Raw genomic sequence first — 55380 nt, forward strand, 5'->3', positions numbered from 1 at the left:
TTAGAGCGCTACACTGATAATGTAGAGGTCCGTGGTTCGAGTCCACGCAGGCCCACAAGTAACAAGCATATGGGGGATTAGCTCAGCTGGCTAGAGCACCTGCTTTGCAAGCAGGGGGTCAACGGTTCGACTCCGTTATTCTCCACTTGGATCATTCGGATCCAAATGTTCTTTGACCTACAGGGAGAGACTGAATCATCGTGATGATGGTTCATGACAATAGAAAACCAATTGGTTTACTAAGTAGAATAGGTATTGAGTAAAGCGTGATAAACACGCAGCAAAAGGGCGTCTGGGGGATGCCTAAGGCTTCTGATGGCGATGAAGGACGTGGCAAGCGACGAAACATTGCGGGGACCCGCTGGCAGGGGCTGATCCGCAGGTGTCCGAATGGGGCAACCCGGTGGTTTGAAGAACCATCACTCTGTAAAGAGGGCAAACGCGGAGAACTGAAACATCTAAGTACCCGCAGGAAGAGAAAACAATTGTGATTCCCTGAGTAGTGGCGAGCGAACGGGGAAGAGCCCAAACCATCTACGTTACGGCGTAGGCGGGGTAGTAGGACCTAGCTAGCTAGTGAGAAGACGACCGATAAGCTTTATGGCTTAGCCCGCTTGGCCAAATGGCATGAAAAAGTACGCCAAGCGGGATTCAAAACTTTCAACACCGTGGCCCGTTCTATCCAAAATCATTATGAAACGATTCTCAACTACTTTGACAACCGCAGTACCAACGCTTCAGCCGAGTCGTTCAATGCGAAGATCAAAGCATTTCGAAGTCAATTCCGCGGGGTGCGAAACATCGAATTCTTTCTGTACCGCCTAACTCAGTTATATGCTTAATCCTTGATGCTCCACAACTTTTGGAATTGATCCTAAATGATCTAAATTCTTTGCTTAATTCTATTTTAATTGATTTTAATACAATCATTTCGTTATATTATATTTAAACCAGCTTAGACAAAGATCAATATACTATATGCACAAATTTGAAAAATTTTTGTCAGATGTTAATTTGATAAGAAATGCATCTGAAACAAGAAAGTTGGTAGTTTTCGTGGGTGCATTTCAAATTGTCGCTACGCGGCCATTGCGTAATTGAAGGGTTCGATATGTTTTCTAACCAACTCCCAGCGTTCGCTCATAAAGCAAGTGCGTAGATTTAGCACATGTTGAGCACCGGCCACACTCCAGCGTTGGCCCGATCGCTTCAGCCTTTTTTGGACCACCGTCCGGTGGGCTGATTCAATGGCTCCCGAACCGATTAACAGACCCCGCTTTTGATAACCCGCATAGTCCATCCGGTCGCGATTGGACTCCAGATAAGAACAAACTGAATCCCGTAAGCTCCTCTTAACTAGCTAGCTAGTGTGGAGGAAAACCTGGTGCCCACGAATGGGGAAATCTTGAACCGTGATAGTCGGAAAGAAACCTTTGGAGAGTAGGTTTTTACGTTCCGGATCCCGCTGATCGGCATTTTTCTCTTCGATATGAACGTGAAAGACGCCCTGGAGCCGGTCAATGGATGTCAATTCGAAATTTTCCAGAATAAACTCAGGCAACAGGAACTGGATGATGGGTAAGAAACTCTCCAAAGCAAGTAGGTTTGATTAAGAACACAAACCTAGAAAAATACAACGCTCTCCACAACTTTTGGAATTGATCCGTTAATGTACCGCTTTATCTACCAGCCAAAACCCTAATAAACGCAAAAAGCCTGTCCGGATGGACAGGCTTTCGTTGTTTCAATAGGTGGCATCTTCCTACTCTCCCGCTTATGACAGCAGTACCATCGGCAGTACGGGGCTTAACGACTCTGTTCGAAATGGAAGAGGTGAACACCCGCCTAAATTACACCAACCTAATTGACTCGTCAGTGATGCCGACACATTCCTGTCTACTTACACCACAATATCAGTTGTCTTTTTTCCTACAGAGAGAGACCTGGATATTCCACTTCGTATGACACACTTCATCAACTCATTCAAATACCGCGCAACTGTAAACACGCGTCCGGGGCCATTAGTACGGCTCGGCTACTAGCTAGCTAGTAGCCGAGCCGTACTAATGGCCCCGGACGCGTGTTTACAGTTGCGCGGTATTTGAATGAGTTGATGAAGTGTGTCATACGAAGTGGAATATCCAGGTCTCTCTCTGTAGGAAAAAAGACAACTGATATTGTGGTGTAAGTAGACAGGAATGTGTCGGCATCACTGACGAGTCAATTAGGTTGGTGTAATTTAGGCGGGTGTTCACCTCTTCCATTTCGAACAGAGTCGTTAAGCCCCGTACTGCCGATGGTACTGCTGTCATAAGCGGGAGAGTAGGAAGATGCCACCTATTGAAACAGCAAAAGCCTGTCCATCCGGACAGGCTTTTTGCGTTTTAAGCCTTTTATAAAGCTATATGAAAGTATAGGATCAATTCCAAAAGTTGTGGAGAGCGTTGTATTTTTCTAGGTTTGTGTTCTTAATCAAACCTACTTGCTTTGGAGAGTTTCTTACCCATCATCCAGTTCCTGTTGCCTGAGTTTATTCTGGAAAATTTCGAATTGACATCCATTGACCGGCTCCAGGGCGTCTTTCACGTTCATATCGAAGAGAAAAATGCCGATCAGCGGGATCCGGAACGTAAAAACCTACTCTCCAAAGGTTTCTTTCCGACTATCACGGTTCAAGATTTCCCCATTCGTGGGCACCAGGTTTTCCTCCACCTAGCTAGCTAGAAATGTTAGTACTCAATAACGTCCGGAACAAGATTGTCCTGCGTATTTTCGCCTGCGTTCGGGAAGACCGAAATTATGACGAAAAGTATGTGCATTCACTTGTTTAGATCATAGAAATCGGTCCGATTGTGTGTCGCCAACAATATGGTGGCTGGCCGTCGAGTAGCCATCGACTCAGCCCCTGTCAAAGCGAATGCCTCGATGGAAAGGCTAGTAGAAAAACAGCCGCAAAGGCCAGGGCCCAAGCTACTTCCGCAGGCTGAAGACCCTAATGGATCTGTAGATTTGGTACCCAAACCCAGCAAGCGTCAAGCTGCGCCGGTGATCACCGCTACTGATTATCAGCTAAGACAGTTGAAAAAGCGCCAGCAGAAGTTGAAAAGTTCACCAACTACCCTGGGCGCTGGCAACGAAAAAGCAAAATTATTGAGCAACAAAACTCATTACAGTCCTACTGATCCCGATGCCCGCATTTCCATTAAGCCAGGAAAAGCTCGCAAACTCAACTACCATTGTAGCCTGGCAGTGGATACCGCCCAAGGCGTTATCAGCCATGTGCAGGCCGATTTTGCCGATGGTCGGGATAGCCAGTCACTACCTAGCTAGCTAGCTTTTTGTATGTTTAGATATAATTTTACGTTCTCTTTCGCTTAACCCTGGCAATTTACGATCAATACTGTCCATCGTTTCTGCTTGAATTGCCATAGCTTTTTCACGTAAAGCTCTAATCACTGGAACAACACCCAACATACTAATCCACTCATTGTGTGCATGTATTTCTGCAGGAATTTGTTCCGAAATTGTTGCAGCCGCTAATTGTCGCTCACGTAAGTTTGCATCAACTAAACCTTTTAAGTCATCAACATCATAATTAAAGATGTTTGTGATGGCACTAATACCAGGTTCAATATCTCGAGGAACTGCAATATCAATCAATACTAGTGAATCTTGCTTTCTATTTTCTGCAATTCTTTCTATCATTTCATTTGTAATGATATAAGATTGTGCACTCGTTGAACTAATCACAATATCTGCACTTTCAAGTAAATTTGGTAATGATGATAGTTCATCATATTTCACTTGATGCTTTGCTGCTAATTTCATAGCATTTTCAATTGTTCTATTTACTACTGTAATATCAGTAATTCCAGAACCAAGAAGATTTAATAGTGATAATTCACTCATTTCCCCTGCACCAATAATGATAGCTTGCTTACTTTTCAATTTGCCAAATACTTTTTTCGCCAACTCGACCGCAGCATAAGACACACTTACAGCATTATCAGCTACTAGCTAGCTAGAGGCTCGAAAGAAGCAGCAGGAGGTTTTTATAGCCATTATAACCTATCCCCTCATTCTACAAACCGCTTTTTCGAACAACAAATGATGGCCTTGTATGCGGTCGTTAGAACGCAATCCATGCATCCAGCGGGTGAAGTAACGTCTATAGAAACGGATGAATCAATCAATGGCCAGGGCAATAAAAGCCTGCCACACGTCTATAGAAACGGATGAATCAATCAATGGCCAGGGCAATAAAAGCCTGCCACAAATGCATTTGGTAGTGGACTGAATCAGCAGTTAGGCGGTTTAACCGGCAGATGCTCCTGGGTAATCAGTTCCGTAAACTGCTGCCGTTGGTCCAGCGACAGGCTACCCCACTCCTCTTTGCAGTTCCGTAAACTGCTGCCGTTGGTCCAGCGACAGGCTACCCCACTCCTCTTTGATAAATGTATTGTACCAGTTACCGTGCCTAGGTTATAATGGCTATAAAAACCTCCTGCTGCTTCTTTCTGTAGAATGAGGGGATAGGTTATAATGGCTATAAAAACCTCCTGCTGCTTCTTTCGAGCCTCTGTTAACGGTTTAGGCTTGGCGAAACCATTGGCGAAAGGCCATATTGCTGAATAAACTGCTAGGCGCCAACGGTAGCGTGCCGTATGATCAAGGCCATATTGCTGAATAAACTGCTCTAGCTAGCTAGGTCTGTTTGTTAAATATAGGACCAATCACCAAATTTCCAACGCCTAAAATTACTGGACCAGCTAGAAAAAACAATATAATGTAACCCATCATGATACGCCTCCTATTTGTTCTTAAGATAGGGGTTCAATTCCCTTCAAGGAGGCTGTTTTAATAAAATACAATACTTTTCAATACAGAGAATCCCGCAAAGTCGGGATTCTTATTTATGCTGATTTTGTTTTTGTCTATGATCAGTGACTCAATTAATTATCACATTCATATTTTCTTATGACCAAATTGATACATATGATGCTACTTAATGAGAAAATTAGGTAACGCTTGGTTATTGAATTTCCTTCATTAAACTTTCCAGCTCAATTTAATAGTTAGTCGACTATTATTCATTAAACACTTTTTAATCATAAAAAAGGTATTTTTGATAATTCACTACCAAAAACACCTTCTTACTTATAATTCTATTTGTTCACCATTTCTAATCTTATCGGCTAAATCATTAAGTTTTCTTAATCGGTGATTTACACCTGATTTTGAAATTGGACCAGTTGATACCATTTCTCCAAGCTCTTTCAACGAAATTTCTTGATGTTCTACTCGAATTCTAGCAATCTCTCTCAACCTGTCTGGTAAATTTTCAATACCAATTTCTTTATCAATCAATTTAATGCTCTCAACTTGTTTCATCGCAGCACTAACTGTTTTATTTAGATTTGCTAGCTAGCTAGCAAGATCAGGGCTATAAGTTTCGGCGCTAGCCTCGTACAGTTGGGGTGGGATATGCCTAGAAAAACCTATCACTAAATACATCCCGACCGTAGGGAGGACCGCCTAAACCTTAATGACAAGACAAGAGAATCTTTTGATATACATATATATAGGGATAGTAATCAAATAGCAGTGTGTTGGTAATCAAATAGCAGTGTGTTGGTAATCAAATAGCAGTATGTTAGTAATGCGTTTTTGATTACTAACTACAATTTGGAATTACAAAAATTAGTAATTAGAATTGCATGACTGTTAGTAATAAAAATATGTGCTATGCCTAAGCGGATAACTTATGAGAGGGAGATGCTACATCCTGAAACAGGAGAGCTTCAAGTCACGCACAGAGATTCGGTTCTACCTAAAGAGCCTGATTATGTTAAGCTGTATCTGTCTGACATAGAGTTACTTAACAACTTGCCAAAGTGGACAGATCGTATTCTTCATGAACTGCTACGGATGATGAATTACAAAAACCAAATTGTACTTAACTCATCAATCAAGAAGGAAATAGCCGCAGAGTTCAAAATCCATATAAAGACAATAGATAATGCCCTAGTTATGCTTGTAAAGCAAGGTGTTCTTATTCGAAAAGATAAAGGGCTATATCTAGGAAATCCACTCTTATTTGGAAAAGGGGAATGGAAGGATATTAGAGAACTAAGACTGACAATTCACTATACTAAGGAAGGACGTACTATGACTGCTGAAATATTACAGGAGCAGGAAGAACCCGAATTAGTGGAAGTATAAAGCCATTAGCTAAAACGGAAGTCGGCTCTGGTGAGGACCAACCGAGTAGGGATAAGCTAATCCACGTACAACCGTACGGTGCCCTGATCTTGATAGCTTTAAGCCAGATCAGGGCTTTTTATTTCAAGATGTCGGCCTTCATCTTATCAAATTCATCTTTTGATATAACTCCGCTTTGGAGTAACCTTGACAGTTTCTCCAAATCATTTAACTTGTTACTAGTCAAGTTTTTGTTAGAAGAACTATTGTTATTTATTTGGCGCTTAGCGGCTGAAGTGAAACTATTAACAGAATCTTGAACCGATTTTGCTCTATCATCTAACTGCTTTGACATTTTATCGTATGTCTGAGGGGTTATCCTACTACCGTCCTTAAATACATAGGTTTTCCCTGTGAATTTGGAGACTCTCGCCCCAAAATAAAAAGTACCCCATACAAGAGCAACAACCATAGCTATCCCAAAAACAGCACCGAAAAAATCTTCCATAACTTTATAAGTTGCTTATGATATTGTGACGTACCGTCACAGGTTTTTTTAGGCATATCCCACCCCAACTGTACATCTCTCTCATGCTAAAGCGCTTCTAACATTAGAAGTCTGCTTAATGATAGAATCCGTAATAAATTTAGTAAATCTCATTACTACATCAACTCCTACAATAAGAGTGTATATTTTTAAAGGATCGTTGTTTGGAATAAACAGTAAGGGTCTTACAGTAATTAGATCATTAAGGCTTCCGTAAGTGCCATAATTAGATCGACCTTTTTTAAATAGTTCTTCTATTCTATCAGTATAAAATCCAACTCTATTCTGAAAAAAAGTATCATAGTCCTGATTACCTGCATCAACAATCTCTTTAGAGAGATTTATAAAAGCTTCTCTAACAGAATGATACAAGCTAAATCCTGCTTTTTGAGACAAACCATTTTGTTGAAATATAGGCTCGGTAAGAGCCCAAGTAAATGCAGTCATTTCTAATAATTTTGCTCTACTTGGTTCCTTTTTAAATTCTGTTTTATGAAAAATTTTATAATCATCCAGAGAATTATTTAGCATCTGAATCATCTTGTTATAATGAGATAATTCTAAAGATGTTAAGCTACCAATCTCTGGATATTTAGTAAAGTTTATTGGAACAATATTTTTGTTTTCTTCACCAAATAGTCTTGAAAGGAGGCTCATATCTATTTATATTTTGCATACAGTATCCCGTAAAGCTACTAAGCGGTTAATTAAATACAAAAACTTAGTTATTAGGTACAGATCAGTAGTTTTTCGCAGCCCGGTTCTTTTACAGAAGTATAACGCACTATACTTTGGCCTGCCTGACCCCTCCCTTCGGTCGGGTCAGGCAGGCCAAAGTGCGCGCCCTACGGGGTCTGTATCCCCTTTCCAACTATGAAAGCTGTTTGTCGAGTCGCCAAGGTCAAAGGAGCCGGTAGCATAGGCGGCAAGTCTGATCACAACTACCGTCAGGGCCATGTGCCCAATGCCGATGCCGAGCGTCGGCATCTAAACCATGAGTATGTACTCAACTATGAGAATTTAGCCAAGGCCATCGAAGCCAAGCTTCATCATGCCGGCCTTGACCATGTGCGAAAGGATGCCGTTAAGGGTATGGAATTTATTCTTACGGCCAGCCCGGAAGCCTTCAAACGTGACCAAACTGGCCAGTTCACCGGCGATTATCGGGAATCGGATTGGGTGAAGGCGAATCTGGAGTTCATGAAACAGCAATACGGTTCTAACCTGGTCGCTTTTACTCTGCACCAGGACGAGAAAACGCCCCACATTCACGCTATCGTTGTTCCTATCACCCCCGACAAACGACTTTGCGCGAAGGAGCTGTTCACGCCTAAAACCCTACGCCAGCTCCAGACTGATTACGCGGCGGCCATGAAGCCATTTGGGTTGGAAAGGGGAATAGAAGGCAGCCGGGCGCAGCATGTGGACATGAAGCACATTTATGGCCTTCAACAACAGGAGCGGCAAACTATCGAGAAGAATTTACAGCCCATTCAGACGATCAATGCACCCTTAGCCATCGACAAGCCTGGTCCGCTGGATTTGTTGAATCTGGAGCGCTGGAAACAACAGCAGGAAGCCAAAATCAATGCTGAACTCAATCGCAGGCTCGAGGAAATCAAACAAGCCGCTGAGAAGGCCCTAAAAGCGGCCGTAGCAAACGCAACTGCCAAGGAGCAGGAGAAAGTACTCGCTCAACGACTGACCACCTCAGAGGGCCTAAAACAGACCAATTTCGAGAAAGCCAAGAAAACAGGGGAAGAATTGGCCACCACTACCAGCAAGATCAACCAGATAGCCGTACTGCTGGACGAAAAGCGACTGAATCCAAAATGGAGTGAGGGCCTAGCTGGCCACCTTCGCAGCAAGGTGCTGCCGCAGATGGAAGCGGATATCCTAGAGTGTTTGAAAGAGCGCTTAACTGATGGCAACGATCTAAACCCCCGGCTTGAGAAGAAAGGGTACAAAATCGTGAAAGATGCGAAAGGGACGTTTTACCTGACTGACCCTAAAACCGAAGTGCGGCTAAACCTGATTACAGCTCAGATCAAAGGTGAATTTCTGAGCGAACTAGTTCATGAAACCGTACAAAGGGGAATAAAAGAAGCACAACAAGAGAAAGAGAAGAAGGCTCAGAAGTCCGAAGTCAAGAACAATCAAGATCAGGGCTATAAGTTTCGGCGCTAGCCTCGTACAGTTGGGGTGGGATATGCCTAGAAAAACCTATCACTAAATACATCCCGACCGTAGGGAGGACCGCCTAAACCTTAATGACAAGACAAGAGAATCTTTTGATATACATATATATAGGGATAGTAATCAAATAGCAGTGTGTTGGTAATCAAATAGCAGTGTGTTGGTAATCAAATAGCAGTATGTTAGTAATGCGTTTTTGATTACTAACTACAATTTGGAATTACAAAAATTAGTAATTAGAATTGCATGACTGTTAGTACTAGCTAGCTAGCTGCTAATTTTGCAAGTGTCACTGAATCTTGCAATGCCTTTTGTGCATCCTTACCTTCATCTATTAAGGCATAGTCTAATACGCTTAATTTAACCAATCCGTCATCTCCAAACTTATCCTGTCATGTCAAACCGACATAACATTTTAGCGTTCTTAATACCATTCCCTCTTCATATACCCACGTATATGATAACGTTTTTCAATTAACTTTTATATCTTTTCGCCTTTATTTTTCTTTTTCATATTCATATTTTCAGACCTACAAATGCCATTCATTAGTTCAATTTTAAAAATGTTTTCCATGTACCAATTCTATTCTATCAAGACTGTTCATCATTGATTATTCATTCTTTCCATGGTACTTTGAAAACAATATTGAATAGAAAAGGAATCATAGTATGTACCGATACAAACCACTTTTACAATCAATCCACTTACCTAATGGCATCAAAATTTCGAATCGCTTTGTATTATCACCAATGACCGTAAACGCATCAACAAAAGAAGGCTATATTACAAAAGCAGACTTGGCTTATGCTGCACGTCGCTCTAATTCAGCTGGAATGCAAGTCACCGGCGCTGCTTACATTGAACCTTATGGTAAACTGTTTGAATATGGCTTTAATATTGATCATGATGCTTGTATCCCTGGATTAACTAACATGGCATCTACGATGAAACAACATGGTAGCCTCGCTATTATCCAGCTAGCGCATGCTGGTCGTTTTTCAAATCAAGCCATTTTAAATTTTGGAAAGGTGTATGGACCAAGTCCTATGACTTTGCATTCACCGATTGAACACGTTGTTATCGCCATGTCTCATGAGAAAATCAATAGCATCATTCAGCAGTATCGCGATGCTACATTACGCGCGATTAAAGCAGGTTTTGATGGTGTGGAAATTTCGATTGCACAACGTTTGCTGATTCAAACATTTTTCTCAACTTTTTCAAATAGACGTACAGCTAGCTAGCTAGAACCGATACCAGGCTAACCATCGAGAAGGCCGCCGAACGAAGTGGCAAAACGTTAGGCCAGTTTTTCAATATCGAACTTCGGGAAGCCGCAGCAAACGTACTCAAAAAAGAACATCAGCCCCCAGCTCGTGGGGAAGACTTAGCGAGTGATCTGTTTGAGAAGATCAAGACTGAACTACGAGAAAGTCAAGCCGCCGAACTCCAATCCATTCGAGAAGCTATTGAAAGAAGACCGGCCAGCTTACGGGAATGGCTGTTCGGCAAACGCTCATAATGTCCCCGCGCAGAGCAGTCTGATTGAGTAGCCAGCCATGTTTCACCCCTAAAAAACCTTCCTACGGTCGGTTTTCGTCGGGGTTGAAACGCCTGTCTTTCCCTCCGATTGTCGGGAAAGGAAAAGGCTCTGCTACCTTCGGCAACAGAGCCCTATTTCATACTCTCCAACATAATGCGGAAAGTCTCGCCTATAACTCTCTCAAGTGTTGGCGGATACTGGCCGAATCCCCGACCAAAGTTCAAAATTACGAGCCTTGGTACTGATCAGCAAAAAAGCGGAGTTCGCTACGCTCACGAGTGTATTTTAAGAACTTAAGAAGGGCCTACCCATAACTAATTGATTATCAGTAGGGGTCATTTTGAGTATCTCGAAGTTTGATTTTGAGTATCTCGAAGTTTGATTTTGAAAAAATGGCAAAAAAATCAAAATTTACTTTTAATAGGACTAAAATATTATTTAGATTTGCGTAGTCAATAATCAAAATGCTATTTGGATTATGAAGTCAACTTATCGAAAAGTCAACGAACACGGTCTAAACAAGGTGAATCCCTTTTTAGATGATACTGTTCAGCATATCGAAAAAGGGGAGAAGACATTACTTTTCGGTCAGAAGAATCCAGATTTAATTATTGATAGCGATAGTCAGGTTAAAGGCCATTCACTTTTTGCTAGGAAAGTGACAGTTGACAAAGCCAAGTTCATGAAGGTATTCATGTCAGGTCTTTCTAATTGGTTTGACCTTTCCAAAGCGGGAATCAAAATGTTTGCTTACGTCGCCAATCAAGTAACTCCCAATAAAGACACGTTTGATGTCGATTTTGACGAGTGTAAGGCATTTACAGGATATAAAGGTACAAGTACTATACTATCGGCTCTTGCTGAGCTTATGGAGAACAAATTCATAGCAAGAGGGCCAAACCCTTACAAGTACTATATTAACCCTACTATCTTTTTTAACGGAGATCGTTTAACCTTCATAGAGCAATATGAAGTAGAGAGTAAGGAAGAAAACTCCTTAGAAATAGGTAAAACACCGCAAGAAAGCTTTAACGAGCTTGCTAAGACATTGGCTTAAACGGACACGAGCAATGCAGGGATGCAACTCGCTAGGGATACGCCATACCACGTACAACCGTACGTTTGCCCCGGATTGATAGCTTGAAGCCATCCGGGGCTTTTTCGTGTCCTACGGCCACGGGATTTTCTTAGGCATGGACCACCCCAACTGTACAGGCTGACGCTTCCATTTTATGAGTTTGATTTAGGAGTACTCTCAAAACGGGCTCTTTTTTGTGTACAGTTGGGGTGGTCTATGCCTAAGAAAATCCAGCCCGGTACGGGCTAACTGGCCAGCTAAGAAAGAGGTGGAAAGGGGATAAAAACTAGATTCACTTTTTACCCTCGTATTGAAATTGGCCGACTTTGAAGGCCAATTAAGTCCGTTAGCTGAAGACTGGAGGGAGGTTTTTGTATGACAAAAACACATCTTGCTATTGGAAAATGGGGTCTGTTTTCGTTCAGGGATTTGTAAACTAGTTTACAAGTCATTTTGCTAATCAAAGTACCTTTTGTGATTTGTACTATTTTTATCCCCTTTCCAATGGGGTACTATAGGCTTTTGGGTGGCTTATTGGAGGCTTCTGGCAGGCTTTCGGCCTTTTTGAGGTAGGCTTTCAGGAGGCTCTACTTTACATAACATCACTTATACAACAAAACTCCTGATATGAACCTCACAACTACCAGGGCAATTTTTAGGCCTATCTGGCATGTGCCATATTTCCTGTTAACAACTATGGCGGTATTCCTTACTTTTTTTCTACACGGATTCGCCCATTGGTTGGTTGGCAAATATCTGGGAGAAGAAATAACTATCAACTTTAATCCAGCTCATACAATCGACCAAGCGTATGGGCAAGAAGGGAACCAACTGCCGATTATTTTAGCTGGTCCAGTTTTCACTTTACTACAAGCTATATATTTCTTTTATGTAATGAAGCGAGGCCGTGACACCATTTTATATCCTTTTTTATTGGCCCCAGTTATGATGCGGGTATTGGCAGGGATAATGAATTTTGTCAACCCTAACGATGAAGGTTTAGTCAGCCTTTCAGTTGGTTTGGGTCTTTTTACCTTACCTGTTCTCACTTGTATTTTTTTACTCTATTTGGTTTTTAAAACTTCGGTATCGTATCAAATGGAGATCAAATTCAATTTGCAAATCATAGCTTTAGTGCTTGTAATTAGTTTATTTTTAATTCTGTTAAATCAGTATTCAGTCAGGTAGGTTATTAGATTTTTCGAATAGACAAACAGAAACCATTTGTATGAATATCTAAAAGAAATCTCTTAACATAAAATTAGTTATAAAACGAGTCTGGGAAATGTACAAACTAACTGAGGGTTAGATATTTGCACATTTCCCAGACTCGTTTTATAACTGATTTTATGTTAATCAACTTTTCTAATATAGGTGTTATATCTCAACTAGTTACTCAACTTGAAATAACACTATGAGGCTCCTTCTATTATTGCTCTGTATCTCATTTGGTGTGTTAGCCTGTGACCCACCCACTGATACAAAGCTCAAACTCATCAATGCATCGGACAAACCTGTACTCATCATTTACAACACAGAAGGTAAGAACCATGATATCAATGGATTGTCAGGAGACTACAATCCATTTCACGAAATTCATCGAGCAGATAGCACTCGTGGTTATCAAATAGGACTGATGAAAGACAACCCAAATTATATATTACCAGGCGACACTATAGCCGCCCAATTGGGTGTAGGTAAGTGGGAAAATCACATTGGCAATGGTAAATTATGGGTATATGTGTTTAAGCCTGAAACAGTATTAGACAATGACTGGGATGGAATACGAATGGGCCAGAAGTGGGACAAAGTCTATTCATTGACACTTGACCAAGTGAAAGCAAAAAACTGGGTTATCAATTTGTAAAGCCTGTTGTATAAGTGTGATTATGTAAAGTCAGACAAAAACTCGTAAATGTCCGACAAGTTGTAAAAGGCCCCTTGTTTGCGTAATTATGTGTCAGACAAAAAGGCAGACATGATCATAAACGAGCCAAATTCTGACCAAAACCCCCTAAAAGTGGGGCAGACAAAAACTCCAGAAAGTCCGACACCCCTAAAAACAGGCAGGCCAACCCGTGACACCCTGGAGCCTGCTCGATGGACGATTCGAGGGATTGAAACCGATACCAGGCTAACCATCGAGAAGGCCGCCGAACGAAGTGGCAAAACGTTAGGCCAGTTTTTCAATATCGAACTTCGGGAAGCCGCAGCAAACGTACTCAAAAAAGAACATCAGCCCCCAGCTCGTGGGGAAGACTTAGCGAGTGATCTGTTTGAGAAGATCAAGACTGAACTACGAGAAAGTCAAGCCGCCGAACTCCAATCCATTCGAGAAGCTATTGAAAGAAGACCGGCCAGCTTACGGGAATGGCTGTTCGGCAAACGCTCATAATGTCCCCGCGCAGAGCAGTCTGATCTAGCTAGCTAGAGGGCTTGGCGCAACTCATGCAAATCAAAAATAAGCTAGGTATCCATCTGACGAGAGTCATCTAATTTACATTTTGTCGTATTGTATAATTAAACGATATGATAACCTAGAAGCCATTAAAGAACTGATCTATATTCTGGCCTACCCAAGCCGCGAAGCGCGCGATGCATCCTGGAAAGCTTTCGGTAGTGATCCTGAATGGAAAGCGGTGGTAGCCAAAACCGAAGACCGGATTTTTACCCGCCTGACCATCATTGCCAACAACACCAGCAAATTCTTCATTCTGTGTTTCATGGCCACCTCGCTGGCCACGCTGATCTATCGAGAATGGCTTCTAGGTTATCATATCGTTTAATTATACAATACGACAAAATGTAAATTAGATGACTCTCGTCAGATGGATACCTAGCTTATTTTTGATTTGCATGAGTTGCGCCAAGCCCTATACACTGACCGCTTCCCGAGATAATTCTCCTTGGTTTGGCACTGGAGAGATTACTGAAATTCACACACCTGAAAATCAAACCTGCTCCATTGACCGATTTAGTGTAACCATTCGAACGGATCTCCCTTTCGATCAAAAGACCGCTAACTCCACTCAGAAAGTAACAGGCTGTATTCTAGCTAGCTAGTTATGACTCAAGATATTATTTTAAAATGGGAAACATTAGTTCAAGAGGTGCTACATGATTAAATTATTTGATTACTTTAACGATCATTCACGAAAGTTATATGAGTCTTTTAAAGCCAGTAAGTTGGAAGAAGATTTAACAATTGTACTCAATGACAATGGCTTTTTACCGGACGATGTTATATCACCGTATCAATTTTTTGCAGATAATCATAATACAGAAAATATGAAACCACGATTTTTTAATCAGGTTACTGTACCAGCTTTTTGGGAAATTAAAGGTAACAACAATTCGGCTACAATTAATGATATGGGACGTCTACGAGGCAAAATATTTTATCAAAGTGGAGAGCGCCCTAGAATTGTTAGTCGTGTCGAATGGTTTGATGACCAACAACGTGTCCGATTTGTCGATTATTATTCTAAGAATGGTATTAAATTTGCACAAACTGTTTACGATTTAAATCGTAAAGCGATCTTGAAGAAATATATGACAGCAGAAGGTAAAGAAGTGATTTATGAAAATTTTGTAACATCTGATGTCATATTGGATTGGCAAGGGAAGTCTTACTTTTTCCCTTCAAAGCTCGCATTCGTATTATTTTTTATCAAGCAACTTGAAATTACGGAACATCATTTCGTTATTAACTCACTAGCCCTACCATTTTCAGTGTTATATAATTTGCCATCAAAAGGTAGTGATGTTTTGGTATGGCAAGAACACTGTAATGGTAATGTCCCGGGAAATATGCAATTGATGTGTAAAGGTCTAGCTAGCTAGTTCTGTGGCGGTTCCTAAAGTATCGGTGGTTGCAGAAGCTCCATTACAGTTCATGGAGTCGTCTGAAAAAGGCCGTTTTTGCTATCATTCGTTTATTTGGTCAAGAATATCGGATCTGTTTTGACGGGTTAGTGAATCGGATTCACCTTGTTTAGACTAGACCGTGTTCGTTGACTTTTCGATAAGTTGACTTCATAATCCAAATAGCATTTTGATTATTGACTAATCTAAATAATATTTTAGTCCTATTAAAAGTAAATTTTGATTTTTTTGCCATTTTATTTTTTCAAGTAGACCACCACACTCATACATCAGCCGGTTTATCTAATAACTGACTCAATTGCTGAAGCAGTCGGTGGGCTTCCAGGGCAATACTACGGATACCGTCGGCATGGGCTTTGTGAGCGATCTGATTGAGGTTACTACCCTTCACTTTATTTCGATTCACTAACCCGTCAAAACAGATCCGATATTCTTGACCAAATAAACGAATGATAGCAAAAACGGCCTTTTTCAGACGACTCCATGAACTGTAATGGAGCTTCTGCAACCACCGATACTTTAGGAACCGCCACAGAATTTCGATCGGATTCAGGTGCGGACTGTAAGTCGGCAAAAAGAATAGGTACATGTCCTGCTCTTCCCAGTTGGCCTGTCTAGCTAGCTAGGCCTAAAGCCGTTTGTAGATCGGCTTTAATCCGCTCGGCATCCTGATAATGAGCCGTAACGGCTCGACTCAAGGCTTGCTGATGAAGGCTGTTGGTCAAGTTCAGAATGGGTTTTCTGCCTTGCCCTTTTTGGCGCATGGCACCTTCGGGTATTGAAATTATCGGGCATGATACGCCAATTAAGGGAATTCTCAAGTCTCAATCGCACCTTCGGGTATTGAAATGTATTTCGGTCGGTAAATACGGAATCATTTTTGTGGAAGTGACTTGTCCGGCTAAATGTTGACCATAAATACCGAAGGTGAAGTGTTTGTAGTTTTCACGGTGCTCCTGGCGTTCACTCACAACCTGATTCCGTTGACCATCTTCGAACCCTTCGTCGTACGCTTTACTTAAGCCGACCAAAACGCTGCATCTCCTTGTCTGACACCGAGAAACTTACTTTACAGGAAGCCATCAAAAACCACCCTAAGTACGAGTTTAGACGGGCTTGTCAAGCATTACTTTGGAGTCATAAAGGCTTCTCGGCCAAAGAGGTAGCAGGCCACACCGAAGTCTCCCAGCATTCGGTTGGCAAGTGGCTTTCTGCCTGGCAAGAACTGGGTTTGGTCGGGCTCATGCGCCAAAAAGGGCAAGGCAGAAAACCCATTCTGAACTTGACCAACAGCCTTCATCAGCAAGCCTTGAGTCGAGCTAGCTAGCTAGCTGAGTGCTTCATTTCCCTTTCAGCAATTTCACATCTGAAGGAGGGCCAGGAGTGACGGCAGTTATCGGCAGCACCATCACCGAGGTCTCCGCAGGAGTGAATGCAAACCTGCGCTTATTGATATGCTGAAGCACTCGTCAACAGACCTTTTCCCTTTTAGCAATTTCACGTACTGTTTAACTCTCTTTTCAAAGTTCTTTTCATCTTTCCCTCACGGTACTTGTTCGCTATCGGTCTCTCGCCAATATTTAGCTTTAGATGGTATTTACCACCCATTTTGGTCTGCATTCCCAAACAAACCGACTCTTGGAAAACGTATCACAGAGAGACAGACACTCGATCAAAGACGGGATTTTCACCCTCTATGATGTCTCGTTCCATAGAACTTGTACCGAGGCTGCCTCAGAAAACGCTTCTCTAAACTACAATTCGCACTGCAAAACAGTGAGATTTCAAATTTGAGCTGTTCCCGCTTCACTCGCCGTTACTAGGGGAATCCCTGTTGGTTTCTTTTCCTCCGCTTATTGATATGCAGCAACTCTAAACTAGCTAGCTAGAGTCACAAAGCTTATCAACGAGTATATCAGGGTCGTCTAGTACATCAGCATCATTAAGTGACAGTACATCGAATGCAATTAGTACATCAACATCATTGAGCGAGTCAGCTAGCACCTCGGACTCTATCAGTATTTCAAATAGCATAGCCAACTCTCAAAGTGCGTCAACAAGCAAATCAGATTCACAAAGTACATCAATATCATTAAGTACAAGTGATTCAAAATCGATGAGTACATCAGAATCATTGAGCGATTCGACGAGCACAAGTGGTTCTGTTTCTGGATCACTAAGCATAGCAGCATCACAAAGTGTCTCAACAAGTACATCAGACTCGATGAGTACTTCAGAGATAGTAAGTGACTCTATCAGTACAAGTGGGTCATTATCTGCATCAGACAGTAAATCAATGTCTGTAAGTAGTTCAATGAGCACGTCTCAGTCAGGTAGTACATCAGAATCATTAAGTGATTCACAAAGTACATCTGATTCTGATAGTAAGTCATTATCACTAAGTACTAGTCAATCAGGTTCAACAAGTACATCAACGTCGACAAGTGCTTCAGTACGTACTTCGGAATCGCAAAGTACGTCTGGTTCAATGAGTGCAAGTCAATCCGATTCAATGAGCATATCAACGTCGTTTAGTGATTCAACGAGTGATAGCAAATCAGCATCAACTGCATCAAGTGAATCAATATCACAAAGTGCTTCTACGAGCACATCTGGTTCGGTAAGTACTTCGACATCGTTAAGTACAAGTAATTCAGAACGTACATCAACATCTGTGAGTGATCTAGCTAGCTAGCTTCTTAATAACTATTGCCACTATTCATAAAACAATGGTTTATAAAACTGTGTGCAATTGTAAACTAAAGAAATGTTTTTTCCAAACTTATAGTTTATAAATATGGCAAAAAACGTAAACCGAAAGTTTCCAGAGTGTAAACTTTCGGTTTCCAAAGTGTAAACTGAACCCTATTGATAATCAGATAGTTACAGGCAGTCGCTTCTTAAGCTATTATTATACCCTACTTTGATCAAACAACAGGGGAAGGATAAAAATTTTCATATTTCTGACCTCGCCGGACGCAAGCGAAAAAGTCTCATGAGTTACATTGTAAACTACCGCGTCAATTCGATTTTAACATCATTTCCCTTACCTGAGTAGCCAGCCATGTTTCTCACCTTAAAAACCTCCCGTTGGTCGTCTTTTAAGGTGAGAAACGGCTTCTTTCTCTCCGACTGTCGAGAAAGCCCTTCAAAGTAGGGTATAATAATAGCTTAAGAAGCGACTGCCTGTAACTATCTGATTATCAATAGGGTTCAGTTTACACTTTGGAAACCGAAAGTTTACACTCTGGAAACTTTCGGTTTACGTTTTTTGCCATATTTATAAACTATAAGTTTGGAAAAAACATTTCTTTAGTTTACAATTGCACACAGTTTTATCTAGCTAGCTAGGCTATGCCGTTGGCACGACAACTGGTACACCAGAGGTATGTCCATCCCGGTCCTCTCGTACTAAGGACAGNTCCNNTCANNNTTCCNACGCCCACNACNGATAGGGACCGAACTGTCTCACGACGTTCTGAACCCAGCTCGCGTNCCNCTTTAATCGGCGAACAGCCNAACCCTTGGNACCNNCTNCAGCCCCAGGATGNGACGAGCCGACATCGAGGTGCCAAACCTCCCCGTCGATGTGANCTCTTGGGGGAGATNAGCCTGTTATCCCCGGNGTANCTTTTATCCNTTGAGCGATGGCCCTTCCATGCGGAACCACCGGATCACTAAGTCCGTCTTTCGACCCTGCTCGACTTGTAGGTCTCGCAGTCAAGCTCCCTTATGCCTTTACACTCTATGAATGATTTCCAACCATTCTGAGGGAACCTTTGAGCGCCTCCGTTACCTTTTAGGAGGCGACCGCCCCAGTCAAACTGCCCGCCTGACACTGTCTCCCACCACGATAAGTGGTGCGGGTTAGAAAGCCAACACAGCTAGGGTAGTATCCCACCAGCGCCTCCACGTAAGCTAGCGCTCACGTTTCAAAGGCTCCTACCTATCCTGTACAAGCTGTGCCGAATTTCAATATCAGGCTACAGTAAAGCTCCACGGGGTCTTTCCGTCTAGCTAGCTAGCCGCAAATACCATTGGTTTCACTTCCGAGAAACCCTGAATAGCCACGCTGGCGGGGTTGTCGATCGTTGTTACGGTATCGCCAACTTTTACTTCTTTGGCCACTTTAATACCCGAAATCAGATATCCCACATCGCCACACTCGATCACATTTTTTGGTACCTGAACCAGGCCGAGCGTTCCTACCTCATCTACCCTGCTGAGCAGAAATAGCGTCGCTCCGCTTCTCGAAACGCTCGTCGAATCCTTTCTCTTTTTCTGTTCGGGCGTAGCTGCTTTGTACTCCCTCTGTAGCATAGTCATTTGCTCATCCGTGGGTTTGAGTATTTTTTTGAGCTTCTGATTATCAATATTCATCGGTGACCTACTCACAACTGCGTCTTGGACGGAATCAAGACTGATTATTGAAATGGCACCAGGTTCGAGATAGAAGCGGATCGAATTTTGATCAATAAATAGCCGGGCCAAATGGGGTTGATCGACCCCCAATACGGAGCCAGCCACTGTTTGTGCTGATAATTGACCAAGCGGACGGTGGCCCGTTTAAGGGTTTCTTCTCGCAAGTAGTTGGTGGAAAATTGACGATTGGCTTGGTTACTGCGAACCCGTATGCTACTGATTAGATTGGACAGATATTAAAATCACCGTAACAGGCCCTCGTCTAGCTAGCTAGCTTCACTACTTCGCTATCCCAATGTTTGAGATCCGATACATGCGTCCAGTCGAGGCCGTCTTTGCGAATTGCTTTCAGCCAAGCCTCTTTCGCATTAGGCCGATCTAGCGAAACGCCCAAGACCGTAAAGTTTTTGTCTTTGTACTGCTGAAAGTTCTTGACTAGATTCGGATTTTCAGCTCGGCAAGGAACGCACCAGCTCGCCCAAAAGTCAACTAAAACATATTTCCCCCTGAAGCTGCTCAAGGATATGGCGAGTGTTGTTGCCATCGTCAGATAAACCTGTCCCAGGAGGGCGTTACCAGCCACTTTCGAAACCCGGCCTTTATCGGGTTATTCACCGCGCCAACGTGGTTTCACTACTTCGCTATCCCAATGTTTGAGATCCGATACATGCGTCCAGTCGAGGCCGTCTTTGCGAATTGCTTTCAGCCAAGCCTCTTTCGCATTAGGCCGATCTAGCGAAACGCCCAAGACCGTAAAGTTTTTGTCTTTGTACTGCTGAAAGTTCTTGACTAGATTCGGATTTTCAGCTCGGCAAGGAACGCACCAGCTCGCCCAAAAGTCAACTAAAACATATTTCCCCCTGAAGCTGCTCAAGGATACTAGCTAGCTAGAGTAGCTGGTGTAAATCAAGAAACTGCAAAAGCAACAGAATTAAATAACGCAATGCACAGTTTACAAAATGGTATCAATGATGAGACACAAACAAAACAAACTCAGAAATACCTAGATGCTGAGCCAAGTAAGAAATCAGCTTATGATCAAGCAGTAAATGCAGCAAAAGCAATTTTAACAAAAGCTAGTGGTCAAAATGTAGACAAAGCAGAAGTTGAACAAGCATTACAAAATGTGAACAGTACGAAGACGGCGTTGAACGGTGATGCGAAATTAAATGAAGCTAAAGCTGCTGCGAAACAAACGTTAGGTACATTAACACACATTAATAATGCACAACGTAATGCGTTAGATAATGAAATTACACAAGCAACAAATGTTGAAGGTGTTAATACAGTTAAAGCCAAAGCGCAACAATTAGATGGTGCTATGGGTCAATTAGAAACATCAATTCGTGATAAAGACACGACGTTACAAAGTCAAAATTATNAAGATGCTGATGATGCTAAACGAACGGCTTATTCTCAAGCAGTAAATGCAGCAGCAACTATTTTAAATAAAACAGCTGGAGGAAATACACCTAAAGCAGATGTCGAAAGAGCAATGCAAGCTGTTACACAAGCCAATACTGCATTAAACGGTATTCAAAACTTAGAACGTGCGAAACAGGCTGCGAACACAGCGATTACAAATGCTTCGGACTTAAATACAAAACAAAAAGAAGCATTGAAAGCACAAGTAACAAGTGCAGGACGCGTATCTGCAGCAAATGGTGTTGAACCTAGCTAGCTAGGTATCCAGTACAAGTGGTACAATACTTTCGTACAGGGCAGTCAATTAACTAACTATTAACTAATTACAACGAAGATTCCATTCAACTCGTAAACGGCAACAGATGAAAGCAGGCATTGAGCGAACGGTAAATCAAAAAGGGCTACCATCGCTGGCAGCCCCTGTCAATCCTATACAATTACGACCCGCTTACTTACACGACCACTCGGATATAAAATCGAAACCCGAACACCCGGAACATTATGAAAGCCCATGGCAACAGCTCCACCTGTATCTCCTGATGTGGCGACTAAAATGTTAACCTCCTTGTCACTCTGTTATAAATATATTGAATGGTAATTTTTGATCTCTTTACCGTTTCGGTGAGACTCGTTTGCCTGAACTTAGTAACAGGACAATACGCTTGCCGATAAGAATTACGCTAAGCATTTTTGGCATGTCATAAAGCAGAAAACCCGATCCCTTTTTAAGAGACTGAGTTTTCTGCTTTGATCAGATTAGGTAGGTAAGGAATAGGTTGTATCTTATCTCTTTGCTCTGGCTAGTTGTAGACTCAAACCGTTTGAATGAAATCTTCGTTGTAATTAGTTAATAGTTAGTTAATTGACTGCCTAGCTAGCTAGGGTTTGCTGGCCATGTGGTTTCGGGTTGGCTTACTATCCCTAATATACACAATAATGTCGACAATTACCAGAACGAAGCGAATAAATGCGATATAAGGCGTTATCTCCATCAGATGTACGGCCATAAGGTCGGTTGTAGATAAGAGATTCTACCCCTATAAGCGGGCTTAATTTATGAGGTTTGTACCACTCTTGCCCATTGGTCAAAGAAAAACATCGTCAACAATCAATTTGATCAGGAAAACGTCGATTGGATTATACTCGACATTATGTCGAGTTCAAACAACGGCTCAATGACAACTGATTACGAATTAACGTTTGATTTTGCGGAACGACTATCAATGGTCGCGCAGACCGATAAGGGTGAAGAAATTCGCCGTTGGTTTCAATCGCTCAAAAAGAAGGTCGAAGCATTACCCGCCAGTCAGGATGATTTGATTTTGATGCTGGCACAGCGAAATGTTGAAACAGCCAAACGACTGTCAGTTATTGAAGAGCGTCTTGATCGATTTGAGCAGATACAACAGACGGCAGCCACGGAATTACTGGCACTGCCAGCGCCCACCGAACCAATGGCTGAGATTCCGACAGAGAGCCAGATTATTCGATTGGTTAATTCCTACTCACAAGCCAAATCGGTAGCACAGCCCGAAGTATGGCGAAAGTTGTACACGGAACTACTGTATCGGTATCGCATTTCGGTCAATGCGTATAAGCGGCCACCGGGGGAAAGTAAAATACAGATGCTAAAACGTGTAGGGCATCTGGATAAGTTGTATGTTGTCGCAACAAATGTTTTGCAGATGCCTCAGGCAAATGCGTAAGTAAGTGGTAAATAAGGTGGTTACCTAAAGCCAGTTCCATGTTGGGGCTGGCTTTTTATATTCAACAAAACAGCCGCTACTTAGAAAGGAGCGGCTGTTTGAATTGGGCTTATTCAATTGAACATTCAACCCTTACAACAGCGTTTCTACCGAAACAGGTAATCTAATAAGGTTGTGGTATTAAAAACAGCCGCTACCCAATGGGCAACGGCTGTATAAACAAGTTCCTATAATACACTAGCTATTTCTTACCTAACCGCTATAGTGAGCATTACGTATAGCTTAGTGAGGTACTGGGCATAGAAAAGCCCCGTCGTGATGGCCAGTCAGCTATGGCATAAAACAAAACAGCCGCCATCCAAAAGATAGCGGCTGAGTCATAAAAGATTCTGCATTATTAGTGGCTAGAACTTAGTTCTTTAAAAACTGTTTTTGAATGCCCATACACAAGCCCCGTCGTGATCGGCGGGGCTTGTTTGTTAAAGAGGATATTATGTTGTGTTGGCTGGATTAATTCATGTATATACACGTAATATTCGTGCTTACGAGCTACTTAAAGTTTTAGTTGAAATGGGAAGGAAAAATACAACTCGTATAGCAGTCGATATGGCTAGTGCCTAGCCGATTTCAAGTCCCAAATGCCGAACGTAAAAAGGGGCTAATTTTTTAGGAAGCAAGATGTGTTTTTGTCACGACAAAAACCTTTTCTTTGCTCTCGCAAAGGAACCTAAATACGGAGCCTCCGAAGTCGGCCCGCAACAACAGTCATGAAGGAAAAAGACAAATGGTACAAAGGAGGGAGGCCTGAGATGAAGCCGGAAGAACGGGCTACCAGAGTAGTTCAGGTTCGCTTCACCCAGGCAGAGTATGATCAGCTTTTAGCCCGAAAGGCTACCGTTAAGACGCAGACGGTGTCCACTTACGTTCGGGCCGTTTGTCTTAACAAACCGTTCCGCCTGAAGCCCGAGCGCTCGACTTATCAGAATATCCTTCTATCGCTGATTCAGGAGACCAGGAGCGATGTCTTGCGGATTGGCGTCAACGTAAACCAGGCCGCCAGGCGCATCAATAGCACCACGGACTACCAGGATCTACAACGGGAAGTGACGAAGATGGCTAGTGATATGGCCCGGTTCGACGCTCAGCTGCGGGAGGTGATGGCCACCATTCTACAGCAAGGCGGAGAAACGTAAGTGTTTGTCACGGGATAACAGCCCATCGGGAAGGTCAAAGAAAAAGGGTAGCTAAGGCTACCCGATTTACCCTACTAACTCTATGAAGCAATAAGATTGACTTATGAGTAAATTGATCTGACGGCAAATTTCTTTCGGAAGAGTTGTCAATAGAGGTCCTGGAGCGTTTTTACAACTCACTACGCTGCAAGCCCGATTTACGGGTGATATGGCCACTTACGGTTGACACAACTATCCTTAATTCGTCCAGGTGCACCGGCTTCTGTAAATGATCACTAGCGCCCAGCCGTAGATACGCTTCCCGTTGCGGCTCAGTCACTTCAGTTGATAGCATGATCAGACAGGCCTGCTGACAGCTGGGATGAAGCAGCAGCGTGCTGAGCCATTTCATCTCTTCTCCATCTGGAACCACGCCATCCATCACCAACGCTACGGGTTTGTCTTTTCCTAGCGAGGTGGCTGACAGAAACTCAGTCACTGAGCTAAACCAATACAGGTCTAAATGCTGCGCCCAATTGCGAAAGCCATGCTGCCAGTATATATAATCATCTTCGTCCTCGTCCAGAAGGGCAACCCAGGGCTTTAGTATCTCCATTGTAAGTGGTATGTATCCAGTTGTAGAGGATAGATGTTTTAATTAATTCTAAATAGTGCTACTTTGTTTAACTCGCTTTTAAGCCGAGCTTATAAACACAAGTAACTTCGAGGAGATTTACGTAGTATTGCCTTGTTAACAGGATGTGGCCTGTTTCTGCACCCGTAATAACTTGACCATGAACCAACATACGTACCCCTGCGTCTTTATCGCCGATGATGATGAGGACGACCGCTATCTGCTGAACTTGGCCTTTACCCGGCACAGCCCTCAGTGTCGACTGGTCTTTACTTATGATGGGCTGGATCTACTGGATGCGCTGGCTCGGTACGAGACGAGTCCAGAGTTGATCATTCTGGATATGAACATGCCCCGGCTCAACGGTTTTGAAGCCCTCCAGGCGCTTCGGCAACAGCCATCCTATCAATCAACACCCATTGTCATACTGACGACTTCGGAAGCAGAAACTGATCGCCAGCGGGCAGAGCAGCTGGGGGCCAACGAGTTCATTACCAAGCCCCTGAAGGGCGAGTTACTGGGTCAGATTGTCGCCCGGCTGCGGGTTGACTGGCTGGAGGGCAACTGCTGCTGAGCAACCGTTTGTCCACAGGTTGTCCAAGACACTAAAGTCTTAAACAAAAGCCCGGCTAGTGGAGTAGCCGGGCTTGAAAAGTTTATGGTTGAGTAAGTCAGTAAGCTATAAACGGCCAGGAGTACGTATTGTTCAACGGGTAGTGTGGGCTGAAAACGCCTATTTTTTTGAATTGACTTAAATCTATTTTCCTGTGGGCTGCGTAAGAATAGTAAGCTTACTGTTTAGTTTATACTGTTTGCGTGCCTTACTGTTTCTATCCTAATTCATTATTACCAACAAATAAGCCCGGTCGCAGCGCAGCCGGGCTTACTGTTTCTATCCACACCATAGGTGTATACCCGGGGGTATACCTCCTATTGAGAAAGGATAACGACCGCTTAATCAAGATTGTTTGATGAGGGGTTACGTGGACGCCAAACCTTCTTTTCTACACGGGGTTAATACAGAAACCCACCTTATGGCTATACAATGCAACCCGACGACGTAAAAACCAGTCTGACTTACCAAATCAAGGAGTTCTTAACCTATACAGCCGATACAGATAACGACACAATCATGGCCCAGTATACATTGATTGAGGGCTTGGTTGATCGATCAGTGATTGGCGATCATCTCAAATTTGATGTCTATAATATGGGGTTTGGCCAGGAAAACAATGCCGACTATGCTTATTTTCTCCATGTAAACACGGTCAGTTCCCAGCCAGTTGAGCGCAAAGGTTTTGCCTTGGAAGGGCTCCAGGAGCGAATGAGACGCCTACTGAAAGAACTGCTGGCGTAATTTTTCTTTTTGGTATGCCTCCTTACTGAAGTTTTTCCTGGAAGTTGAGCTCATGCCGGAGAAATGGTTAGCACCCCATCCCCGCTAATCCTTTATCTTTGGGAATAAAATAGCCACACCCAACCCGGTGTGGCTATTTTGTTTAAGGCCCATAAATTCGATTTAAGGACCTTACTTTTCTTAATGCCCTAATGGTTCAACTTTGACTATATAAGAGTATGGATAGCTATTTTTGAGCCTCATACGAGCCGTCAGGGCTTTAGTAATAGCTGTCCTATTCGATTGATCTTCGTTTTAAGGTCTTTCAAGGCATCTAACTTACCTTCCTGAATGGCAGCCAGGTCTTTGAACGCATCATCTTTGAGTAAGCTCCAGGCCCGGTCGTGTCCGTCTGGGTTCTCGCTGTTGAGCATGATTCCTTGTATTGTAGACAAGAGGGCATTGTAAGCGTCGGTAATAGACTGCACCTGACTACCTGAATCAAGCTGATCAAATTCCTTAAGTTCGGCCGTGAGCCGGGCTCGTTGTTCTTTGTTCATTCTTATTGTACTCATAAACGAATCTATTGTTTTCGTCAGCACAGCTCACCCTCTATCAAGATCTTACGGAGGGGTACTATATACAGTTATTCATTATCCGTAAATTGGTGACTTCGCGCCATCTTCTTTTTTTGCTGCCACCGGTTAGGTAGTGGGGTATTGTTTACTCTTTTTCTGCCTTCTACCGTTTTCGAACGAAGGGAGGGGACAACGGTGATCGTCCCTCGGTAGAGGGCGAATACTGATCTTTTTCAACTTTTAAGTAATTGGCCTGTTAATAATTCAACTATTATATTCGGCGGTTATCCATTGATCTATTAGCGGATAACCGCCAACTGCTATAACGGATAACCGCTAATTGGAGAAGTAGCCTTTAGTCATATCTAGTTGCCGCGCCCCGTCAATCATATCAATCATGATGAAATTAAGGTCGCCCTCACTGTTAGCAAAAAAGTAGGCAATAGGGTCTCGAATACCTGAAGCATAGTTAACGAGCGTACTTATATAGTCCCCCTCAGCCAAGGCAAGTAGATTCCGATTTGTTGAGCTTTGCTCGCAGGTAAACAAAAAGTAAATAGCACAGTATAGGCGAAATCCATTTATGAAATCCTTTTGATATTCGTCAACTTCTTGTTCGGATCGTTCTTTGCCCTCTGGGTCGTAGTACACAAGGTAGGTCCCGCTGTTGATATTCCTGAGTGTATTTTCTCTGGGTTTAGGTTGTATCTTTTTAATTGCCGCATTGGCGGGAACGGTCTTGTTGAATTTAGCCCGTTCATCGTAGAATATCTTCTTTAGGTGGTTAAACCAAGACATCTCTGCGACATATTGCTTCTCTATTGCCTCCTGATCTGTCTCGATTCGCAACTTTACTATTTTGGCAATACTGGCAAAGTGTGCCGCAATTTCATTGGTGCGATCTGGCTTGGTCCTGAATAGGTGGATCAAAACCTCAATCTTGGCTAAGTTATCGAAGCGAACCCGATAGTGAGTATTCTTAGGAAAGCCGCAGACTTTAGTTTCAACGATACCCAAAGACTTTAGGTAATTAGTGATCTTTTGAACGCGCTCTTTCCCAATACCGTATTCATCCTCAATACGCTCGTAAGAGTGATAAAAGTATCCGTTTGAGGTTTGCTCCTCAATGTAGAGCTTGAAGCTGTTGTAGCACAGGTACTCAAAGAAGATTGCCCCGTCTGGCTTTAGTGAATCCCGCTTTCTTGGCTGGCCCGTTTCGGGGTTTATTTCGGGCTCTTTATTCGAGCTAAGTCGATACTCTTGGAACCTGACGATGTTTGTAGCAAGGCTATCATAAATCAGCTTCTTTTGCTCTTTGGTGAGTTTATTCTTTTGTACATTTGTCGTGTCGCTCATTTGTGAGTTTGTTTAGCCGGGATAGGTCGCCAAACTTCAACCCGGCTTACGTTATTAAGTAGCCACACCTAACCGGGTGTGGCTTTTTTGTTTGGTAAATCCTCACCGTGAAATCAATCGATATGGGTTACGTCAGTTATAATCTGAGCAGGAAATTCACCGTCTTTCTCATACACGAGGATAATTTCATCATCCTCTGGTACCGCAATTTCATGTGGTCTTTCTCTTAGACTTTCATTTACATCAAAGGTTCGTATACCCAAACTTTGAAAGTGCTCAGTGTCAATTCTTACAACGACTTTATTCCTCTTTGCGTAGAACAAAGCTCTTTCATAGTGAGGAGTTGCGGATATACCCCTTGTTGTGAACCCGTTCTGTTTCCACTGATGATGCCTGATGGCATTGGTTTCGCTACCGAATACCATAGGGAAAACATCTAAATCAAGGCGGGGTTCTGCTACAAACTCCATTGTCCCTTTAGGAATCAGCTTATAACCAGCCTCTATTTCGGCTCTTCTCAAGGCTCGATAAAGATATTTGTAATCCATTGTTTTTGAGATAAGTGGGCTTTTATTCATGAATTATACTGCCGCCCATACTAAAGCAATATCGGATGAATTTAGCTGACCGCCCCTAGTCTGAGGCGTTCGGCTCATCAAATATAAAGAGGTTGCAGTAGTATTGCGAATGTAAAGCAGAGTATTATATTTGTAGTACAGTATATTACACTATAATGGCAAAAGTAACTACCTCATTTCGCCTATCGGACGCAACAAAAGAGCAGTTAGACGCACTATCTACGCTGTTCAAAGAGAGCCAAACTGAGATTTTAGAAAGGGCTGTGAAGCTACTTTTTGATGATCGCGAGCAGATAGCAAAGGCTGATATGGATATAAGATTGGAAAACACAAAGCGAGGGAAGGCTTAATAAAACCTCTCTTATAGCGCTTTTAAGTCAAAATGAAGTAGATGTAGACTAAAAGTAGTACGTTGCTTTGCATTGTTTTACGTTTTTACTATATTTGTATCAGAAAGTCACAGAGAGGTATTCAGAAAAGGCGATATAGTACCGAGGAGGTTGCCAGCTGGACTGTATGAGTACTTTTAGTTACCTATAAAAATAGTGAACCCCTCTCGAAAGAACTTTGGACGGTGCTTCGGGAGGGGTCAAGTATCAACACTTTAACGCTTATTAAAATGTCAACGGAACAAAGTTATCCGGGGAAAGGGGGAAATGCAACCCAAACCTCAACAAACGGGCTCAGTATTGAGCAAACGGCCAATAAGGCCCCTTTAACGGCAAGTCACCCCGACTTATCAGATGCCGAATTTATCAACGCTCTCCAGGCAGAATACAATCTGTCAGTCGAAGACCGCGAAACCATAACAGGGCTATTGCTAAGAAGCTACCCTCGTGACCTGGTAGAACGCACGGCCAAGCGGTTTGGCGATACGCCCGGCTTTCAATCGGTTGTTAACCAAGTAGCAGACGTTAAGCAACAAGGCAACACCACCAAAGCCACCAGGCCGATACCCAAACCTAACGGTGATCTTGTCGCTCCATTAGAAATACTCGTTAACGCCCGGTTTGGTACGTCGCACGCGGATGTATTAATCTTTGCCCTGGCTGAATACCAGGAGTCACGGCTGAAAGAGGCTTTTGAGTCATTAGACGAAGAGGAATATCATAACGCGGCCAACAGCCTTTCGGACTCGCAAGGTGCCGGGCAAATGCTCATGGAGTTGGCTTTGAGCCTTAGCAAACTGGCAGATAGGAACTATTGGGCAATAAGTGGTGAAACGCCCGAAGGGAAGGGTAAGTCATCCGATCTTTTTGAAAGCTACGCGAAGCATTACTTCGGATTTTCGGCTGAGCGCATTCAGGAATACATAGACCAAAGTTACTAGTCTTACCTCTCTATTTCTTTTCTGAAAAATCACCCCTTTAGCTAAGCTAAGCTGCTACTACTATGGCACAGTCAATAGAATCCCAACCCGAACTTAAGCCGATTACGGGTCTCAAATTTGGCTTACACCTCGGCAGTAACTACGGCCGATCGACCGCTAGCCTGGTTATCGAGGCTCTACAATCTCACCGCGAAACGATGTCTGATCTGATGTTTGAGCAGATCCGCGAAGGTGAGTATCAAAACGCGTATAGCTATCACGAAAGCCTTTCGGAGATAAACGATCTGCTTGACGGATTGCTATTTGAAGCCGTAAGGGTCGCGGACCATAACGATACCGCTTTTGACTACAAAGGTAACCCCGCAGCACATCGTAAAGAGCTGGACCGAGTCAAAGAGGATAAAGCAGACCGGTATAACCGGTTTCTTAAAAAGATTCTTTCCAGCTACTCAGACGAGCTCAAAGAAGAAGCTGAATAGCCGATCTATGGCCTCAATCAAGCTCACAATCACTATCCCTTCATTCCTTCAAGCTAAGACCGATACCGTTGACGGTACGCTTAGTTTGAAGGAGCTGCTAAGTCGAAACATTCATTTGCCAGCCGACCCCGAAGAAGCCAGAGAGTTAGCGCAGGTCCGGCGCGACCTCTACACCCTTATTGATCGGGTGTTTGCCGAACAGGTAGCGCAGAAAGCCGCTCAGGCCGGCGCACTTAAAGCAGATGGGCGCTCAAAATCAAGTCAGTCGTAATCAATCAATTTCACCACTAATCAAATACCGCAATGTCAACAATTCAGGCACCCGTTGCCGTTATTCAGCACCCAATTTTAGGACCCGCCGTATCAGGCCGGGCAATCTACGCAGCCACTAGCATAAGCAATGCCAGCCGTGATATATTCTCGGACTGGTTCCGACACAAGCAGAGCAAATTAGACTTAATCGAGGGTAAAGACTTTATAACAACATCAGTCAACCTTGCCGGGTCATCTCGTAAGTATATCGAGCATACCCTTACAATTGATGCCGCTCAGCGTCTTGCCGAAATTGCGCCCGCAAAACGAGGGGTAGAATTGGCGGCCTACCTAAAGTACTATCCTACTGCTGAACCTACAGCCACCGAGCTACAGGAAGCCATAAAGGGAGAGTCGATCGCGCCGGAAGCAGTAGCACCCATTTTGCTATTTAGTAATTTAGGAGTCCCGCCCACGATTGAGTTGCAGCCAGATCCCTCGCCGGTAATTGAGCCCGAGCCGCTCACACCCGTTCAAAAACTACTGGCAGAGGTGCAAAAGTTGGCTGAGGACGAGGCTAAGCGCAAAAATGAACCGGTAGTACCCTCAGAGGAATTTAAGGGCATGGAGGCAAGATTAGAGCAAGTAGAGAAGCAACTAACCAGTATTGGCAAGATTTTTTATAACCTCGCTAGCCTATGTCAGCCCGAATCGCAATCACTCTTTCCGGGGTTTGATCGGCCCGGTGCTTACTGGCAGAAGCTACCCGATCTGGACCCAACTACCCGCGTCAAGATTACCCGGTTAGTCGATGGGTACGCAGCCGCTAAGACCGTAACTCATCAGGAGGTTTGGAAGCACCTGTATGGCCACCTAAGTAGCCGGTTTAGCTTTGATGCCTGGCAGTACGCTCAGGGTAAAAAGAACCCGAACTATCTGGATATAATTGAGGAAAACGGGCAACTGGAAAACCTCTACAACATTGCTGTTGAGTTGTTGACGCTATCGCAGCGGTAAAGTGGTGTGGTTGATTAATCCGGCTCTGTGGCCAAAGTGACAAGGTTTATAGAGCCGGATTTTATATATTTAAATAATTATATAAATGATCACTATATGGAAAACACAAAGAAGTATTTGGACGGTAGGCGGGTATTTTCGGTGCAAACCTATCACGTTGAATTGGTTTGCGGCAAATGCAAAACGGGGTATTTTCGCCCGGTAGCTCCACCTGAGCCCGGCGCAACCGACATACGACACATTTGCAGTGTATGTGCTCGTGAGCAGGATATACCGGCACCACCCTGGCCACGCGAAGAAAAGCAGTTGAGACAGGAAACAGGCAGGACATTTTAATTTTATATAATTATATAAATGATCACTAAACGACTAAATTTATGAGTACTGCCCGCGAATACCGTCCTGTAATAAACACGTTTGAACTGAAGACTTACTATGTTGAGTGTATCTGTGGTAAGTGCAAGCATGGAAAAATGCTTGGTAGTGGAAGCCCTAACATAGGGCTAACTCTTCACACTTGTGACAATTGCGGCCATACGGATAAGCTGTCCGGCGATCCCTACCCGCGAACAATTACTAAATATCAGCAGGTATCCAGTCAATGAGTATAGTCAAGTTGCCCGAAGTGGTTATTTAGATGGGTGCGTAGCTGGTCCGGCTTAGCCACTTAGTTATTTATTACCCTCTGCTACATATTAGCCAACCCAACCGCGCAACCTCTCTCTGTATGATTTGCCGCACCTGCCAAGAAGATAAGCCATTAGCGGATTTTCGGACCTACAAAAAAAGGTCCGGTGTCGGCTATGAATCTACGTGTAAAGCCTGCGCAAGCCGGGCCAATATGCAACGAGTACAGGAGCGAAAAGCGGTTGATCCAACTTATGCCGAACATATCCGTCAAACAGACCGGGCTTACAAGATTCGCCGGGCAAGCAGGCCGACAAGTCCCGTAGACGAAAAGCCTGCTTGCCAAGGATCAAAGGAAAGGCGGATGCAACAGAAACGGGCTGCCTACCGGCGTATGATGGAAGACCCGGTAAAGGCAAAGGCCGAACGGGAGCGAAAACGACGAAGCAGGCAGCGCAACCCGGAGCGCCCGCGCCCGGCAAGGCCCGCTGCCACTGCCGAGCTAACCGGATGGAAATTGGTGAGGCACCAAATAAAACAGCGCAAACGGGAAACCAGAAAGCGCGAAAACATCAAAAATGACCCGGTACGATTAGAAGCCTTTCGGCGTAGAAATCTGGACAAACAAAGGCGATGGCAACAGGCAATCAAAAATGACCCGGTACGGTATGGAGCCTATTTGCAGAAACAAAGGGAGTATGCCGCTAAACGAAAGGCTGAACGTACGCAACGATTGATTGACGCAACTACCCCCACCCCGCCAACCCAAACAACCAAAAAACCCACCCGCCGAAAGAAGACACGCCGCGCCAATATTTCAACCTGGTTAGGTCGGGCCAATGAGTAAGGAATTACTTCACAGTTTAACAACCCCATAAGACGATGTTAGTTGAAATTGGTAACTACTCCCTTGAGTTTGACGATATCACGCCCCAGATAGCCAAAACGCTACTGGAGTACAATACACATAACCGCCCGCTGAACTTACCACACGTTAAGTTTCTGTCTAAGCAAATGAAGCAAGGGCAGTGGCAAATGGCTGGCGATCCAATCAAGGTAAGTACTACAGGGCGTTTATTGGATGGACAGCACCGGTTACACGCCATTGTTGACAGCAACACTACCCAACGGGCTATTATTCTTTACAATGTACCCGACGAAAGTTTTAGCGTGATGGATACGGGCCGGGTTCGTCAGGCTGCCGACGTGCTGAGTATTGCGGGCTTTTCCGATACCAAAACCACCGCAGCCACCGCCCGGATGTTGATCAACTACGAACGCAGCTCAATTGCGGCCACAATGAAAAGTCAGGGGCGAAAGGAAGGCAGCGTAGTTACCCATCAGGACATTTTAGAGTATATGGGTAGTCACGATCTAACCCCTTACCTCAGCAAAGCGTCGACCTGGCATAAGACCTTATCAATCTACTCAAAGGCTGAATACGCTTTCTTTTATTGTATCCTCAGCCGGGTTAGTCCCGATCAGTCTGTTTTATTTCTCAATGCCGTTTCGTCTGGAGCAAAGTTAGAGATTGACTCACCAATGTACATTTTACGCAAAAAACTCACTGAGTACAAAATGAATAAGCTCAGCCTGAGCCCGTCTGAGCGGTTTGCCTTGACTATTAAAGCCTGGAACTTATACCGGGCCAATAAGACGGTTAAAACCCTTGCGTTCAACGCAGACAAAGACGAAATACCTATTCCTCAGTAGTTTCTAATCACTGATTTAAAGCAAAGTTATGAAGCCTAAAGCCGGTCAAGTACCTGCTTCATTTGGCTAAATCCGATTAATCATTTATATAAATGATTAAGTATATAAAACCTCATTTATGTAGAAACAATTCTACTCCCTATCTTGCCACACTATGAAGGTAATAACCGTTGCTCATCAGAAAGGCGGGGTAGGAAAAACTACCCTTGTCATTAACCTTGCTTACTGCTTTGCGGAATCGGCAAAGGTGGCCATAGTGGATGCCGACGCGCAGGGATCAGTTACTGACCTTCAGGAGTTTTTAGCCGGTATTGACGTCGTTAGCCTTGATGATTTGCTGAGCGGAAAGCTAACCGGCTATGACCTGGTTATCGTCGACACCCCGCCCTATCTGTCAAACCGTCTCAGTGAATTGTTTGCCCTCTCTGATTTCGTGCTTGTGCCGACAAAAGCGGGCATTTTGGACGCAATGGCTATCCGGGCAACAATCGCCCTGCTACGGCAAAGTATGAGCCTTAAACCAGCCCTTAAGGCGGGTATCGTGCTTAATATGGTGATGCCCCGAACCAGCTTAAACGAAGAGGTAAAGGCAATCCTTTCGGAGTACGGAATTCCGGTGCATACTGCAACCATTGGCCAGCGCGTGAGCTATACCCGAAGCCCGGTAACGGGTAGCGTTTTTGGCAGTGAGGATGAGCGGGCAAAGGATGAGGTTATCCTACTGGCCACCGAAATACTGGAGCGGATCAATAACTAACCCTTACACATTAATGGCAAAGGAATATAAAGACGCTATGTCAAAGCTTGGCACCATGCTTAAGCAGGAGCCAATAAAGACACCCATTCAGGAGGTTCGGCCGGTCGATCCTGAGCCTAACCCCCCGACCGCCAAGAAAGAGAACCCCGACGCTCATTTTAACTTCTGGGGGCCTCGTTCGCTAATGAAGCGGGTTAAGCAACACTCAGTAGATACCGGTATGAGCATTAAAGACATTTGCATAGCCGCCCTGGAGCAATATTTGTCCAAGCCTAAGTAATTTGCTATCTTTTGCTTAAGAACTGAGCCTATCAGGGAACCCACAAGAGCGTTAATCAATTATATAATTATATACGCTTTCCGCGATAATCCTACCTCGTTCAACGGTTACTATCTACCTTCAATCTTCCCCTTTGTATTAGTATTACTCTTTAATCACTTATATAATTATATAAGTGATTAAAGAGTATCTTTAGGTATGAATAGCAAACCTACTTACACCGAGATTCCGCCAACCTCGGACCTGGACTACTGGCAACTTAAATCGAACAAAGACAAGCTGCGCACGTACGTTCCCAAAGACAAAGAATTGCACCTGAAGCTAAAGCGGGAAGCATGGGCAAAGATTCAGGCCCGCTTGCCGGTTAGTCTGCGCAGCAAAATCAACTACAGCGACACCAGCAATATGCACCTGAGAGGCAAATCAATTTGAGTATTTCTTTGCAAAAAAAAATACCCCAAACACTGCTTATTAGTTGCCATTATTTGCTATATTTACCTGTTCCCAAAGAAGACACCACTTCTGTCTAAAACGTGGACCCACCAGCTACTCAGGTAGTCCGGGGGAGGAGCTTAGCAAGTCACGCCGGTAAGAAACTACCGGAACGTTGTAAACCCATACTCTATCCGTAGAGCCTACAAGGGTATAAGAACTAAGCAAATTCGTTAAAAGCAAAAGCCGGGCTCAGTGGATAGGGGGTATGTGATTTACATGCCTTTCCATTTTGCTTATGCTACCGTTTTTAACGTATGACTATTACCCCTCAACATATCCGGCAACTCGTAGCACACCTGGAAGGCGTTCACCGTCAGCAGGAGGAGAGTAAGCGTATTCTTGCGGCTATTTCAGCTACGATCAAAACCAACATTCAGGCCATTGCTGAGGCTGTTACCAATACTGAGCCGGTGAGTAGTAAGCTGGACAGTCTTGCTCAGGCACTCGGGCAAATCGCTCAGCTATCGCCTGCCAGCCTGAACGGTCTTTACTCAGCTGCGCCCGCTCTTGATCAGATCGGGGGAATTGCTCTTGCCCAACAGATAACGGGCAAATCAACCTCAACAATTTACAGCCTGGTTTCGATGGGAAAGCTACCCGCCACAAAGGCCGGGGGTAAACTCTATTTTTCCGAATCCGCCTTGCGTCAGTACATCTCACAACCCCGAACCAGCCGGAAGGCTACAGGGGGGTAGTGTGCCGTACTTTCCGTAAAATGTTACTCATTTTGATTATGTAAATATATAATTATATAACCCGAATTACCCGAATGGATGACGCAGGATTTGCCTTAGATACAGCATACGTCAATCTTCTTTCAGACCTCACCTACAAAGGCATTCCTGTCAATGTGTATGCCTCAATGGCTCCAGATGATGCCGTAGCACCTTACGTAATACTAGGACCCTGGCAACCACTGAAGGACAATACGAAGGACGATTTTGGGCAGAAAGGCGAGAAGAACGTTGAAGTCTTCACGCGCTTTACGGGCAACCAGTTCAGCAAGAAACCCGCCAGTGAAATAGCCAGCCAGATAACAAATCGAGTCAAGCCAACCACTACAGCGGAGGTGCTCATCGTGCCGGGCTTCAAATGCTGGAATACGGTCATTGAGGGGACTACGGAGCTAACAGCCCCAACACCAACGGACAGAATATTCAGAAAAATCATAACCATTTCCCATGCACTATGGCAGATTTAGAGACTAAAGGCAGCGACGCACAGGGGGCCGCGCCAATCATTGCAAAGGATAGCGGGTCCGCTACACCTACGCCGGCATTACAGGCCATGCAAACCGCATACAACGGCTTAAAAGTGCCGGGGGTAGGTAAAGACTCATTGTCAGTCAATCAGGGGCGTATAGACGAATCCGGGCGCTACGTGTGGACACTTACCGGCAAAAAAAGTGCGATTGATTCCGCGCTCCAGTATTTCCGGGATGCTACCTCAGTAACGGACGCATTGGGCAATCCAGCCGGGGTATTTATTCACAGCACGATCATTGATGCGCAGGACGGCCCCCAAACCGAGAAGGCGCAGGACCAGACCAAGACTGCAACTATCACACATTTAATAACCACAGTTTAACCGGGCCTCTCGCCCAAACTACGTATGTCAAACAAAGTCAATAGTTCGCGTTTCAAGCTCTTCGTCGTTGAGATGGTGGGCACACCTACTCCGGTAGCCACCGATAAGCTCATCACTGAGCAAATGAGCATGAACATTTCCCGCTCAACCAACACTATCGATGTTACCTCAAAAGATAACGCCGGGTATGATGAGTTTATCGGCGGGCTTAAGTCGGGGGAGGTGTCCTGCGAGATTATCATGGATCTATCCGTAGCCAGCGACGCAGCCAAAGTCAACTACATTGATATGTCAGGCTATGAAGCCAGCCGGACCGTGAAAACCTTCAAGGCTAAACTTGATGATGGGCAAAAAACGCTCAGCATTACGTTTCAGGCCCTCATTACCAAGTTTGATGTAGGCGCTCCCCTTGAGGATAAGATTACGTGTAGTATGACCATGAAACGCTCAGGTGCGCCAAGTGAAACGCTCACGACTAACCCTTAATTTTTAACGTATAACCTTCGCCGTAGCTCTCTGGCGGACACCTGTTGTCAGAGAGCTACTTATACAATCCTATGAATAAACTATCGGGTTACAGACAGTACACCTTGTCTGACGGTCGGCACATCGAGTTTAAGACCTGCAACGGCACGTATGCCTTATACGGGAAAATGGTTGGTTTGCGCACATACGAAGAAGTGCTTGAGCACCTGCAAACGCCTACTAAAACGATAGAAGACGAAAACGGGCAGCCTAAGGAGGTTTTAGATCTTACCATTGAATACGTCGAGCGCGTTCAGCAATTTTCTTTCTGTGCCGCTCAGTACGCGGCAATGGCTCAAAACAAGCCTGTTGATTTTACACTATTCGACGTGGGCGAATGGATGGAAGAATTAGGCATTGATGCCGTGTTTAGTACGATTGATCCCTTGCCGGATGAAGAGGTTGAGGACGCTAAAAAAAAGGGGAAGAAGAAACCTTTGGCTCGTCCAACTCAGTAAGTTTTGAATACCAGAAATTCACCGTTATGGCTAAGCTGAATATTTCACCTGAAGCCTATTACGACCTAACCGGTACGGAGACAATGGCACTCCTGAAGGGGGTAAATGATCGAGAGCTGGCTAGTCTGAGAGATAACCGAAGGCTGGCCACCTTGTATCATAATGCCAACTTTACACCAATGGTAACTGAGCAGGAATTTATGCCGCTGCCGGGTGATAACCAGATCGTAAAAGCGAAAAAGTACGCCGACGCCAACCCTCACCAAACCTTTGCCATGCTGGCCAGCGCAATGGGGGTAACTCCAACCATAGAAGCCAATGAATAGAGAATTAAATGTTTCCCTAACGGCTACCCTAACCAATTTTGAGCAGGGTATGGTTAGGGCCACCGCTCAGCTCGCGCAACTTGGCAGGGCGGCCGGGCAAGCCAGTGAACAATTGGCGTCAAGGATTGATCGCGGTAGCTCATCGGCCCTCAGCTCGCTAACAAAATTATCGGGAGGGGTGCTGAGCGTTACGGCTGCCTTTTCAGCACTAAAACAGGGATTACAGATTGCATCAACCTTCCAGCGCATGGATACCGCTATTAAGGCCGTATCTACCTCAACCGCTGACTATGCCCAAACTCAACGCTTTCTTCAGAGTGCCTCCGACCGGTACGGGCTTTCCATTGAAGCCCTTTCTCAATCATACGTAGGCTTCAAGGCCAATACGAATGATACTATATTAAAGGGTGCCGAAGCTGAGCGAATCTTTCTATCGGTGGCAAAGGCTAGTGCTGCCTTACAGTTAAGTACGGAAGACACCACCGGGACACTACGCGCCTTTGGGCAAATGCTCAGCAAGGGTACGGTCATGAGTGAAGAACTTAAGGGACAGGTCGGAGAGCGGCTTTTCGGAGCTTTCCAAATGGCTGCTCGTGCCATGAGCACCACCACGCAAGGCCTAAACAAGATGCTGCAAAGTGGTGAGGTTTTAGCCGTTGATTTACTACCAAAATTAGCCACCGAGTTAGATAAATCCTTTGGTGATGCTGCACTTGAAAATGTCAATACAATGGCCGGGGGGTGGACTCGTGCCACGGATCAACTTAAGTTGTTCATTGCTGAATTCTCAAAAACTAGTGGAATTGATCTTTTCTTTACCAAGATTGGCAACGGCACTGCGGACTACCTGAAGGGAATTCGGGAGGCGGTTCACTCAAAAGACTGGCTTGTTTTCTTCGGCGGTTATCAGGACACGAGTCGAAGAATTGGTCAGCTTAGCGACAATGCCACTAAGAAGCAAGAGTTTGCAGGCATGGACCCTGGCAAACGTCAGGCCCGTATTGAGTTGCTACAGGATGAAATTGCGAGCCTTCAGAAGAAACTTTCCGAGCGAGCTAATACCGTTTTTGGAGGGGGTAAAGCTGAATTCACATCTGACCTTTCAAACGCAAAAAATTTACTGGCTGAGCTGAACCGGATCAATGGCCAGATGGCCCGCGATGAACACATAAAGCGTGACTTCACTTTTTATAAAGCACCGACCAAATCAAGATTAGATATTGATGACCTTAAAAAGAAAAAGGATACCCTTGGTAAGCAAATAGACGATGGAAATCTAAATCACGAGGATGTATCAAAGCTTCAGGCTGAATACGACCGTCTAACCCGGCAGATTGATGGCGCCACCGCGTCGACCAAGAAACATAAAGCCTATGTCGACAGCCAGTCTGTTAGTTTAACTACAAACGAGAATATTCTAAAGCGACTCACGCAGCGGTATAAAGAAACCGGCGAGAATGGTACGCAGGTAGCCCTGTTTAAGCAATTAGTGGATATTGACGCATGGAAAGCCTCAAATAAATCAATCGACCTAGGCGACAAATCCAAAACCATTGAAACCATTGGGCGCGTCAGGGATGTGCTTCTAAAAACAGTCGCCCCTCTTCAACAGGTAGGCGGCTTGTTTGACCGCTTTAACGACGTATTGAAAGTAAATACCCTGGCAGGCTATAACGAGGAAATTAATAAGCTACAGGCCAATATTACCAAGCTTAGCGAAAAGGGTGAAGTAATACCACAGAGCACACTAGATGAATTAGATAAATACATTGCCAAGGTTAGCCAGATCAATCAAAAGGTTAGCGAAACGATGGCGGCGGCCGAATTCAATGCTGAGGATAAAAGAAAAGATACCTTACCCGTAAACGCTAGTTTCGGGGGCGACAATATCGGCTTTAAAGTCCTGGATGATTCAGCCGCCAAACTACCGGCAACCTTGCGAAAAATGAAGCAAGATGTTGCTGACATCTTAAAACAAACAGCCGTAACCGTCTTCACGGGCATGGGTGAAGTTATCGGCGGGATGCTTGCTGGTACGAGTGGCATTGATCAGCTCCCCACAATGCTACTTTCCGCACTCGGTGGTATGCTGAAACAGTTAGGCGTTATTGCCATTGAAGCAGCAATTGGGTTGAAGTCAATTAAGATTGCCTTTGAGACAATGAACCCGGCTATTGCCCTGGTTGCAGGTATTGGACTTATTGCCCTGGGTACCCTTATCCAATCAAGTACCAAAGGCATTGGGGGGAACATAAAGGGCTACGAAAAAGGTGGACTGTTTACTAATTCAGCCTTTATTAATGTAGCCGAAACCAGCAAAGCACGCGGGGGCGGGGGCGAGTGGGTTACGCCGGTTGACAAAGGGGCTAGCCTGATTGCTAGTCAGCTAATGAAATCAGGGGCTATTACGACCGCTCACGGGTATGCTACTGATAATCCATTTACAAAGCCTTACGCGGCTATGGGCGGGCAGAGCGTTGTTGTTCAACTTGACGGACAGTTTAAGGTAGCCGGACCGGATTTACTACTAGCTATCAATAGGGCGCAAAGAGGTCAGCGAACCACCGGGAACGGTTAAGATTTTGTTAAACTGCCAATGAATGTGATTGAGAAAAGGTTAAGGGGACTCTCTTTAACCTTTTTTGTTTTATGGTGATGTACGTAAGTTTCCGTACAAGCTACGGAGGTCTACTATACAAGCGCTATACAAACCGCTGTCGGCTTGCAGTCGGTCTGCTATCGGGGTGCTTAGTCCAAAACCCGACAGCGACCCTTTACTTATTGCACATCTGCAACTGAAGTGCAATAGCCATGCAATAGCGTCCAAGCTAAAGGTAGTTCCATTTAGGTAGTACCTTTCTTTAATTGAACTCGACACAATGTCGAACCCCCACCGTTTACTACCTAGTGTCCATAATATCTACAGCAGGTAGATACTATCCATAAAAGGGTGTCCAATAGAGTGGACACCCTTTGCCCCGGCTTTTCAAGTGTGATCATGAGTCACATTAAGGCCCGGCAAACTATATACTGGAAAATATAAAAGGGTAGTGTTTCAAACGCGACCCTTTGCCCGATCCGTAGCGCGTTGACAGTTGCGGTTTCAAACGGAGACAGTGAAACCCATAGGGGTAGGGACTTTTACTACCCTTTGCATTACACTGCAATAGCGCCTACTCCGATGGGTCAACAATCTGTGTACCCATCCTTAGACTTTTTCACTAATCTATGAAAAAAGGAGAGGGCACAAGGTTGCGCTGTCGTTCTTGAGATTATAGGGGCGTGATAGATTGTTACACCCTACGGCCTATCTGAATTATACACTGGAAAATATACAATAAGCCATGTACCTAATTTTAGGTACGGCCCAAGGTTAAACAGGGGGCTCGACATTAGGTTGAGTTGATTTTCGACACTAAGTCGAATTGATTTGGGTGGCATGTGTCCGTACAAGTGCCGTAATATGTACGCAGGAATGACGTAGTATGTACGCAAGGTTGAGTACATGGGTCCCCTTTCAAACATCCTTTAAAGATGGTCATAAATACCGCCAGAAACGGTATTTAAACCGAAACGAAGAACTATCCGGACATACTAATTCCTAAAGCTAGGACAGTCGCGGTTTCAAACCGCGACTGTCAGGAGCAAAGGGGTCTAGTCCTTTTCATGTACGCCCACTGGCTCACTTTGAGACTGACTACACCGCGCACTGGCACGTCCGGTAGTTAAGCGATTAACTAACTTACCAAGTGTATGGAACCTGACTATCACGCAGTGGTCGCTGAACACAATTTCGCACAAGCCACCCTACTTGTCGTCGAAGACAACCCGGATATCTGGCTTATTGTCAGTATGATGCTCAGAAGGCATCTACCCGAAGTGAGCGTAAAGCACGTTGTCAATGCTCATCAGGCTCTGGAATACCTGGACCAAAATCTTTCTGACAAAGGCTTACTGCCGAAGCTCATCCTGCATAACCTGTACTTGCCCTTATTGATAGACGGCCTCGATTCACTGGAAGCCATCCGAACCAAACTTCTGGAGTGTCATTGCCAGCAAATACCTATCCTGGTCATGAGTTCATCGACCGACCCGGAGGACATCCGCCGGGCTTATAGTAGTGGGGCCAGTGGCTTTTATCTCAAACCATTAACTGCCGCTGAGTGGAGTACTTATTTTGAGCGACTACGCATGTTCTGGTGGGAAACAATTATGCTCCCTTTGGCGTAGGGAAACGGTGAAGACAGTGTAGCATACTTATTCTATGTCGGATCCATAACCATAGAGGTGCATTTTGCCTTGCTTTGAGCTCATGCCTAACTATCCAGTGTAAAAGTAATGGTCATCAGATCCCCGTCAATCGAGCGGTCCTGAATCCGCCAGCCCGTATCTTCATTGAATAAGCGGTCTCCTACCATGGGTAAAATAGCGAAGCTCTTGTGATAGGCTTGAACACTACGAAAACACATAGCAATCACGCCACCCCAGGTAGCGGCTATGAGCGGATCTTCATACCAGTTGGGCGTATTAGATTGCTTGCGGGCATGGGTCAGTAGCCTTTCTGACAACATGAATTTAATGGACCAGTCTTCGATCATCCACTCGGGGGATGTAAAGGGGTTAATAATGGTGTGAGCGAGCATACTAATAGGTGTTTTAAGGTGGAAGAAATAGGTCTGCTGCCGTTGGTACCATGTCTGGTACCCCTCGAAACCCGCTCGTTTATAGCGAGCAAGAAGATGGTTAAATTCAAAGAGTGATACAGGTGCCGGGGCGAATGGCACAGCCGGGGAAACTGGATGGGCAAAGGGAGCGGTAAAGCGGACTGGCTCCAACCGCCGGGGTGTACTCCTGTCAAAACGCAAAGGCCAGTTCAGCTTCATAGTTGATAGTCGAGCAACTCGACCAACCCGAAAGCGTTAATCGCCTTGGTGAAAGCAGAGCAATGATGGTCCAGCAACACTTATTTTATTACTAGTGTTTAATAACCAGACCGTTGGGATGCTAAGTAGTTGATTTAGGTTTGAGTAGGACCATTCCCTTATCGTCACAGCCTTGTCTACCTGTACGTAGGGAATACCTCCCCGGCTGACGCCTCACATAAACTTGTCTCGACAACCCCACGATCCAGTCATCAGACATAAGCAGATAATGGATCCGGCAATGGATAAAAAATTTAGTTATAATTGGCAGGTTATTGCTCAGGTTAACTATTACCACTTATTATGCCTGGTACCTTCCCCATTTTATTAGTCGATGACGATCCCCACATCGCTGACCTGTTGAACCGGTCAGCCCGGGACCATTTCCCAGAAGCTGTATTTATCCATGTTATTAGCTTTGCGGATGCTTCCCGCTATTTGAGTGATTTAACCGGTCGGGGCCCGGTATTAGTGCTACTGGATATTAATCTATCCATTGGCCCCAGCGGTATGGAGTTTCTGCACTTGATTCGAACTCATCCTCAGGGTACGTTATTGCCCGTCGTTATCTTGTCCTCCAGCCAGGAAGAAGTCGATAAGAAGGCTGCCTGGCTGGCCGGAGCGACGGCCTTCACCCAGAAACCAGACACCTACAGCGGTTGGAAACAGTACGTCAGTCAGCTACGAAACTACTGGTATCAGACGGCCACGGTACCTCGAGTCTGGTTCGAACGGGAAGATCAGGAGAATCACGAATGAATGGTAAAGGAGTGCTCGTTGCTTGTGAGCACAGAAATTGAGACAGGCACCATCTACTTAATACGGCTGACTACAATGGTATAGCTGTAACGCCAGACTAGCTTTTATTAGCTACACGGGTAGATACACGCTGAAGGTAGCGCCCTGTCCCGGCTGACTGCTGGCCGTAATGGCACCCCCGTGATTGGTCACTATTTTCTGCACTACCGCCAGGCCAATGCCCGTACCAGCAAACTCGTTCTTGCCGTGCAGCCGCTGAAACACCTGAAAGATCCGGTCCGCATACTTCTCATCGAAGCCCACCCCGTTATCGGCCACCTCGATGCGGTGATATACCTCGGCGGATGGTGGGACCTGGAGCAAGACAGGTAACTCATCCCGGAATACTAGGCTGGCCCGGACACTGATCTGGGGCCTCACCACCTGCCCGGACATAGCCCGATGGCGAAACTTGACCGCGTTCGATAATAAATTCTGAAAAAGCTGACTTAGCTGGGTACGGTCACCCTGAACCATGGGCAAAAAGCCAACCTGGATCTGAGCCCCGCTCTCTTCGATGGCCACTGACAAATCCTCGATAACTTGACTAATCACTTCATTCAAGGGCAGAGGCCGAGCCAAGACCTGACTGGTCGAGATGCGGGAGAAGGTTAACAAGTCCTTAATCAACAGGGACATGCGGCTGGCAGCATTCTGCATCCGTTCCAGGTAAGCCCATTCTTCCCCATCCGGGTCAGCCCTATACTGTTTTTTTAGCAGATCACTAAACTGCTGAATCTTGCGTAGGGGCTCCTGCAAATCATGGGAGGCGATGTAGGCAAACTGCTCAAGGTTCTCATTCGAGCGGAGCAGGTCTGAGTTGGCTCTTTCCAGGGCGTTGTTACTGGCCAGCATCTCTTCATTGATGACCGTTAGTTGTTCGTTGGTAGCGGCCAATTCTTCATTAGTGGATTCGAGTTCTTGGGTATGTTCCTTTACCTGCTGGGTAACATCCTGAGCTACGCCCGCAAAGCGAATCAACTCGCCCGATTTGGCGAACGTGGCCTGTCCATACGAGCGTATCCAGCGCAGGCGCCCATCCTGGATAGTATTGACGCGATAGGTTACGTCATAACGGCCATGGGAGTCCAGTGTCGACAGGCGTTGTAGTTCCTCCCCTAAGAGAACGACATCATCAGGATGCACGCACTCAATAAATTTCTCGTAAGCAATCTGGAAGCCCTGCGTGAAGCCATAAAGTGCGCCACATCGTTCGTCCCAGTTGATACCGCCCGTGGCTAAGTCAAATTCCCAAATGCCTAAGCCAGCCGCTTCGAGGGCCAAGTCAATGTTGAGTCGCTGGGTAAGATTGTCAGGAGAATTGAAGGGCTGTTGGTCGCTGGTCATTAGCGGTAGATACAGGGTGATAACAAAGATTTACCTGATGAACAGCTAGCCGGGGTTGACTGTTTTCCGCTTGATGAGTCTCATTACCTGCGTAGCCTGGAACTGACAGTTAGTCAATCATAACCCGATCTAGTAGCCGCTTCACCTGCATGGGGTAAAATTCGCAGCCCTGAGCCGTCTTAAAGCCAAACTGATTGAGTTTCTCTGCTATCTCGGTGTAGGTCTTCTTGCTTCTTCGCAGCTCCTTGGCCAAGCCTTCAGCTTTGCGAGACTCTGGATTATTAATAGCCCGTTGCCGGTTGGCTGCGGCCCCCTTAGCCTGAGCCTCGGGGGTCATGTTCTCCGGTTTGCCTAAGGTCGCTCCCTGCGCTAGTTTAGCCTGCAAGGCTGATTTGGTGCGGGAGCTGATGAGTTCCCGTTCGTGCTGGGCCAGCGTCGCAAAAATACCAATAGTCAGGGTGTTGGCATCGGGCATATCAACGCATTGAAAGTTAACGCCCGAATCCCTCAGCGTGAAGATAAACGACGCGTTACGGCTTAGCCGGTCGAGCTTGGCAATAACTAAGACCGCGTTCTCTTTCTTTGCCCGGTCGATGGCCTCAGCAAGCTTTACCCGTTGGTTATTCTTACCAGATTCGACCTCCGTAAACTCAGCAAGTATAACCCCTTTCACGTAGCCAGCCACCGAGGCCCGCTGCGCTTCAAGTCCTAAACCGGAATCACCCTGCGCCCTGGTTGATACCCGGTAGTAAGCTACATACCTAGCCGGTCCGGTGGCCAGTGTTGAGGTAGTCTGTTTCTTTGCCATGGTTGTTAATTGAGTATCTGGTTGAGCCGAAATTTTAACACCGGGTGCTGTTTAGCGAGCGAGTCGACTAACGCCTTCGCTAAGCCCAGGCGTTGGTAATCGGTGGTGATGGCATCCTGTCGAAAAGCTTTGATCAGGTACCAATTCTGTTTATACCAGTCCCACACCTCCACTAGATAATCATTCATTGTTAAGTCAGTTAATTTGTTGACGTAAATCGTCTTTTGCGGGCATTGTATAAATCCAGCGTCTGGTCATCAAGGATAGGGGCGTGTTTCAGCTCAAGCGCTAATAACTCTTCCCGGCCGATCGAGTGCGCCAGTATCTCAAATTTAACTTCGCGCTCAACCCAAAGCGAGCTCTTGGCCAGTTCAGCGGCTTGATCCAGGATTGCCGTAAAGGTCTGCCTGGTGCGCTGTTGATCCTGGATTGTTGTGAGTAGTCCATCGATAATCTTGATACAGTCGGCATAAGCAAAGTCCACACCGGGTAGTTCTAAACTTACCCATTCATCAGCTAATTGCCGGATGAACTCTTTCGGTGTTTCTAACTCCATCGCTACGGGACTTCTGCTTTTAGTTCATCGAGCTTTGCCTGGAACTGATTTAACCGATTTTGCAAGGCTCGTACTCTGTCTAGGTTGGTTTGTTGCTTTTGCCAAGACCGCTCAAAGGCCTTAGCGGCTTGCTCAGCTGACCGGGTCAAGGCTAGTCGTCTGGTCGAAATCGCCGATGGTTGGTTACGATTAGTCTGCAAAGATTGGTTTTGATTCATTGTTGTATCCATCACGAATGCACGATTCTCATCTCTTAACTATACCCGTTATATCCCCTTTTTAACATCACTTGAACGTGCGTTTAACAGGTGTTAAAGTTAGTGTATTGGTATCAGCAATACAAATATTTGCTAAAAATATATTGTGTTTTGCAATATAAATACTTAGCTTTAGCAGACCTTAAATTAATAGCTATGGCAAAGGAAGTCAGTTTCTTACAGGTTCGGTTAAGCCCGAAGCTAAAACAGCAATTTGAGCAGATGTGTGCGGAGTCTGAAATAAGTATGTCTGATAAGGTGCGCGAAATCGTTGCCAATTTGGTAAGAAACCATAACCGCCAAACCACGAAAGGAGGCAAAGCGGAAGTTTAACAACTAATAATCAAGTACTTATATGAATGACGCACAGTACGCCTTATTACAGAGTATGGTTGAATCATTTGCAGAGGGGAAGGAAAAAGCTCTGAGACAAATCAAGGAGAATCCTAATGAGTCAGAGCAGGTTCAGAAATTACTTGAAACCAGATGCGAGGGAGAGGCAATGGCCTATCGTCAGGTGCTAAGTCTACTCGATACAGTAAAAAACGGACTATTCAAGTAGACACCTACCCTAATCATCGAGCGATCTATGAAACTTGACTCATTGCTTGATCAATCATTCAGTGGCACTACCGTTGACATTGAAAGCCTTAAGAAGTTTCTGTGCGATAAGCCCAATTACTTGGGGTGGGGTATTGATTTGGACTTAAGAAAAGGTAGTCTGAATATTTTGAATAGTGCGGACTACGTTGAGTTTCACCTGCGCATGTATCTGCTGGGAGAGCCTAAAACCCTCTATCGGGTTTTCAGAGAAATTCGCTTTTTTATTAACATGGATCATAATGCTGCTCATCATTTTATTACCTATTCTATGGAAGTTCTCAAACAGGAGATTCTTAGCCATGAATGGTATGAGTTGATGCCACGTATGGATTATGCTATCAAGAAGATTCAACCATTGATTCCTAATCGTAAGAGTAGTTTAGAACCTCTACTCCTGCACATCATTAGAGAATTTTATCCAGGCCACGCCCAAACGAGGTAGTACATGAGTGGAGTTACATTCAACGCCCGCAGGACTGCAAGAATATCCACCGCGAAGCTAGGCCAGCGGCCGAAACCAGACAGCTCACTCCCTACTGAGCCGGATGCCTTAACGTCTGCACCAGAAACTCAAGGCCCAACGTTGGGCGCTATTCCTCAACCGAACACCCCTGATTTTAAATCTGGACTGTCGGGAACCGAATCAATGGCCTTTCATAAGCTGGCCAGCAAGAACTCGGCGCTGTTAGCCCTAGTTAGTGGGCTGGATTTGGTAGAGGTGGCCAGTACGACCATTAAGCCCGAACCGTTGCCGCCCTTGGTCGAGAGGATACCGACTGAATCGATGAACCCCAAACTTGAGGCCATCGCGCAGCGGTCCTTTGCTCGGGCAAGAAGCTACACCGAATCAGAAGCCATTGAGCGGCTGGCTAGTGTTACCGATGTGACACCCGACCGCGCCCGTAATGGGCTGGCTATGATGTACGCTCAGGGTATATTAAGTCTTACCCTCAGCAATGAATACTATCTAACCGAATCGACACCATTTTAAAGAGATCATGAACGCAACACTAGAAGAAAATCAGCTAGATAACGAAATCATACCAGCACTATTTGAGGTACTCCCTGAGGCTTTCCCTGAATTTGGATTTGTACGGACAGCAAAGGGGTATAAGTCGACTACTGGCCACAAAGTCACCAACGAACCCGGTAACAGTAAAGGGGCGGTTAGCGTCCTGAATGAGACTCCCTACTTTTTGGGTGACTTCAGAGAGGGTGCCGTAAAGGGAGGTAAAGCAATCTATTCTTACGTAAAGGATTACTATAACCTACCTAATCACTGGGACGTTGTTAGAAAGCTGGCTGAGCTGGCGGGGGTATCAGTACGTGAGCGGCAATTAACGCCAGAGCAAGCCGAACAATTAGAGAAAGAACGGCGCACTACCGCCGTATGGGAAGCCACGAACGCCTATTGTATAGATTGCCTGAGCAACGCAGGAAACCCGGTTGCTACGCAGGCTATGGCCGGAAAAGTAAGGGACTATCTGGAGAAAGAGCGAGGCTATACGAGGGCTGAAGTATTGAGGCCCAACGAAAAGCGGGACCCGGCGAACCCGAAAATGGAGTTAGGTTTTTTCCCTAGCCTTGTCCTGCTGGACAAATACCTTGTTTCGTGCGGCTTCACAGATAGCGAAATACTAACTGTTACCTCCAGCCTAAAGCCTATACTGAGCTATATCGAGACACAAAACCGGTTAACCTTTCCATGGCGGGATCATATTGGCCGCATCAAGGGAATGTGTTTCAGGGTACTAAATAACATTCAGGAGCCAAAATACCTTTATTCATCTTTTAGTCGGGGTGAGTACCTGTTTAATCTAAAATCAGTAGCCAAAGACAAAGATCTGGTTTTTGTCGAATCCCCACTGGATACCCTTCGGGCCTCAGTGCTTGGTATCACCAATATTGTAGCACTTGGCGGAACGGGTAAAGGGTTTAAAAATCGGACGCAGATTGACCTGGCTATTAAGTACGGTGCTACCCGAATCACATTAATGCTGGACAATGACGGACCAGGCGGTAATGGGGAGGAGGGTACCGATAGTATGGTTGCCTTTCTGCAGAAAGAATATCCACAGTTAAAGGTGTGGGTAGCTACCTACCCCGATGGCATAAAGGATTTGGACCAACTCCTGACAGCTCAAGGGGTAGCCGGATACGACGCAGTAAAAAAGGGAGCAATAGAGTCTTGGTACTACCAACTAAGGCAGATGTTTTTCCGCTATGCTGACCGGGACTTATTGCCTAAGGAGAAAGAGGATCTCTTGGAAGAGGCTATTCATATTAGCGCGAAACTAAGCAGCCTTGATAAAGATCAGTTCATTAGAGAATTCGTCTCAAACGAATACGTTCAAATAATCGGCATTAGTGAGGCATCGATAGCCGAAACTGTAGACAAGATACGCCGGGCCGAATTTGAGCGAGAGCAGTCGGACAGCCTGAAAAAACTACTTAAAGAAGCGGGCGAAACCTCGGACACCAACAAGGCACTAGACCTGCTCACCACGAAAGCCCGCTCAATCAAGGCGAAAGATAAAGCCGATAGCTTTGCCGCCCTCACGCGCGTTACCAGTGAACAGCAGCTAAAGGAACGAATTGCCGCAAGGCCCGAAACCCTGGAGAGTGGCTACACTATTATGGGAAACCCGCTGCTTATATCGGCCGCGGCTATGACAATACTAGCCGGGGCAACTTCACACGGTAAGTCTATTCTCATTGCTAATATGGCCTTGAATATGGCTGAGCTTTACCCGGATAAGGTGTTTCACATCTTTAGCTATGAGATTGATGAGGATGCGTACTTAATCAATTTGCTCAATACATACATTGGTGATAATGGGTTAAACCGCTTCAACAACCGGGAAAGCATTGAGCACCACTTCCGGGGTAAGAAAAGAATTCAGCGCAAGGGCAGGTTTGGTGAGCCGGATTACTCGGTGGCTTTATTCGAGCCGGGCAAAGAGATTGTCTTTGATCAGAAGCGGGCTCAGTTCTTTGGGGAGTTGATTGACAAGGGGACTATTAAGGTACACTATGTTACCTATAACTCAGACGAACTTGACGAGGCTATACGCTACCTGAGTACGTCCGAGGATATTGGCGCTATTTTCGTCGACTACATACAGCTTATAAACCTACCCGTTGGCAAGGTCAGGACCTCCAGTCGACAGGAGGAAATCAAGCAGATGTGTACTGATTTTAACCGGGTAGCCACTGATACCGGATTGCCCTTGATCTTTGCCGCTCAGTTCAACCGGGAAGTAATGAACCTGGCTCAAATGCATGCCAGCAAGTTAGGTGAAGCGGGTGATCTGGAGCGGATTGCCAATCAGATTATAGGTATTTGGAACTGCGCTAAAAAGTGGCATGGAAGCCCTAGTAAATCCGAACTAAAACACATTGAAGAGCGGATTTCACTTGATAATAACGGCAACCCCGCCCATAAGGATCAGTGGTATGTTGAGGTGCTTAAGGCCCGCGTCGGCAAGCCCGATGATTGGGATATCTGGGATTACCTCAGCAATGCGGCCAAAGTAACAAGTCCTAAACACTAAGCTTAACCATGAAAAACGACACCACAACGGGTCAGGTTGAAATAACCGGATCAAACACAAACCATAAAATTACACTCTCTGATATTGGCATACAGGCAAATGCTGAGGGGGACGGAACTACGGTACTGGCAGACCTTCAGTTCACCCACCTGTTTTTTATTTCTCTTCTTGAGTTAGTGGAAAGCCCGAACACACCAGAAGAGCTAAAGAATGATATAAATGTAGCACTACCCCTTTTTACGGCTATTCTTAAGCAGGTGAGTGTTACGCTTGACGATACGGGGCAAAATATAGCGGGGTGTCGTTTCACCTTGCACAACCTAAACAAACTACGCTTAACCTCCGTAAAAGAAGACGATCCAACCGGCGAGGAAACCCCTCATCCATTAGATGAGGAAGGACTTGAACATATCCGATCAGTAGTGGCAGGCTACTTTGAGTCAGCGGGAATATCGGTTGCTTTACGCATGGCCTTAGCTATCAGTAATGGGGTTGATGTTGAGAATGAACCAATTGACCAGCTTAAGGCCCGACTTTTCCCAAACAGTAAAGACCTGACATCAAAACAATGGGCTATGCCTAAATTTATTGCCGATAGCTTATCTAAGGTTATAAAAGGCGTAAATCGGGACCGGGCAATAGACCAATACACAGCCAGCAGCGCTAACCCCAGAGCAAGGAAGTCATCATTTAAGGTCGCAGGTAGGGAAACAGAAACTGAGTTTATTTTCGATCCTGAAAGGTTGGCCATTAGCACCGCCGAACAGTTTGCTGATAGGCTCATGGAGCTTAGGGATGCCAAAGTATTGCAGACCTTTTTTGCCCTAATGAAGTATGCCAATATTCACGACACGGCTGCCTATCGTGAAGTTCCAATCAGTGATGTTATGGAGCTCGTATTAAAGCCTAGTGGCGAAAATAAGTTCAACACCCCCCAACGGCGAGAATTCACCGAAATTCTTGAGATGCTGGCTGCGATGTCAATTACGGTAAGTATAATAGGAGAACAAGTCAATAAAAAAACTGGCAAGGGAAAGCCGGTACTCAAAGAAGAGAAAGGGGTAAAATTATTCCGCCTGGAAGCTACCTACTCGGTTAAAAAGGAGTTTCAATCGATCCCAAAGGAATCACTCAGTAAAGATTTACATTTTGACAGGACGGTTATAAACCGCTTTTCAGGTGAACTATTGCCAGGCAAATCACACCTGTTTGGAGCCAGGGCAAGCGTTTACTTTGATAGTCTGCTACATCTTGATGCCAATAAAGATGCTAAGGCAATTCTCTTAGGGTTTCAGTTCCAAACTCGGTTCAATCAATTAATGGACAAAAACCAATGCATTGAGTATGATCGAGGTTATTTAATTGACTTATGCGATTACGCTAAAACGAATCAAACCAAGCCTAGCAAGGCTACAAAGCAAATTGAAAATAATCTTGACAAGCTCATTAAGGCAGGTATTATATCAGGCTATAGTGGGCTTACAAATATTGATACCGACCGAATCAAGATAAGGCCGCCTAAAATTCCGGCCTTAAAGGCGAGTGCTTAGATACCATGTGGTCAGCGGTTCCAATTCATGTGGTCAGCGGTTCCAGAGTATGTGGTCAGCGGTTCCAATTCATGTGGTCAGCGGTTCCAGAGTATGTGGTCAGCGGTTCCGAGGATGCTTTGTAACTATTTGATAGTGAGTATACGTATATAGCGCCGTTACTTGCTTAAACTAATTAAACAGATTAAGCTAATTAATCTGATTGAATTAGTTTGTCAAAAGAGGTCAGCTTAACGCTCCCTCTTTTGACAAACTTAAGGGAGGAAAGAGAAAAGTCGGGCCGGGCGGAGACCACTACTTACCCCGAGGTGACTTTACCTTACTTTACCTTTTTGGTGTACAGGCACTCAGTGTCACCTACCCTCAGGTGCGTTTACAATAGTTTACATTTCGGACTACTTGTTGAGGTGCGTACCTAGCAGATACTCACCATTAAGTGGATATACTTTTGGGTTACTTTTGGCGTAGTTCAACCTAAACTGATTTTTCATTAAAATTGGATTACTCTTCTGCTACAATTTCCCGGTTTATCCTATCAAAAAAATCAAGGTGAGCTTTTGTTACGTTACGATTGATAACGCGAATAGTGTTTGTTTGATAATACAAATAGGGTGTCACCATAAAGCCACCAATATTCTTTCTTGAGCCGTCAATGATGGTTGTTCCTTCTGGTAGCAAGTAAGGCTCAAATGGCATGGCCTTGTTTGGAAATGCTGAATCAATTCGTTCTATTTCGTCATGGTACGCGTGAGCCGCAAATGCATTTACCAAATATTCCCCGCCTTCTATTTCGGCTGTAACGGCGACCTCTCCGGTGGGAATTGGCGAAATAAGGTTTATGCCGCCTTCGGCGTGTGAAGGAGCAATAACGAGGCCTCCCGCCGAAACGTCTATGATTAGCTCATACCTTAACAGGAGCTTGATATAATTTTCCGTGAGATAGTGCCAACCATCACGCTCATAGAACACGTTTTTGGGATCAAACAGACTTAATTCATCCATTGTATTACTTCGTAATTACGTAACTGATATTGCCGCCTATGGTTGCAGCCAGGCCCTTGGCGTACTCGTTCATTGATTCAAAGGCAACCATGAAGGGAGATCCGGACATACCCCGATAGGTAATTCGTGTTATATCGTTAGTAACATTTGACTCAAGCCCAAACTCAGAACCAAAATAACCGGACACCTTGACCTTACTGTCATTAACAGACACAACCAGGCGGGGGTATGAATTCCGACCTTTCACTTTCTTTGCGTCCGTCTGTATTTCCATAAAATCCCGATTGGCCTTATTGATGGTGTAGCCATTCTCAAGCAATGACTTTCCGGCAACCTTATAAAGAGCTGAATCGGGCATAGTAGTTGAAATGATAATCACATTCGTTCCCTTGGTAATGCCCTGAGCAAAGACGGAGCAGGAAAAAAGAAGCAGTACGATAAGTTTCATGGTGCGTTTTTTGGGTAAAGAAAGTCAATTCCCTCAACTACTCACACCGCACTTACTAAGGGGTAACCTTACTTTTGATGCCCTTTTCTCGTCGCTTTCACTAATCACAACTAAAGCCAGATCCGGCCAAAGAAAGAGTTTTCTTACCCGGTAAAAGGGTTGGCAATAACTTAATCAGACTTTACTTTACTTTACCTTTTTGCGCTTTCCCGGTTTCTGGCCATGCAGCCTCGGGAAGAATTTACTTACACTATAAAAAGGGGGTAGCACCTGAGCAGCTAGAGCCCTACAGAAAGAAAAAACGGAATAGAAACGGAATGAGCAGAAGGTTTTTCGGGAGTCATTACGCGCAGGCGGGAAGAGTTTTCCCACCCGATAAAAAAAGGGGAGAGTTTACCGCTTGGGGTATCGCTAGGGGTGCCGCCTATCCGAAAAACGGAGCAGCGACTTGATGTAGATTTAACCGACGCCAGGTCAGTTCATAAAATGGGTATGAAGAGTTTGCAAGTCAGTCACGCGAGGGGAAATACAACGTGAAAGCAGGAATAAAGCAGGAATAAAACCCCGATCCGGTGAGGCCCGGCAAGGTTTACTTTTGGGTTACTTTTGCGTTACTTTTCGGGTCGATCCCGCCGACCTCAGCAAAGGCAATCTGCTGTGAGTCTACTGCGAGAATAAAACGAATTTACAGGGACGACGTTGAGTTTTTGGGGTCCATAAGCCAAGGCTTAAAAAATGCGATAGCAGAAATAAAGCAGAAATAAAATTACCCCGAATGATTAGAGAATGATTAGAGGAATTGAGTTTTTGGGGTCCATAATGCGAGGAAGAGAAAACGGAATAAAAACGACATGAAAACGACATGAAGAGTTTTGTTAGTCAGTCAAGCGAGAGGTCGAAAACCTCACAAAACCTCACATTTATTAGAACTAAAGGTTTTTCTAACATCATTGCGCACGCCTATCAAATCTGCTTGATTAAAGCAATAAAGGTTTTTCGGGGGTCACTACGCGCAGGTAAAGAGTTTTTAT

General features: G+C 44.8%; 64 protein-coding genes, 2 tRNA genes, 2 rRNA genes, 9 pseudogenes and 3 other annotated features (1 of these 80 only partly in view). Of the genes and pseudogenes, 49 read left to right on the forward strand and 28 right to left on the reverse strand.

Annotated features, from left to right (window positions below; translation table 11 throughout):
- The 3 genes from CWM47_RS37150 to CWM47_RS37160 form a co-directional block, all read left to right on the forward strand.
- Positions 1-55: transfer RNA gene (locus tag CWM47_RS37150), tRNA-Ile, on the forward strand (it extends 19 nt beyond the left edge of the window).
- 16 nt (positions 56-71) lie between these two features.
- Positions 72-145: transfer RNA gene (locus CWM47_RS37155), tRNA-Ala, on the forward strand.
- 167 nt (positions 146-312) lie between these two features.
- Positions 313-618 (forward strand) — a sequence feature (23S ribosomal RNA rRNA prediction is too short).
- The gene (locus tag CWM47_RS37160; protein WP_100990054.1) at positions 615-842 is read left to right on the forward strand and encodes a transposase; all 228 of its coding nucleotides are present in this window, start codon (positions 615-617) and stop codon (positions 840-842) included. Its footprint overlaps the feature before it by 4 nt.
- 236 nt (positions 843-1078) lie before the next feature.
- Here CWM47_RS37160 and CWM47_RS37165 read toward each other — a convergent pair.
- The 3 genes and pseudogenes from CWM47_RS37165 to rrf (CWM47_RS37170) form a co-directional block, all read right to left on the reverse strand.
- Positions 1079-1348 (reverse strand): annotated as a pseudogene (locus CWM47_RS37165) (ISLre2-like element ISRsl1 family transposase); the annotation flags it as partial.
- 12 nt (positions 1349-1360) lie between these two features.
- A complete protein-coding gene (locus CWM47_RS40715) occupies positions 1361-1594 on the reverse strand; it encodes an ISAon1 family transposase N-terminal region protein (RefSeq protein WP_240625910.1) in 234 nt (77 codons plus the stop codon).
- A gap of 155 nt (positions 1595-1749) precedes the next feature.
- A 5S ribosomal RNA gene (gene rrf, locus CWM47_RS37170) occupies positions 1750-1860 on the reverse strand.
- Between the two features lie 368 nt (positions 1861-2228).
- Here rrf (CWM47_RS37170) and rrf (CWM47_RS37175) point away from each other — a divergent pair.
- The 4 genes and pseudogenes from rrf (CWM47_RS37175) to CWM47_RS40730 all read left to right on the forward strand — a co-directional run.
- A 5S ribosomal RNA gene (rrf, locus tag CWM47_RS37175) occupies positions 2229-2339 on the forward strand.
- A 148-nt stretch (positions 2340-2487) separates the two neighbouring features.
- Positions 2488-2724, forward strand: coding sequence for an ISAon1 family transposase N-terminal region protein (locus CWM47_RS40720; RefSeq protein WP_240625646.1), 237 nt, complete (start codon positions 2488-2490; stop codon positions 2722-2724).
- Positions 2724-2831 (forward strand): annotated as a pseudogene (locus tag CWM47_RS40725) (IS110 family transposase); the annotation flags it as partial. The gene CWM47_RS40720 and the pseudogene CWM47_RS40725, both read left to right, overlap by 1 nt.
- 319 nt (positions 2832-3150) lie before the next feature.
- Positions 3151-3324: pseudogene (locus tag CWM47_RS40730) on the forward strand (IS1182 family transposase); the annotation flags it as partial.
- 6 nt (positions 3325-3330) lie between these two features.
- Here CWM47_RS40730 and hemA read toward each other — a convergent pair.
- Both hemA and whiA read right to left on the reverse strand, forming a co-directional pair.
- A pseudogene (gene hemA, locus CWM47_RS37195) lies at positions 3331-3996 on the reverse strand (glutamyl-tRNA reductase); the annotation flags it as partial.
- Positions 3997-5157: 1161 nt separating this feature from the next.
- Positions 5158-5409 (reverse strand): annotated as a pseudogene (gene whiA, locus CWM47_RS37200) (DNA-binding protein WhiA); the annotation flags it as partial.
- Positions 5410-5775: 366 nt separating this feature from the next.
- Between whiA and CWM47_RS37205 the strand changes: the two are divergent.
- Positions 5776-6222, forward strand: coding sequence for a replication/maintenance protein RepL (locus CWM47_RS37205; RefSeq protein ID WP_157816212.1), 447 nt, complete (start codon positions 5776-5778; stop codon positions 6220-6222).
- Positions 6223-6340: 118 nt separating this feature from the next.
- Here the strand turns inward: CWM47_RS37205 and CWM47_RS37210 are convergent, their stop codons facing one another.
- On the reverse strand, positions 6341-6709 hold the full coding sequence (locus CWM47_RS37210; protein ID WP_100993501.1) for an SHOCT domain-containing protein: 369 nt from the start codon (positions 6707-6709) through the stop codon (positions 6341-6343).
- Positions 6710-6790: 81 nt separating this feature from the next.
- Positions 6791-7405, reverse strand: coding sequence for a hypothetical protein (locus CWM47_RS37215; RefSeq protein WP_100993502.1), 615 nt, complete (start codon positions 7403-7405; stop codon positions 6791-6793).
- Positions 7406-7621: 216 nt separating this feature from the next.
- Here CWM47_RS37215 and mobV point away from each other — a divergent pair, with 216 nt between their 5' ends.
- Positions 7622-8935: a MobV family relaxase gene (gene mobV / locus CWM47_RS37220; RefSeq protein WP_100993503.1), complete on the forward strand. Its 1314-nt coding sequence runs from the start codon at positions 7622-7624 to the stop codon at positions 8933-8935.
- A gap of 490 nt (positions 8936-9425) precedes the next feature.
- On the opposite strand, the gene CWM47_RS37225 is transcribed toward mobV, so the two are convergent.
- Complete coding sequence (locus CWM47_RS37225; protein WP_001802007.1) at positions 9426-9518, reverse strand: hypothetical protein; 93 nt, start codon at positions 9516-9518, stop codon at positions 9426-9428.
- A 95-nt stretch (positions 9519-9613) separates the two neighbouring features.
- On the opposite strand from CWM47_RS37225, the gene CWM47_RS37230 reads away from it, so the two are divergent.
- From CWM47_RS37230 to gtfB, 8 genes and pseudogenes are all read left to right on the forward strand, one after another.
- On the forward strand, positions 9614-10189 hold the full coding sequence (locus CWM47_RS37230; RefSeq protein WP_206170582.1) for an oxidoreductase: 576 nt from the start codon (positions 9614-9616) through the stop codon (positions 10187-10189).
- Positions 10190-10348: 159 nt separating this feature from the next.
- The gene (locus tag CWM47_RS38670) at positions 10349-10498 is read left to right on the forward strand and encodes a hypothetical protein (RefSeq protein ID WP_157816213.1); all 150 of its coding nucleotides are present in this window, start codon (positions 10349-10351) and stop codon (positions 10496-10498) included.
- A 468-nt stretch (positions 10499-10966) separates the two neighbouring features.
- A complete protein-coding gene (locus tag CWM47_RS37235; RefSeq protein WP_100993504.1) occupies positions 10967-11545 on the forward strand; it encodes a hypothetical protein in 579 nt (192 codons plus the stop codon).
- Positions 11546-12193: 648 nt separating this feature from the next.
- Positions 12194-12754, forward strand: coding sequence for a hypothetical protein (locus tag CWM47_RS37240; protein WP_157816214.1), 561 nt, complete (start codon positions 12194-12196; stop codon positions 12752-12754).
- 226 nt (positions 12755-12980) lie between these two features.
- A complete protein-coding gene (locus CWM47_RS37245) occupies positions 12981-13433 on the forward strand; it encodes a hypothetical protein (protein ID WP_100993506.1) in 453 nt (150 codons plus the stop codon).
- 111 nt (positions 13434-13544) lie between these two features.
- Positions 13545-13961: a hypothetical protein gene (locus CWM47_RS37250; protein ID WP_100993507.1), complete on the forward strand. Its 417-nt coding sequence runs from the start codon at positions 13545-13547 to the stop codon at positions 13959-13961.
- Between the two features lie 154 nt (positions 13962-14115).
- A pseudogene (locus CWM47_RS39020) lies at positions 14116-14223 on the forward strand (NIPSNAP family protein); the annotation flags it as partial.
- A gap of 460 nt (positions 14224-14683) precedes the next feature.
- Positions 14684-15409, forward strand: coding sequence for an accessory Sec system glycosylation chaperone GtfB (gtfB, locus tag CWM47_RS37260; RefSeq protein ID WP_206170583.1), 726 nt, complete (start codon positions 14684-14686; stop codon positions 15407-15409).
- 549 nt (positions 15410-15958) lie between these two features.
- On the opposite strand, the pseudogene CWM47_RS40590 reads toward gtfB, so the two are convergent.
- Positions 15959-16031, reverse strand: a pseudogene (locus CWM47_RS40590) (transposase); the annotation flags it as partial.
- A gap of 34 nt (positions 16032-16065) precedes the next feature.
- Complete coding sequence (locus CWM47_RS38675) at positions 16066-16215, reverse strand: hypothetical protein (protein WP_157816215.1); 150 nt, start codon at positions 16213-16215, stop codon at positions 16066-16068.
- 281 nt (positions 16216-16496) lie between these two features.
- On the opposite strand from CWM47_RS38675, the gene CWM47_RS37275 reads away from it, so the two are divergent.
- Positions 16497-16778 (forward strand): helix-turn-helix domain-containing protein, encoded by a 282-nt coding sequence (locus tag CWM47_RS37275; protein ID WP_100993510.1) that lies wholly within the window; start codon positions 16497-16499, stop codon positions 16776-16778.
- Positions 16779-16946: 168 nt separating this feature from the next.
- Positions 16947-17349, reverse strand: a sequence feature (23S ribosomal RNA rRNA prediction is too short).
- Between the two features lie 145 nt (positions 17350-17494).
- Here CWM47_RS37275 and CWM47_RS39975 read toward each other — a convergent pair.
- From CWM47_RS39975 to CWM47_RS37295, 4 genes and pseudogenes are all read right to left on the reverse strand, one after another.
- Entirely contained in the window at positions 17495-17773 is a 279-nt protein-coding gene (locus tag CWM47_RS39975) for a hypothetical protein (protein WP_001802645.1), read from the reverse strand.
- A gap of 864 nt (positions 17774-18637) precedes the next feature.
- Positions 18638-19522 (reverse strand) — a sequence feature (23S ribosomal RNA rRNA prediction is too short).
- A 353-nt stretch (positions 19523-19875) separates the two neighbouring features.
- Entirely contained in the window at positions 19876-20037 is a 162-nt protein-coding gene (locus CWM47_RS39025; protein ID WP_206170584.1) for a hypothetical protein, read from the reverse strand.
- 98 nt (positions 20038-20135) lie between these two features.
- Positions 20136-20417, reverse strand: a complete 282-nt coding sequence (locus CWM47_RS37290; RefSeq protein WP_449448542.1) for a peroxiredoxin family protein — start codon at positions 20415-20417, stop codon at positions 20136-20138.
- Positions 20418-20510: 93 nt separating this feature from the next.
- Positions 20511-20753: pseudogene (locus CWM47_RS37295) on the reverse strand (peroxiredoxin family protein); the annotation flags it as partial.
- Positions 20754-20816: 63 nt separating this feature from the next.
- Between CWM47_RS37295 and CWM47_RS37300 the strand changes: the two are divergent.
- Complete coding sequence (locus CWM47_RS37300; protein ID WP_170069486.1) at positions 20817-21554, forward strand: GA module-containing protein; 738 nt, start codon at positions 20817-20819, stop codon at positions 21552-21554.
- Positions 21555-21748: 194 nt separating this feature from the next.
- Here CWM47_RS37300 and CWM47_RS39735 read toward each other — a convergent pair.
- Both CWM47_RS39735 and CWM47_RS39980 read right to left on the reverse strand, forming a co-directional pair.
- A pseudogene (locus CWM47_RS39735) lies at positions 21749-21871 on the reverse strand (threonine synthase); the annotation flags it as partial.
- 305 nt (positions 21872-22176) lie between these two features.
- Positions 22177-22305, reverse strand: coding sequence for a hypothetical protein (locus CWM47_RS39980; protein WP_262512004.1), 129 nt, complete (start codon positions 22303-22305; stop codon positions 22177-22179).
- A 45-nt stretch (positions 22306-22350) separates the two neighbouring features.
- Here CWM47_RS39980 and CWM47_RS37310 point away from each other — a divergent pair, with 45 nt between their 5' ends.
- Both CWM47_RS37310 and CWM47_RS37315 read left to right on the forward strand, forming a co-directional pair.
- Positions 22351-23004: an antA/AntB antirepressor family protein gene (locus CWM47_RS37310; protein WP_100993511.1), complete on the forward strand. Its 654-nt coding sequence runs from the start codon at positions 22351-22353 to the stop codon at positions 23002-23004.
- Positions 23005-23771: 767 nt separating this feature from the next.
- Positions 23772-24197 (forward strand): plasmid mobilization protein, encoded by a 426-nt coding sequence (locus CWM47_RS37315; RefSeq protein ID WP_100993512.1) that lies wholly within the window; start codon positions 23772-23774, stop codon positions 24195-24197.
- Between the two features lie 169 nt (positions 24198-24366).
- On the opposite strand, the gene CWM47_RS37320 is transcribed toward CWM47_RS37315, so the two are convergent.
- Positions 24367-24792: a response regulator gene (locus CWM47_RS37320; protein ID WP_100993513.1), complete on the reverse strand. Its 426-nt coding sequence runs from the start codon at positions 24790-24792 to the stop codon at positions 24367-24369.
- A gap of 178 nt (positions 24793-24970) precedes the next feature.
- Between CWM47_RS37320 and CWM47_RS37325 the strand changes: the two genes are divergently transcribed.
- Together CWM47_RS37325 and CWM47_RS37330 are read left to right on the forward strand one after the other, a co-directional pair.
- Positions 24971-25384 carry a response regulator gene (locus CWM47_RS37325; RefSeq protein ID WP_100993514.1) on the forward strand — a complete coding sequence of 138 codons (414 nt, stop codon included), beginning with the start codon at positions 24971-24973 and terminating at the stop codon, positions 25382-25384.
- Between the two features lie 471 nt (positions 25385-25855).
- Complete coding sequence (locus CWM47_RS37330; protein WP_100993515.1) at positions 25856-26167, forward strand: hypothetical protein; 312 nt, start codon at positions 25856-25858, stop codon at positions 26165-26167.
- A 251-nt stretch (positions 26168-26418) separates the two neighbouring features.
- Here CWM47_RS37330 and CWM47_RS37335 read toward each other — a convergent pair whose 3' ends face one another.
- From CWM47_RS37335 to CWM47_RS37345, 3 genes are all read right to left on the reverse strand, one after another.
- Positions 26419-26721: a hypothetical protein gene (locus CWM47_RS37335; RefSeq protein ID WP_157816217.1), complete on the reverse strand. Its 303-nt coding sequence runs from the start codon at positions 26719-26721 to the stop codon at positions 26419-26421.
- A 339-nt stretch (positions 26722-27060) separates the two neighbouring features.
- Positions 27061-28080 carry a hypothetical protein gene (locus CWM47_RS37340; protein ID WP_100993517.1) on the reverse strand — a complete coding sequence of 340 codons (1020 nt, stop codon included), beginning with the start codon at positions 28078-28080 and terminating at the stop codon, positions 27061-27063.
- Positions 28081-28193: 113 nt separating this feature from the next.
- Positions 28194-28628, reverse strand: coding sequence for a hypothetical protein (locus tag CWM47_RS37345; protein ID WP_100993518.1), 435 nt, complete (start codon positions 28626-28628; stop codon positions 28194-28196).
- A gap of 185 nt (positions 28629-28813) precedes the next feature.
- On the opposite strand from CWM47_RS37345, the gene CWM47_RS37350 reads away from it, so the two are divergent.
- The 19 genes from CWM47_RS37350 (at position 28814) to CWM47_RS37435 (ending at position 42734) form a co-directional block, all read left to right on the forward strand.
- Positions 28814-29008, forward strand: coding sequence for a hypothetical protein (locus CWM47_RS37350; protein WP_100993519.1), 195 nt, complete (start codon positions 28814-28816; stop codon positions 29006-29008).
- A gap of 269 nt (positions 29009-29277) precedes the next feature.
- Positions 29278-29988: a hypothetical protein gene (locus tag CWM47_RS37355; protein WP_100993521.1), complete on the forward strand. Its 711-nt coding sequence runs from the start codon at positions 29278-29280 to the stop codon at positions 29986-29988.
- 62 nt (positions 29989-30050) lie between these two features.
- A complete protein-coding gene (locus tag CWM47_RS37360) occupies positions 30051-30467 on the forward strand; it encodes a hypothetical protein (RefSeq protein ID WP_100993523.1) in 417 nt (138 codons plus the stop codon).
- 7 nt (positions 30468-30474) lie between these two features.
- On the forward strand, positions 30475-30738 hold the full coding sequence (locus CWM47_RS37365) for a hypothetical protein (protein ID WP_100993525.1): 264 nt from the start codon (positions 30475-30477) through the stop codon (positions 30736-30738).
- Positions 30739-30770: 32 nt separating this feature from the next.
- Complete coding sequence (locus tag CWM47_RS37370; protein WP_100993527.1) at positions 30771-31736, forward strand: antA/AntB antirepressor family protein; 966 nt, start codon at positions 30771-30773, stop codon at positions 31734-31736.
- Between the two features lie 96 nt (positions 31737-31832).
- Positions 31833-32072 (forward strand): hypothetical protein, encoded by a 240-nt coding sequence (locus CWM47_RS38690; protein ID WP_157816218.1) that lies wholly within the window; start codon positions 31833-31835, stop codon positions 32070-32072.
- A gap of 505 nt (positions 32073-32577) precedes the next feature.
- Positions 32578-33210: a hypothetical protein gene (locus tag CWM47_RS37375; RefSeq protein ID WP_157816219.1), complete on the forward strand. Its 633-nt coding sequence runs from the start codon at positions 32578-32580 to the stop codon at positions 33208-33210.
- Between the two features lie 35 nt (positions 33211-33245).
- Positions 33246-34076: a ParB N-terminal domain-containing protein gene (locus tag CWM47_RS37380; protein ID WP_100993531.1), complete on the forward strand. Its 831-nt coding sequence runs from the start codon at positions 33246-33248 to the stop codon at positions 34074-34076.
- A 154-nt stretch (positions 34077-34230) separates the two neighbouring features.
- The gene (locus CWM47_RS37385; protein WP_100993533.1) at positions 34231-34833 is read left to right on the forward strand and encodes a ParA family protein; all 603 of its coding nucleotides are present in this window, start codon (positions 34231-34233) and stop codon (positions 34831-34833) included.
- A gap of 13 nt (positions 34834-34846) precedes the next feature.
- Positions 34847-35113, forward strand: coding sequence for a hypothetical protein (locus CWM47_RS37390; protein WP_100993535.1), 267 nt, complete (start codon positions 34847-34849; stop codon positions 35111-35113).
- Between the two features lie 198 nt (positions 35114-35311).
- Positions 35312-35545, forward strand: coding sequence for a hypothetical protein (locus tag CWM47_RS37395; protein WP_100993537.1), 234 nt, complete (start codon positions 35312-35314; stop codon positions 35543-35545).
- A 317-nt stretch (positions 35546-35862) separates the two neighbouring features.
- Entirely contained in the window at positions 35863-36303 is a 441-nt protein-coding gene (locus CWM47_RS37400; RefSeq protein ID WP_100993538.1) for a helix-turn-helix domain-containing protein, read from the forward strand.
- A 74-nt stretch (positions 36304-36377) separates the two neighbouring features.
- Complete coding sequence (locus CWM47_RS37405; RefSeq protein ID WP_100993539.1) at positions 36378-36809, forward strand: DUF3168 domain-containing protein; 432 nt, start codon at positions 36378-36380, stop codon at positions 36807-36809.
- Positions 36797-37195 (forward strand): hypothetical protein, encoded by a 399-nt coding sequence (locus CWM47_RS37410; protein ID WP_100993541.1) that lies wholly within the window; start codon positions 36797-36799, stop codon positions 37193-37195. Before CWM47_RS37405 ends, CWM47_RS37410 begins: the two co-directional genes overlap by 13 nt.
- Before the next feature lie 24 nt (positions 37196-37219).
- Positions 37220-37681 (forward strand): phage tail tube protein, encoded by a 462-nt coding sequence (locus tag CWM47_RS37415; protein ID WP_100993542.1) that lies wholly within the window; start codon positions 37220-37222, stop codon positions 37679-37681.
- A 71-nt stretch (positions 37682-37752) separates the two neighbouring features.
- Complete coding sequence (locus CWM47_RS37420; RefSeq protein WP_100993544.1) at positions 37753-38178, forward strand: hypothetical protein; 426 nt, start codon at positions 37753-37755, stop codon at positions 38176-38178.
- Positions 38179-38204: 26 nt separating this feature from the next.
- Positions 38205-38504, forward strand: a complete 300-nt coding sequence (locus CWM47_RS37425) for a hypothetical protein (RefSeq protein ID WP_100993546.1) — start codon at positions 38205-38207, stop codon at positions 38502-38504.
- Positions 38497-41082: a tape measure protein gene (locus CWM47_RS37430; protein WP_100993548.1), complete on the forward strand. Its 2586-nt coding sequence runs from the start codon at positions 38497-38499 to the stop codon at positions 41080-41082. Before CWM47_RS37425 ends, CWM47_RS37430 begins: the two co-directional genes overlap by 8 nt.
- Before the next feature lie 1175 nt (positions 41083-42257).
- The gene (locus CWM47_RS37435) at positions 42258-42734 is read left to right on the forward strand and encodes a response regulator (protein ID WP_100993550.1); all 477 of its coding nucleotides are present in this window, start codon (positions 42258-42260) and stop codon (positions 42732-42734) included.
- Between the two features lie 86 nt (positions 42735-42820).
- Here CWM47_RS37435 and CWM47_RS37440 read toward each other — a convergent pair whose 3' ends face one another.
- On the reverse strand, positions 42821-43387 hold the full coding sequence (locus tag CWM47_RS37440; RefSeq protein ID WP_100993552.1) for a hypothetical protein: 567 nt from the start codon (positions 43385-43387) through the stop codon (positions 42821-42823).
- 342 nt (positions 43388-43729) lie between these two features.
- Here CWM47_RS37440 and CWM47_RS37445 point away from each other — a divergent pair, with 342 nt between their 5' ends.
- Positions 43730-44185 (forward strand): response regulator, encoded by a 456-nt coding sequence (locus CWM47_RS37445; protein ID WP_100993554.1) that lies wholly within the window; start codon positions 43730-43732, stop codon positions 44183-44185.
- Between the two features lie 111 nt (positions 44186-44296).
- Here CWM47_RS37445 and CWM47_RS37450 read toward each other — a convergent pair whose 3' ends face one another.
- From CWM47_RS37450 to CWM47_RS37470, 5 genes are all read right to left on the reverse strand, one after another.
- Complete coding sequence (locus CWM47_RS37450) at positions 44297-45571, reverse strand: sensor histidine kinase (RefSeq protein ID WP_100993556.1); 1275 nt, start codon at positions 45569-45571, stop codon at positions 44297-44299.
- Between the two features lie 109 nt (positions 45572-45680).
- Positions 45681-46379, reverse strand: a complete 699-nt coding sequence (locus tag CWM47_RS37455; RefSeq protein ID WP_100993558.1) for a recombinase family protein — start codon at positions 46377-46379, stop codon at positions 45681-45683.
- 5 nt (positions 46380-46384) lie between these two features.
- Positions 46385-46567 carry a hypothetical protein gene (locus CWM47_RS37460; protein WP_100993559.1) on the reverse strand — a complete coding sequence of 61 codons (183 nt, stop codon included), beginning with the start codon at positions 46565-46567 and terminating at the stop codon, positions 46385-46387.
- 11 nt (positions 46568-46578) lie between these two features.
- On the reverse strand, positions 46579-46935 hold the full coding sequence (locus CWM47_RS37465; RefSeq protein ID WP_100993561.1) for a hypothetical protein: 357 nt from the start codon (positions 46933-46935) through the stop codon (positions 46579-46581).
- A 2-nt stretch (positions 46936-46937) separates the two neighbouring features.
- Positions 46938-47153, reverse strand: a complete 216-nt coding sequence (locus CWM47_RS37470) for a hypothetical protein (protein WP_100993563.1) — start codon at positions 47151-47153, stop codon at positions 46938-46940.
- A 195-nt stretch (positions 47154-47348) separates the two neighbouring features.
- Here CWM47_RS37470 and CWM47_RS38695 point away from each other — a divergent pair, with 195 nt between their 5' ends.
- The 6 genes from CWM47_RS38695 to CWM47_RS37500 are packed head-to-tail and all read left to right on the forward strand — an operon-like array spanning position 47349 to position 52899.
- Positions 47349-47525, forward strand: a complete 177-nt coding sequence (locus CWM47_RS38695; protein WP_157816220.1) for a ribbon-helix-helix protein, CopG family — start codon at positions 47349-47351, stop codon at positions 47523-47525.
- A gap of 22 nt (positions 47526-47547) precedes the next feature.
- A complete protein-coding gene (locus tag CWM47_RS37480; protein WP_100993567.1) occupies positions 47548-47754 on the forward strand; it encodes a hypothetical protein in 207 nt (68 codons plus the stop codon).
- 27 nt (positions 47755-47781) lie between these two features.
- Positions 47782-48237, forward strand: a complete 456-nt coding sequence (locus CWM47_RS37485; protein WP_100993569.1) for a hypothetical protein — start codon at positions 47782-47784, stop codon at positions 48235-48237.
- Between the two features lie 3 nt (positions 48238-48240).
- Positions 48241-48786 carry a hypothetical protein gene (locus CWM47_RS37490; protein ID WP_157816221.1) on the forward strand — a complete coding sequence of 182 codons (546 nt, stop codon included), beginning with the start codon at positions 48241-48243 and terminating at the stop codon, positions 48784-48786.
- A 7-nt stretch (positions 48787-48793) separates the two neighbouring features.
- Positions 48794-51349 (forward strand): DnaB-like helicase C-terminal domain-containing protein, encoded by a 2556-nt coding sequence (locus tag CWM47_RS37495; protein WP_100993573.1) that lies wholly within the window; start codon positions 48794-48796, stop codon positions 51347-51349.
- A gap of 8 nt (positions 51350-51357) precedes the next feature.
- On the forward strand, positions 51358-52899 hold the full coding sequence (locus CWM47_RS37500) for a hypothetical protein (protein ID WP_100993574.1): 1542 nt from the start codon (positions 51358-51360) through the stop codon (positions 52897-52899).
- Positions 52900-53400: 501 nt separating this feature from the next.
- Here the strand turns inward: CWM47_RS37500 and CWM47_RS37505 are convergent.
- Both CWM47_RS37505 and CWM47_RS37510 read right to left on the reverse strand, forming a co-directional pair.
- The gene (locus CWM47_RS37505; RefSeq protein WP_100993575.1) at positions 53401-53901 is read right to left on the reverse strand and encodes a hypothetical protein; all 501 of its coding nucleotides are present in this window, start codon (positions 53899-53901) and stop codon (positions 53401-53403) included.
- A 4-nt stretch (positions 53902-53905) separates the two neighbouring features.
- Positions 53906-54349, reverse strand: coding sequence for a hypothetical protein (locus CWM47_RS37510; RefSeq protein WP_100993577.1), 444 nt, complete (start codon positions 54347-54349; stop codon positions 53906-53908).
- Positions 54350-55380: the final 1031 nt, after the last annotated feature.

It is taken from the genome of Spirosoma pollinicola, from assembly GCF_002831565.1.
Lineage (GTDB): Bacteria > Bacteroidota > Bacteroidia > Cytophagales > Spirosomataceae > Spirosoma > Spirosoma pollinicola.

Excerpts from the sequence above, each read along its gene's own strand:
- CWM47_RS37205 (WP_157816212.1), top strand. The coding sequence starts at position 5,776 with ATGCTACATCCTGAAACAGGAGAGCTTCAAGTCACGCACAGAGATTCG.
- CWM47_RS37210 (WP_100993501.1), bottom strand. The coding sequence starts at position 6,709 with ATGGAAGATTTTTTCGGTGCTGTTTTTGGGATAGCTATGGTTGTTGCT.
- CWM47_RS37215 (WP_100993502.1), bottom strand. The coding sequence starts at position 7,405 with ATGAGCCTCCTTTCAAGACTATTTGGTGAAGAAAACAAAAATATTGTT.
- mobV (WP_100993503.1), top strand. The coding sequence starts at position 7,622 with ATGAAAGCTGTTTGTCGAGTCGCCAAGGTCAAAGGAGCCGGTAGCATA.
- CWM47_RS37225 (WP_001802007.1), bottom strand. The coding sequence starts at position 9,518 with ATGGAAAACATTTTTAAAATTGAACTAATGAATGGCATTTGTAGGTCT.
- CWM47_RS37230 (WP_206170582.1), top strand. The coding sequence starts at position 9,614 with ATGTACCGATACAAACCACTTTTACAATCAATCCACTTACCTAATGGC.
- CWM47_RS37235 (WP_100993504.1), top strand. The coding sequence starts at position 10,967 with ATGAAGTCAACTTATCGAAAAGTCAACGAACACGGTCTAAACAAGGTG.
- CWM47_RS37240 (WP_157816214.1), top strand. The coding sequence starts at position 12,194 with ATGAACCTCACAACTACCAGGGCAATTTTTAGGCCTATCTGGCATGTG.
- CWM47_RS37245 (WP_100993506.1), top strand. The coding sequence starts at position 12,981 with ATGAGGCTCCTTCTATTATTGCTCTGTATCTCATTTGGTGTGTTAGCC.
- CWM47_RS37250 (WP_100993507.1), top strand. The coding sequence starts at position 13,545 with ATGATCATAAACGAGCCAAATTCTGACCAAAACCCCCTAAAAGTGGGG.
- gtfB (WP_206170583.1), top strand. The coding sequence starts at position 14,684 with ATGATTAAATTATTTGATTACTTTAACGATCATTCACGAAAGTTATAT.
- CWM47_RS38675 (WP_157816215.1), bottom strand. The coding sequence starts at position 16,215 with ATGCGCCAAAAAGGGCAAGGCAGAAAACCCATTCTGAACTTGACCAAC.
- CWM47_RS37290 (WP_449448542.1), bottom strand. The coding sequence starts at position 20,417 with ATGGCAACAACACTCGCCATATCCTTGAGCAGCTTCAGGGGGAAATAT.
- CWM47_RS39980 (WP_262512004.1), bottom strand. The coding sequence starts at position 22,305 with ATGGCCGTACATCTGATGGAGATAACGCCTTATATCGCATTTATTCGC.
- CWM47_RS37315 (WP_100993512.1), top strand. The coding sequence starts at position 23,772 with ATGAAGGAAAAAGACAAATGGTACAAAGGAGGGAGGCCTGAGATGAAG.
- CWM47_RS37320 (WP_100993513.1), bottom strand. The coding sequence starts at position 24,792 with ATGGAGATACTAAAGCCCTGGGTTGCCCTTCTGGACGAGGACGAAGAT.
- CWM47_RS37325 (WP_100993514.1), top strand. The coding sequence starts at position 24,971 with ATGAACCAACATACGTACCCCTGCGTCTTTATCGCCGATGATGATGAG.
- CWM47_RS37330 (WP_100993515.1), top strand. The coding sequence starts at position 25,856 with ATGCAACCCGACGACGTAAAAACCAGTCTGACTTACCAAATCAAGGAG.
- CWM47_RS37335 (WP_157816217.1), bottom strand. The coding sequence starts at position 26,721 with ATGAGTACAATAAGAATGAACAAAGAACAACGAGCCCGGCTCACGGCC.
- CWM47_RS37340 (WP_100993517.1), bottom strand. The coding sequence starts at position 28,080 with ATGAGCGACACGACAAATGTACAAAAGAATAAACTCACCAAAGAGCAA.
- CWM47_RS37345 (WP_100993518.1), bottom strand. The coding sequence starts at position 28,628 with ATGGATTACAAATATCTTTATCGAGCCTTGAGAAGAGCCGAAATAGAG.
- CWM47_RS37350 (WP_100993519.1), top strand. The coding sequence starts at position 28,814 with ATGGCAAAAGTAACTACCTCATTTCGCCTATCGGACGCAACAAAAGAG.
- CWM47_RS37355 (WP_100993521.1), top strand. The coding sequence starts at position 29,278 with ATGTCAACGGAACAAAGTTATCCGGGGAAAGGGGGAAATGCAACCCAA.
- CWM47_RS37360 (WP_100993523.1), top strand. The coding sequence starts at position 30,051 with ATGGCACAGTCAATAGAATCCCAACCCGAACTTAAGCCGATTACGGGT.
- CWM47_RS37365 (WP_100993525.1), top strand. The coding sequence starts at position 30,475 with ATGGCCTCAATCAAGCTCACAATCACTATCCCTTCATTCCTTCAAGCT.
- CWM47_RS37370 (WP_100993527.1), top strand. The coding sequence starts at position 30,771 with ATGTCAACAATTCAGGCACCCGTTGCCGTTATTCAGCACCCAATTTTA.
- CWM47_RS38690 (WP_157816218.1), top strand. The coding sequence starts at position 31,833 with ATGGAAAACACAAAGAAGTATTTGGACGGTAGGCGGGTATTTTCGGTG.
- CWM47_RS37375 (WP_157816219.1), top strand. The coding sequence starts at position 32,578 with ATGCAACGAGTACAGGAGCGAAAAGCGGTTGATCCAACTTATGCCGAA.
- CWM47_RS37380 (WP_100993531.1), top strand. The coding sequence starts at position 33,246 with ATGTTAGTTGAAATTGGTAACTACTCCCTTGAGTTTGACGATATCACG.
- CWM47_RS37385 (WP_100993533.1), top strand. The coding sequence starts at position 34,231 with ATGAAGGTAATAACCGTTGCTCATCAGAAAGGCGGGGTAGGAAAAACT.
- CWM47_RS37390 (WP_100993535.1), top strand. The coding sequence starts at position 34,847 with ATGGCAAAGGAATATAAAGACGCTATGTCAAAGCTTGGCACCATGCTT.
- CWM47_RS37395 (WP_100993537.1), top strand. The coding sequence starts at position 35,312 with ATGAATAGCAAACCTACTTACACCGAGATTCCGCCAACCTCGGACCTG.
- CWM47_RS37400 (WP_100993538.1), top strand. The coding sequence starts at position 35,863 with ATGACTATTACCCCTCAACATATCCGGCAACTCGTAGCACACCTGGAA.
- CWM47_RS37405 (WP_100993539.1), top strand. The coding sequence starts at position 36,378 with ATGGATGACGCAGGATTTGCCTTAGATACAGCATACGTCAATCTTCTT.
- CWM47_RS37410 (WP_100993541.1), top strand. The coding sequence starts at position 36,797 with ATGGCAGATTTAGAGACTAAAGGCAGCGACGCACAGGGGGCCGCGCCA.
- CWM47_RS37415 (WP_100993542.1), top strand. The coding sequence starts at position 37,220 with ATGTCAAACAAAGTCAATAGTTCGCGTTTCAAGCTCTTCGTCGTTGAG.
- CWM47_RS37420 (WP_100993544.1), top strand. The coding sequence starts at position 37,753 with ATGAATAAACTATCGGGTTACAGACAGTACACCTTGTCTGACGGTCGG.
- CWM47_RS37425 (WP_100993546.1), top strand. The coding sequence starts at position 38,205 with ATGGCTAAGCTGAATATTTCACCTGAAGCCTATTACGACCTAACCGGT.
- CWM47_RS37430 (WP_100993548.1), top strand. The coding sequence starts at position 38,497 with ATGAATAGAGAATTAAATGTTTCCCTAACGGCTACCCTAACCAATTTT.
- CWM47_RS37435 (WP_100993550.1), top strand. The coding sequence starts at position 42,258 with ATGGAACCTGACTATCACGCAGTGGTCGCTGAACACAATTTCGCACAA.
- CWM47_RS37440 (WP_100993552.1), bottom strand. The coding sequence starts at position 43,387 with ATGAAGCTGAACTGGCCTTTGCGTTTTGACAGGAGTACACCCCGGCGG.
- CWM47_RS37445 (WP_100993554.1), top strand. The coding sequence starts at position 43,730 with ATGCCTGGTACCTTCCCCATTTTATTAGTCGATGACGATCCCCACATC.
- CWM47_RS37450 (WP_100993556.1), bottom strand. The coding sequence starts at position 45,571 with ATGACCAGCGACCAACAGCCCTTCAATTCTCCTGACAATCTTACCCAG.
- CWM47_RS37455 (WP_100993558.1), bottom strand. The coding sequence starts at position 46,379 with ATGGCAAAGAAACAGACTACCTCAACACTGGCCACCGGACCGGCTAGG.
- CWM47_RS37460 (WP_100993559.1), bottom strand. The coding sequence starts at position 46,567 with ATGAATGATTATCTAGTGGAGGTGTGGGACTGGTATAAACAGAATTGG.
- CWM47_RS37465 (WP_100993561.1), bottom strand. The coding sequence starts at position 46,935 with ATGGAGTTAGAAACACCGAAAGAGTTCATCCGGCAATTAGCTGATGAA.
- CWM47_RS37470 (WP_100993563.1), bottom strand. The coding sequence starts at position 47,153 with ATGAATCAAAACCAATCTTTGCAGACTAATCGTAACCAACCATCGGCG.
- CWM47_RS38695 (WP_157816220.1), top strand. The coding sequence starts at position 47,349 with ATGGCAAAGGAAGTCAGTTTCTTACAGGTTCGGTTAAGCCCGAAGCTA.
- CWM47_RS37480 (WP_100993567.1), top strand. The coding sequence starts at position 47,548 with ATGAATGACGCACAGTACGCCTTATTACAGAGTATGGTTGAATCATTT.
- CWM47_RS37485 (WP_100993569.1), top strand. The coding sequence starts at position 47,782 with ATGAAACTTGACTCATTGCTTGATCAATCATTCAGTGGCACTACCGTT.
- CWM47_RS37490 (WP_157816221.1), top strand. The coding sequence starts at position 48,241 with ATGAGTGGAGTTACATTCAACGCCCGCAGGACTGCAAGAATATCCACC.
- CWM47_RS37495 (WP_100993573.1), top strand. The coding sequence starts at position 48,794 with ATGAACGCAACACTAGAAGAAAATCAGCTAGATAACGAAATCATACCA.
- CWM47_RS37500 (WP_100993574.1), top strand. The coding sequence starts at position 51,358 with ATGAAAAACGACACCACAACGGGTCAGGTTGAAATAACCGGATCAAAC.
- CWM47_RS37505 (WP_100993575.1), bottom strand. The coding sequence starts at position 53,901 with ATGGATGAATTAAGTCTGTTTGATCCCAAAAACGTGTTCTATGAGCGT.
- CWM47_RS37510 (WP_100993577.1), bottom strand. The coding sequence starts at position 54,349 with ATGAAACTTATCGTACTGCTTCTTTTTTCCTGCTCCGTCTTTGCTCAG.